General features: G+C 59.5%; 51 protein-coding genes and 1 pseudogene (1 of these 52 only partly in view). 21 read left to right on the top strand and 31 right to left on the bottom strand.

Annotated features, from left to right (window positions below; all coding sequences use genetic code 11):
• Nucleotides 1-362, bottom strand: the start of a protein-coding gene (locus tag GE543_RS15660) for an ABC transporter substrate-binding protein (RefSeq protein ID WP_153221825.1). 607 nt of this gene lie to the left of the window's left edge; 362 of the gene's 969 nt are visible here — the first part of the coding sequence; its start codon is at nt 360-362; the stop codon falls past the left edge of the window.
• A 113-nt stretch (nt 363-475) separates the two neighbouring features.
• Complete coding sequence (gene hutU, locus GE543_RS15655) at nt 476-2,173, bottom strand: urocanate hydratase (protein WP_236444582.1); 1,698 nt, start codon at nt 2,171-2,173, stop codon at nt 476-478.
• Nucleotides 2,174-2,822: 649 nt separating this feature from the next.
• Here hutU and betT point away from each other — a divergent pair.
• Nucleotides 2,823-4,778, top strand: a complete 1,956-nt coding sequence (betT, locus tag GE543_RS15650) for a choline BCCT transporter BetT (protein ID WP_205902143.1) — start codon at nt 2,823-2,825, stop codon at nt 4,776-4,778.
• Nucleotides 4,779-4,948: 170 nt separating this feature from the next.
• Here betT and GE543_RS15645 read toward each other — a convergent pair whose 3' ends face one another.
• Nucleotides 4,949-5,995, bottom strand: a complete 1,047-nt coding sequence (locus tag GE543_RS15645) for a LacI family DNA-binding transcriptional regulator (RefSeq protein WP_153221823.1) — start codon at nt 5,993-5,995, stop codon at nt 4,949-4,951.
• Nucleotides 5,996-6,166: 171 nt separating this feature from the next.
• Here GE543_RS15645 and GE543_RS15640 point away from each other — a divergent pair, with 171 nt between their 5' ends.
• The 4 genes from GE543_RS15640 to mgrA all read left to right on the top strand — a co-directional run bounded on the left by GE543_RS15640 (nt 6,167) and on the right by mgrA (nt 12,128).
• Nucleotides 6,167-8,482 carry a TonB-dependent receptor gene (locus GE543_RS15640; RefSeq protein ID WP_371927176.1) on the top strand — a complete coding sequence of 772 codons (2,316 nt, stop codon included), beginning with the start codon at nt 6,167-6,169 and terminating at the stop codon, nt 8,480-8,482.
• Nucleotides 8,483-8,516: 34 nt separating this feature from the next.
• Nucleotides 8,517-9,842 (top strand): LLM class flavin-dependent oxidoreductase, encoded by a 1,326-nt coding sequence (locus GE543_RS15635; RefSeq protein ID WP_153221821.1) that lies wholly within the window; start codon nt 8,517-8,519, stop codon nt 9,840-9,842.
• 231 nt (nt 9,843-10,073) lie between these two features.
• The gene (locus tag GE543_RS15630) at nt 10,074-11,009 is read left to right on the top strand and encodes a sulfonate ABC transporter substrate-binding protein (RefSeq protein ID WP_153221820.1); all 936 of its coding nucleotides are present in this window, start codon (nt 10,074-10,076) and stop codon (nt 11,007-11,009) included.
• A gap of 81 nt (nt 11,010-11,090) precedes the next feature.
• Entirely contained in the window at nt 11,091-12,128 is a 1,038-nt protein-coding gene (gene mgrA, locus GE543_RS15625; protein ID WP_153221819.1) for an L-glyceraldehyde 3-phosphate reductase, read from the top strand.
• A gap of 147 nt (nt 12,129-12,275) precedes the next feature.
• On the opposite strand, the gene GE543_RS15620 is transcribed toward mgrA, so the two are convergent.
• From GE543_RS15620 to glnA, 8 genes are all read right to left on the bottom strand, one after another.
• Nucleotides 12,276-14,069, bottom strand: coding sequence for an amidase (locus GE543_RS15620; RefSeq protein WP_153221818.1), 1,794 nt, complete (start codon nt 14,067-14,069; stop codon nt 12,276-12,278).
• A gap of 105 nt (nt 14,070-14,174) precedes the next feature.
• Entirely contained in the window at nt 14,175-15,611 is a 1,437-nt protein-coding gene (ntrC, locus tag GE543_RS15615) for a nitrogen regulation protein NR(I) (RefSeq protein ID WP_003413458.1), read from the bottom strand.
• Nucleotides 15,608-16,693 carry a nitrogen regulation protein NR(II) gene (gene glnL / locus GE543_RS15610; protein WP_002555720.1) on the bottom strand — a complete coding sequence of 362 codons (1,086 nt, stop codon included), beginning with the start codon at nt 16,691-16,693 and terminating at the stop codon, nt 15,608-15,610. The genes ntrC and glnL overlap by 4 nt, the downstream gene beginning before the upstream one ends.
• Before the next feature lie 282 nt (nt 16,694-16,975).
• The gene (locus GE543_RS15600) at nt 16,976-17,593 is read right to left on the bottom strand and encodes a DUF4124 domain-containing protein (RefSeq protein WP_003316392.1); all 618 of its coding nucleotides are present in this window, start codon (nt 17,591-17,593) and stop codon (nt 16,976-16,978) included.
• A gap of 11 nt (nt 17,594-17,604) precedes the next feature.
• Nucleotides 17,605-18,141, bottom strand: coding sequence for a DUF4124 domain-containing protein (locus GE543_RS15595; RefSeq protein ID WP_003413452.1), 537 nt, complete (start codon nt 18,139-18,141; stop codon nt 17,605-17,607).
• A 77-nt stretch (nt 18,142-18,218) separates the two neighbouring features.
• Complete coding sequence (locus tag GE543_RS15590; protein WP_046235500.1) at nt 18,219-18,776, bottom strand: chorismate mutase; 558 nt, start codon at nt 18,774-18,776, stop codon at nt 18,219-18,221.
• Nucleotides 18,777-18,907: 131 nt separating this feature from the next.
• The gene (locus tag GE543_RS15585) at nt 18,908-19,321 is read right to left on the bottom strand and encodes a cupin domain-containing protein (protein ID WP_046270141.1); all 414 of its coding nucleotides are present in this window, start codon (nt 19,319-19,321) and stop codon (nt 18,908-18,910) included.
• 166 nt (nt 19,322-19,487) lie between these two features.
• Entirely contained in the window at nt 19,488-20,894 is a 1,407-nt protein-coding gene (glnA, locus tag GE543_RS15580) for a glutamate--ammonia ligase (RefSeq protein ID WP_003343817.1), read from the bottom strand.
• Between the two features lie 336 nt (nt 20,895-21,230).
• Between glnA and thiI the strand changes: the two genes are divergently transcribed.
• On the top strand, nt 21,231-22,685 hold the full coding sequence (gene thiI / locus GE543_RS15575) for a tRNA uracil 4-sulfurtransferase ThiI (protein ID WP_003426934.1): 1,455 nt from the start codon (nt 21,231-21,233) through the stop codon (nt 22,683-22,685).
• 142 nt (nt 22,686-22,827) lie between these two features.
• On the top strand, nt 22,828-24,648 hold the full coding sequence (gene typA, locus GE543_RS15570; RefSeq protein WP_003316380.1) for a translational GTPase TypA: 1,821 nt from the start codon (nt 22,828-22,830) through the stop codon (nt 24,646-24,648).
• A gap of 99 nt (nt 24,649-24,747) precedes the next feature.
• On the opposite strand, the gene GE543_RS15565 is transcribed toward typA, so the two are convergent.
• The 3 genes from GE543_RS15565 to GE543_RS15555 form a co-directional block, all read right to left on the bottom strand.
• Nucleotides 24,748-25,572: a DeoR/GlpR family DNA-binding transcription regulator gene (locus tag GE543_RS15565; RefSeq protein WP_103363209.1), complete on the bottom strand. Its 825-nt coding sequence runs from the start codon at nt 25,570-25,572 to the stop codon at nt 24,748-24,750.
• Between the two features lie 130 nt (nt 25,573-25,702).
• Nucleotides 25,703-26,476 carry an L-iditol 2-dehydrogenase gene (locus GE543_RS15560; protein ID WP_103694738.1) on the bottom strand — a complete coding sequence of 258 codons (774 nt, stop codon included), beginning with the start codon at nt 26,474-26,476 and terminating at the stop codon, nt 25,703-25,705.
• 39 nt (nt 26,477-26,515) lie between these two features.
• On the bottom strand, nt 26,516-27,832 hold the full coding sequence (locus tag GE543_RS15555) for a sugar ABC transporter substrate-binding protein (protein ID WP_153221816.1): 1,317 nt from the start codon (nt 27,830-27,832) through the stop codon (nt 26,516-26,518).
• A gap of 282 nt (nt 27,833-28,114) precedes the next feature.
• On the opposite strand from GE543_RS15555, the gene GE543_RS15550 reads away from it, so the two are divergent.
• Nucleotides 28,115-29,014 carry an AraC family transcriptional regulator gene (locus GE543_RS15550; RefSeq protein ID WP_065088158.1) on the top strand — a complete coding sequence of 300 codons (900 nt, stop codon included), beginning with the start codon at nt 28,115-28,117 and terminating at the stop codon, nt 29,012-29,014.
• Here GE543_RS15550 and GE543_RS15545 read toward each other — a convergent pair whose 3' ends face one another.
• Nucleotides 29,015-30,274, bottom strand: coding sequence for a sodium:proton antiporter (locus tag GE543_RS15545; RefSeq protein ID WP_153221815.1), 1,260 nt, complete (start codon nt 30,272-30,274; stop codon nt 29,015-29,017). It lies immediately after the preceding gene.
• Nucleotides 30,275-30,553: 279 nt separating this feature from the next.
• Nucleotides 30,554-30,883, bottom strand: coding sequence for a DUF2790 domain-containing protein (locus tag GE543_RS15540; protein WP_003413437.1), 330 nt, complete (start codon nt 30,881-30,883; stop codon nt 30,554-30,556).
• A 218-nt stretch (nt 30,884-31,101) separates the two neighbouring features.
• Here GE543_RS15540 and GE543_RS27140 point away from each other — a divergent pair, with 218 nt between their 5' ends.
• Nucleotides 31,102-31,323 (top strand): hypothetical protein, encoded by a 222-nt coding sequence (locus GE543_RS27140; protein ID WP_003343801.1) that lies wholly within the window; start codon nt 31,102-31,104, stop codon nt 31,321-31,323.
• 472 nt (nt 31,324-31,795) lie between these two features.
• Nucleotides 31,796-33,121 carry an OprD family porin gene (locus GE543_RS15530; RefSeq protein ID WP_153221814.1) on the top strand — a complete coding sequence of 442 codons (1,326 nt, stop codon included), beginning with the start codon at nt 31,796-31,798 and terminating at the stop codon, nt 33,119-33,121.
• 57 nt (nt 33,122-33,178) lie between these two features.
• Here the strand turns inward: GE543_RS15530 and GE543_RS15525 are convergent, their stop codons facing one another.
• The 7 genes and pseudogenes from GE543_RS15525 to GE543_RS15505 form a co-directional block, all read right to left on the bottom strand.
• A complete protein-coding gene (locus GE543_RS15525; protein ID WP_153221813.1) occupies nt 33,179-33,328 on the bottom strand; it encodes a bacteriocin immunity protein in 150 nt (49 codons plus the stop codon).
• Entirely contained in the window at nt 33,318-33,488 is a 171-nt protein-coding gene (locus GE543_RS27960) for a hypothetical protein (protein ID WP_371927175.1), read from the bottom strand. Before GE543_RS27960 ends, GE543_RS15525 begins: the two co-directional genes overlap by 11 nt.
• Nucleotide 33,489: 1 nt before the next feature.
• Nucleotides 33,490-33,663: pseudogene (locus tag GE543_RS27955) on the bottom strand (hypothetical protein); the annotation flags it as partial.
• Between the two features lie 219 nt (nt 33,664-33,882).
• Nucleotides 33,883-34,140 (bottom strand): bacteriocin immunity protein, encoded by a 258-nt coding sequence (locus tag GE543_RS15520; protein WP_024652177.1) that lies wholly within the window; start codon nt 34,138-34,140, stop codon nt 33,883-33,885.
• On the bottom strand, nt 34,140-34,559 hold the full coding sequence (locus GE543_RS15515) for a hypothetical protein (protein ID WP_153221812.1): 420 nt from the start codon (nt 34,557-34,559) through the stop codon (nt 34,140-34,142). The genes GE543_RS15520 and GE543_RS15515 overlap by 1 nt, the downstream gene beginning before the upstream one ends.
• Before the next feature lie 55 nt (nt 34,560-34,614).
• Nucleotides 34,615-34,875 (bottom strand): bacteriocin immunity protein, encoded by a 261-nt coding sequence (locus GE543_RS15510; RefSeq protein ID WP_046270138.1) that lies wholly within the window; start codon nt 34,873-34,875, stop codon nt 34,615-34,617.
• Nucleotides 34,876-34,883: 8 nt separating this feature from the next.
• Nucleotides 34,884-36,218, bottom strand: coding sequence for an S-type pyocin domain-containing protein (locus tag GE543_RS15505; RefSeq protein WP_153221811.1), 1,335 nt, complete (start codon nt 36,216-36,218; stop codon nt 34,884-34,886).
• Nucleotides 36,219-36,227: 9 nt separating this feature from the next.
• Here GE543_RS15505 and GE543_RS15500 point away from each other — a divergent pair, with 9 nt between their 5' ends.
• Complete coding sequence (locus tag GE543_RS15500; RefSeq protein ID WP_153221810.1) at nt 36,228-36,476, top strand: hypothetical protein; 249 nt, start codon at nt 36,228-36,230, stop codon at nt 36,474-36,476.
• 4 nt (nt 36,477-36,480) lie between these two features.
• On the opposite strand, the gene GE543_RS15495 is transcribed toward GE543_RS15500, so the two are convergent.
• From GE543_RS15495 to GE543_RS15485, 3 genes are all read right to left on the bottom strand, one after another.
• Nucleotides 36,481-39,633 carry a CusA/CzcA family heavy metal efflux RND transporter gene (locus GE543_RS15495; protein WP_153221809.1) on the bottom strand — a complete coding sequence of 1,051 codons (3,153 nt, stop codon included), beginning with the start codon at nt 39,631-39,633 and terminating at the stop codon, nt 36,481-36,483.
• Between the two features lie 24 nt (nt 39,634-39,657).
• Nucleotides 39,658-40,914, bottom strand: coding sequence for an efflux RND transporter periplasmic adaptor subunit (locus tag GE543_RS15490; RefSeq protein WP_153221808.1), 1,257 nt, complete (start codon nt 40,912-40,914; stop codon nt 39,658-39,660).
• 67 nt (nt 40,915-40,981) lie between these two features.
• Entirely contained in the window at nt 40,982-42,208 is a 1,227-nt protein-coding gene (locus tag GE543_RS15485; protein ID WP_153221807.1) for a TolC family protein, read from the bottom strand.
• A 251-nt stretch (nt 42,209-42,459) separates the two neighbouring features.
• Here GE543_RS15485 and GE543_RS15480 point away from each other — a divergent pair, with 251 nt between their 5' ends.
• From GE543_RS15480 to GE543_RS15470, 3 genes are all read left to right on the top strand, one after another.
• On the top strand, nt 42,460-43,134 hold the full coding sequence (locus GE543_RS15480) for a heavy metal response regulator transcription factor (RefSeq protein ID WP_003372647.1): 675 nt from the start codon (nt 42,460-42,462) through the stop codon (nt 43,132-43,134).
• Complete coding sequence (locus GE543_RS15475) at nt 43,131-44,522, top strand: heavy metal sensor histidine kinase (RefSeq protein ID WP_103689851.1); 1,392 nt, start codon at nt 43,131-43,133, stop codon at nt 44,520-44,522. The genes GE543_RS15480 and GE543_RS15475 overlap by 4 nt, the downstream gene beginning before the upstream one ends.
• A gap of 114 nt (nt 44,523-44,636) precedes the next feature.
• Nucleotides 44,637-45,038: an MAPEG family protein gene (locus GE543_RS15470; protein ID WP_003405186.1), complete on the top strand. Its 402-nt coding sequence runs from the start codon at nt 44,637-44,639 to the stop codon at nt 45,036-45,038.
• A gap of 46 nt (nt 45,039-45,084) precedes the next feature.
• Here GE543_RS15470 and GE543_RS15465 read toward each other — a convergent pair whose 3' ends face one another.
• The 4 genes from GE543_RS15465 to GE543_RS15435 all read right to left on the bottom strand — a co-directional run bounded on the left by GE543_RS15465 (nt 45,085) and on the right by GE543_RS15435 (nt 50,177).
• Entirely contained in the window at nt 45,085-45,501 is a 417-nt protein-coding gene (locus GE543_RS15465; RefSeq protein ID WP_003420111.1) for a DUF1090 domain-containing protein, read from the bottom strand.
• A gap of 40 nt (nt 45,502-45,541) precedes the next feature.
• Complete coding sequence (gene ligB / locus GE543_RS15460; RefSeq protein ID WP_153221806.1) at nt 45,542-47,227, bottom strand: NAD-dependent DNA ligase LigB; 1,686 nt, start codon at nt 47,225-47,227, stop codon at nt 45,542-45,544.
• A 743-nt stretch (nt 47,228-47,970) separates the two neighbouring features.
• On the bottom strand, nt 47,971-49,161 hold the full coding sequence (gene metK / locus GE543_RS15440; RefSeq protein WP_003372639.1) for a methionine adenosyltransferase: 1,191 nt from the start codon (nt 49,159-49,161) through the stop codon (nt 47,971-47,973).
• A 20-nt stretch (nt 49,162-49,181) separates the two neighbouring features.
• Nucleotides 49,182-50,177, bottom strand: coding sequence for a metalloregulator ArsR/SmtB family transcription factor (locus GE543_RS15435; protein ID WP_046270130.1), 996 nt, complete (start codon nt 50,175-50,177; stop codon nt 49,182-49,184).
• Nucleotides 50,178-50,435: 258 nt separating this feature from the next.
• Between GE543_RS15435 and tkt the strand changes: the two genes are divergently transcribed.
• The 7 genes from tkt (at nt 50,436) to fba (ending at nt 56,843) form a co-directional block, all read left to right on the top strand.
• Complete coding sequence (gene tkt, locus GE543_RS15430; protein WP_103690093.1) at nt 50,436-52,433, top strand: transketolase; 1,998 nt, start codon at nt 50,436-50,438, stop codon at nt 52,431-52,433.
• Nucleotides 52,434-52,516: 83 nt separating this feature from the next.
• A complete protein-coding gene (gene epd / locus GE543_RS15425) occupies nt 52,517-53,560 on the top strand; it encodes an erythrose-4-phosphate dehydrogenase (RefSeq protein WP_010432325.1) in 1,044 nt (347 codons plus the stop codon).
• Between the two features lie 22 nt (nt 53,561-53,582).
• Complete coding sequence (locus tag GE543_RS15420) at nt 53,583-54,746, top strand: phosphoglycerate kinase (RefSeq protein WP_153221805.1); 1,164 nt, start codon at nt 53,583-53,585, stop codon at nt 54,744-54,746.
• 27 nt (nt 54,747-54,773) lie between these two features.
• The gene (locus GE543_RS15415; protein ID WP_153221804.1) at nt 54,774-55,004 is read left to right on the top strand and encodes a hypothetical protein; all 231 of its coding nucleotides are present in this window, start codon (nt 54,774-54,776) and stop codon (nt 55,002-55,004) included.
• An 84-nt stretch (nt 55,005-55,088) separates the two neighbouring features.
• Nucleotides 55,089-55,286: a hypothetical protein gene (locus GE543_RS15410; protein ID WP_003316353.1), complete on the top strand. Its 198-nt coding sequence runs from the start codon at nt 55,089-55,091 to the stop codon at nt 55,284-55,286.
• Nucleotides 55,287-55,338: 52 nt separating this feature from the next.
• Nucleotides 55,339-55,665: an MliC family protein gene (locus GE543_RS15405; protein WP_003320832.1), complete on the top strand. Its 327-nt coding sequence runs from the start codon at nt 55,339-55,341 to the stop codon at nt 55,663-55,665.
• A 113-nt stretch (nt 55,666-55,778) separates the two neighbouring features.
• Entirely contained in the window at nt 55,779-56,843 is a 1,065-nt protein-coding gene (fba, locus tag GE543_RS15400) for a class II fructose-bisphosphate aldolase (RefSeq protein WP_003316351.1), read from the top strand.
• Between the two features lie 152 nt (nt 56,844-56,995).
• On the opposite strand, the gene GE543_RS15390 is transcribed toward fba, so the two are convergent.
• A partial coding sequence (locus tag GE543_RS15390; protein ID WP_153221803.1) for an IS3 family transposase occupies nt 56,996-57,300 on the bottom strand: 305 nt, incomplete at its 5' end.

Here is a 57,300-nt window from a genome sequence, read left to right as displayed (position 1 = left end):
TACCAGCCTTCCACTGCGCCGACGATCGGCGCGCCGACACCGATCACCTTGCCGGCAGCGGCGGCCTTGTTCCAGACCTCGCTGCGACCGACCCATTCTTCGGCAAAGATCTGGATGTCGTTGGTGCCCAGGGCGTTTTCCATGGCGATGGAATTGCCGGGCAGGGCGTCAACGGTGCAGCCGTACCCCTTGTTCAGAACCACCTGCAGAATGTCGGTCAGCAGCATCGCGCTTTCCCAGTTAAGACCGGCGAATTTCACCGGCTTGCCTGATTCGCACCAGCCGGCCGCCTGACTTGCGCCTGCGCTGGCGAGCAGGCCAGCGGATACCAGTGTGGTCAACAGGGCCTTTTTCATATTCATTGTCGATGCTCCTAAGCCTGAAATGGATGACGGCAGCTTGAAGTAGGCATCCGGCCCGTGGGCATGCTCATGCCCGTCCCCGACGTGTGTCGGCCTGATGACCGACAACGTTTTCAACGTCCGATCATTGGCAGGTTCAAGCCCTGCTCTCTGGCACAATCGATAGCGATGCCGTAGCCGGCATCGGCATGGCGCATCACCCCGGTAGCCGGGTCGTTGTGCAATACGCGGGCGATACGCTCGGCTGCCTCATCGGTGCCGTCGCAGACGATCACCATGCCGGAATGCTGCGAAAAGCCCATGCCCACGCCGCCACCGTGGTGCAGCGAGACCCAGGTCGCACCGCTGGCGGTATTGAGCAGGGCATTGAGCAGCGGCCAGTCGGAGACGGCGTCGGAGCCATCGCGCATAGATTCGGTTTCGCGGTTGGGGCTGGCGACGGAGCCGGAGTCCAGGTGATCACGACCGATCACCACCGGTGCTGACAACTCGCCACTGCGGACCATTTCGTTGAAGGCCAGGCCCAGTTTGGCGCGTTGACCCAGGCCGACCCAGCAGATACGCGCCGGCAGGCCCTGGAAGCTGATGCGCTCGCGGGCCATGTCCAGCCAGTTGTGCAGGTGCTCGTCATCCGGAATCAGTTCTTTGACCTTGGCGTCGGTCTTGTAGATGTCCTGCGGGTCACCTGACAGCGCGGCCCAGCGGAACGGCCCGATGCCACGGCAGAACAGCGGACGGATGTAGGCGGGGACGAAGCCCGGGAAATCGAAGGCATTGGTGACGCCGACTTCCTTGGCCATCTGGCGAATATTGTTGCCATAGTCAAAGGTCGGAATGCCGGCTTGCTGGAAGGCGAGCATGGCTTCAACGTGCTCGGCCATCGACTGCTTGGCGGCCTTGACCACACTGGCCGGCTCGCTCACCGAACGGGCACGGTACTCGTCCCAGGTCCAGCCCTTGGGCAGGTAGCCATTGAGCGGGTCGTGGGCGCTGGTCTGGTCGGTGACCATGTCCGGGCGCACACCGCGACGGACCATTTCCGGCAGGATGTCCGCTGCGTTGCCACACAGGGCGATGGAAATGGCTTTGCCTTCGGCCGTGTATTTGGCGATACGCGCCAGTGCGTCATCGAGATCAGCGGCCTGTTCGTCGACGTAGCGGGTCTTGATGCGGAAATCGATGCGGCTCTGCTGACATTCGATGTTCAGCGAGCAGGCCCCGGCCAATGTTGCGGCCAGCGGCTGCGCGCCACCCATGCCGCCCAGGCCCGCGGTCAGCACCCAGCGACCCTTGAGGTTGCCGTCATAGTGCTGGCGACCGGCTTCGACGAAGGTTTCGTAAGTGCCTTGCACGATGCCCTGGCTGCCTATGTAGATCCAGCTGCCGGCGGTCATCTGGCCATACATGGCCAGGCCCTTGGCATCCAGTTCGTTGAAGTGCTCCCAACTGGCCCAGTGCGGCACCAGGTTGGAGTTGGCGATCAGCACGCGCGGGGCATTGCTGTGGGTCTTGAATACGCCGACCGGCTTGCCGGACTGCACCAGCAAGGTTTCATCATCGTTGAGCTGGGTGAGGCTTTCGACGATCTTGTCGTAGCACTCCCAGTTGCGCGCGGCGCGACCGATGCCACCGTAAACCACCAGCTCATTGGGGTTTTCGGCGACTTCCGGGTCGAGGTTGTTCATCAACATGCGCAGCGGCGCTTCGGTCAGCCAGCTCTTGGCGGTCAGTTGAGTGCCGCGTGCAGCCCGTACGACGCCTTCACGATGGCGGGTCCAGTCCTGCTTCAGGTCTTGATTATTCTCGGTCACAAAAAAATCCTCGGCGATCAATTCGAACCACCCCGATGAAGGGCGAACAGCGCCTGGCGAAGCAGGCTGATTCAGTTGGGTAGAAAACAGAGTGTTTAGCCTGTCTCTACTTGTACATACAAGCATATGCAATCAAAAGACCAACTTTGCGCTGCTGCTGTTTTTTACCCATCTAACTTGCCTGCAGGGCTTTATTTGCGGGGTCTTACGGTTTTGGTCAGCGCGCACGCATTGGCCTGAGAGGAGCGCTGTTCTGTTACCTGAATGACTTTTTGCGCAGTTTTGGGGCGGCAGGTAACAGATTGGTGCGAGGAGGGTGTGCATCGCGTTAAGACCGGAATTAAAGTGCTGCGGATGTTTGCAAACAGCGCTTTTGGCGGGCTGAAAATGGCCTCTTTAGCGCGGGAACGAACTCGCGCAAGCATGCGTCATACCCAGGCCTGAGCCAGCATTCACCGGCCTGCGATTAGGTCTCGCGGGTGTTTTCATGTTTAAATTGAACGCTCGTTCAAGTTAAACCGGTGGTTCGCTGCCCGCTCACAACAGGAGGCTTACCCTTGCCGTATCCGCTTTTTGCAGTTGGTTTTATCAGTCCGGAGGCACTCAACCGATGAGTTCTGCGAGTTCCTCTTCAAGCGGCATGGTTCGCATGAATGCTCCAGTGTTCTATTTCGCTGCGAGTTTTATTCTGATTTTCGGCATCGTCGTGATCGCGTTCCCGCAAGCCAGCGGCGAATGGCTGCTGGCGGCGCAAAACTGGGCGGCCAACACGGTCGGCTGGTACTACATGATGGTCATGACCCTGTACCTGGTCTTCGTGGTGGTCACCGCCTTGTCGGGCTTCGGCAAGATCAAGCTCGGTGCCGACCACGACGAACCCGAGTTCAGTTACCTGTCCTGGGCCGGGATGCTATTCGCTGCCGGCATCAGCATCACGCTGTTCTTTTTCTGCGTTTCAGAACCCCTGACGCACCTGCTGCAACCGCCGCAGGGCGAGGGTGGTACCGCAGAAGCGGCACGCCAAGGCATGCAGTTGCTGTTTCTGCACTGGGGTCTGCATGGCTGGGGCGTGTTCGCGTTCGTCGGTATGGCGCTGGCCTATTTCGCTTATCGCCATAACCTGCCGCTGGCCCTGCGCTCGGCGCTGTATCCGCTGATCGGCAAACGCATCAACGGCCCTATTGGCTATGCCGTCGATGGCTTCGGCATCATTGCGACCATCTTCGGGCTCGGCGCAGACATGGGCTTCGGGGTGCTGCACCTCAATTCCGGTCTGGACTACCTGTTCGGCGTGGCGCACACCCACTGGATTCAGGTCGGTCTGATCACCCTGATGATGGGCGCGGCGATTCTGGTGGCGATCGCCGGTGTCGACAAGGGCGTACGCGTCATGTCCGACATCAACATGCTGCTGGCCTGTGCGCTGCTGCTGTTCGTGCTGTTTGCCGGCCCGACTCAGCACTTGCTCAATACGCTGGTGCAGAACATCGGTGACTACCTGGGCGCACTGCCGAGCAAGAGTTTCGACGTGTACGCCTATAACGAGCCGAGTGACTGGCTGGGCGGCTGGACGGTGTTCTATTGGGCCTGGTGGATTGCCTGGGCGCCGTTCGTGGGCCTGTTCATCGCGCGAATCTCCCGTGGCCGGACCATCCGCGAGTTCGTCTTCGGTGTCTTGCTGATCCCGCTGGGCTTCACCCTGGCGTGGATGTCGATCTTCGGTAACAGCGCCATCGATCAAGTGCTCAACCACGGCATGACGGCGCTGGGTCAGTCGGCTATCGACGATCCGTCGATGACCCTGTACCTGCTGCTGGAAACCTATCCGTGGAGCAAGACAGTCATCGCGGTCACGGTGTTCATCAGCTTCGTGTTCTTCGTTACCTCAGCCGACTCAGGCACCGTGGTGCTGTCGACACTGTCAGCCAAAGGCGGCAACCCTGACGAAGACGGTCCGAAATGGCTGCGGGTGTTCTGGGGTGTGGCCACGGCGCTGATCACCAGTGGCCTGTTGTTCTCCGGCAGCATCGATGCGCTGAAATCGGCCGTGGTGCTGACGTCGCTGCCGTTCTCGCTGATTCTGTTACTGATGATGTGGGGCCTGCACAAGGCGTTCGTCATGGAGTCGCAGCGCAAGATTGCCCAGCTGTACTCGCTGGCGCCAGTGTCCGGTTCACGACGCGGTGGCTGGCGTCAGCGTCTGAGCCAGGCGGTGCATTACCCGTCGCGAGACGAGGTGTACCGTTTCCTCGATCAGACCGTGCGTCCGGCGATTGAAGAAGTGACGGCGGTGTTCGTCGAGAAGGGCTTGAATGTGGTCAACGTACCTGACCCGTCCAACGACTCGGTGACCCTGGAAATCGGTCACGGCGAAGAACGTCCGTTCATTTACCAGGTGCAGATGAAAGGCTTCTTCACTCCGTCGTTCGCCCGTGGCGGCATGGGCTCCAAGCAATTGAACAACCGCCGCTACTACCGCGCCGAGGTGCACTTGAGCGAGGGCAGTCAGGACTACGACCTGGTGGGTTACACCAAGGAACAAGTCATCAACGACGTGCTCGATCAGTACGAACGGCATATGCAGTTCCTGCATCTGGTGCGTTGATCGGGGCGTGGGGGGGCGGTTACAACTATCGTCCCTCACGCTCTGCGCCGCGCCACATAATCAGGAGAGGACGCGGAGCGTCCAGAACGGCATGCGACGCGGAGCGTCGCACGATGGTTACAGGGTCATCGTTCCTCACGCTCCCGCTTAGGCTCGAGAGTGCGGCGGGCTCACGTACTCTCCCGCTCCACCAGGCTGCATTCCAGCAGATTCAGCCGTTGTATTTCTCCCTCTACCGGTAACACTCCGAGGCTTTCAAGCACCCGCGTGGCAGCCATTACGCCGATCTGCAGGGCGGGTGGTTTGATGGTGGTCAGGCTGGGCAGCATCATTTCTGCGAAGGCGTAATCGCCAAAGCCCATCACGGCGCAATCCTGTGGAATGCTCAGGCCTGCGCGCTGGCTGGCGAGCAGGGCGCCGGCTGCCAGGTTGTCGTTGGCGAAGAAGATCGCGTCAGGGCGGGGCGCTTGGTTCATCAGGGTGTCCATCGCCTGTTTGCCAGCCTCGAAGGGCGCCCGATCCGCGTCCGGGACGAAAACCCATGGCGTGATACCCAGCCCTTCCACGGTTGCGGCATAGCCGTCGCGACGCTCCAGTGCGCTGAAGTCGCCCGCAACGCTGTTCTGTACGAACGCGATGCGCCGGTAGCCTTTGTCATACAGATAACGGGCTGCCATCACGCCGACGTCGTAGTGCGAAAAGCCGATCTGGATCGGGCTGCGGTCGGGTTGATGGTCCCAGGTTTCGATCACCGGGACATCGGTCTGCTCGATCATGTTCTCGGTAGCTGGGCTGTGAAAGCGGCTGGTCAGCACCAGTGCCGCTGGTGACCAACCCAGGAACGCCCGCACCGCGCTTTCCTCCTGCTCTGCGGAAAAGTAGCTGGAGGCCAGCAGCAACTGGAAACCGTGCCGGCTCAGTGTGTCGCTGAAGCCCTGAATGGTATTGGCAAAGATCGGTCCGGAGATGTTGGGAATCACCATCGCTACCACCCGGCTGCGTGCTGATGCCAGGCCGCCAGCAACCAGATTGGGCACGTAACCCAGTGCACTGACTGTGCTCGCAATCCGCTCGCGCAGTTCGGGCGAGACCTGTTCCGGCTGATTGAAATAGCGCGACACGGTAATGGCAGACACCCCCGCCTGACACGCCACGGCGGTGATCGTCACCCGGCCTGCGCCTCGGCGTTTGCGTATCAGGGGCTTCTCGTCGGCCATGCTCGATCACTTCGCATAAAAGTAAAAAGAATATAAAACTAATTTTTCAGTATTGGACGATCTATCAGTCGTTTCCTGATACTGGCGATGTTAGCGCTAACAAAGATGGTTTGTCTGCTACTCGCCACCGCGAATGCCCGGACCCGGTTTAGTCAGCACGCATAGGCGCCAGTGCGCATCGCACTGTCGGATCAGGGCATATTTCAGGTAGGCACGCAGATGCACACAACAGGTGGGGATGGCGTCAGACACACGCTTCTGGCGCAGGCGATCGATCAGGCTCACACGGCGCGGGGGCGTCGTTGTGGGTGGTTGCTGATGGGGCTGACGGCATTGCCGTGTGTTCCGGCCATGGCAGAGACAGCGGCAGGGCAGAACACAGAAACAGTAGCGCTGGAATCGGTGACCGTGACCGCCACACGCCGCGAAGAATCGCTGCAAAAAGTACCGGTCGCCGTGTCCGTGATCGATGGCGAACAACTGGAACGCGATAACCGTAATGGCGTGGCCAGCATCGTGCAGCAGGTGCCATCGTTGAATTTCCGCACCGGGGCTTCCAACAAGGACACTTCGCTGTTCGTTCGCGGTGTCGGCACCATTTCCACCTCGCCAGGCGTCGAACCAACGGTGGCCACGGTGATCGATGGTGTGGTGTATGCGCGTCCGGGTCAGGCCACGCTGGACTTGCTCGACCTGGAACGCATCGAAGTGCTGCGCGGCCCGCAAGGCACGCTGTTCGGCAAGAACGCTTCGGCGGGCGTGCTCAACGTCACCACCAAGGCACCGACCGAAGAGACTCACGGTTACATCGATCAGTCGTATTACAGCGGCAACGAAAGCCGCACCCGTTTCGGCATTGGCGGCAGCCTGATTCCGCAGACCCTCAAAGGCTCGATCACGACATTGTTCGGCAGCTATGACGGCAATGTCGATAACAAGCTCAATGGTCAGGAAGTCAACGGCTACAACCGCAAGGGCGCCCGCGGCAAGCTGGAATTCACGCCCAATGACGACATCACCTTCACCCTCGCAGCGGACTACATGCAGTCCCATGACGACGCGCCCAACGGTGTGGTGAGCAAAGCGCTGACCCCGTCCTTCGTCAGTGCCTTGGCGCCGGTACGTGCCGACAGCGATAACCGCAATGTCGTCAGCGATTACCGCAGCCATGTCGAGGACGTCAACAAAGGCCTGTCCGGCCAGCTCGACTGGCAACTGGGCGACTACACCCTGACCTCCATCACCGCCTGGCGCGGCTGGGACAACACGCAGTATCAGGACGGCGACCGGCTTGGCACTGTCACCGCAGCGTTCCCCGGCACCGAAGACAAGGGCGATCTTGAGTTCAACCAGTATTCCCAGGAGCTGCGTCTGGCGTCGCCGAAAGGCCAGTTTGTCGAATACGTCGGCGGTCTGTTTTACATGCACGGCAAGAGCGACGAGACCTATCAGCGCACGCTGATCACACCGACGACTCAGGATCGCGGCATCGCCGACTACAGCACCACCACCGACAGCTATTCGGTGTTCGGCGAAACCACGTTCAACTTCACCCCGGACTTGCGAGCGATTGTCGGGGCACGCTGGACTCATGACGATCTGGAATACGATCATCGCCGCGTGTCGACATCGGCTACGACCGTCAGCGGCATTCAGCCAGCGACCAGCAGTTCCGGCTCGGTGGATGAAGACGGCAAGTCCGGGCGTCTCGGTTTGCAGTACGACCTGAGCGACAGTGTGATGACCTACATCACCTACTCGCGCGGCTACAAAGGCCCGGCCTACAACGTGTTCTTCAACATGCAGCCGCGTGACACCGAGGCCCTCAAACCGGAAACCTCGAACACCTGGGAGGTCGGCCTCAAGGCCACCACCTGGAACAATCGCCTGACCACTAACCTGGCGGTGTTCCACAGCGAGTACGACAACTATCAGGCGAATTTCTTCGACAGTGTTGCCGGGCAGGTCGTGACGCGCCTGATCAACGCAGGCAGTGTCAGCACCGAAGGCGTCGAGCTGGATTACGCCCTGCAAGCCACCCGAAACCTGAAATTCTCCGGTGCGTTGTCCTACACCAGAGCACGCATCGACAGCTTCGCCTGCCCGGCCGGTGCGGCGGCGTCCTGCAACGTCGACGGCAAGACCCTGCCATACAGCCCAGACTGGAAAAGCTACGTTCGCGCCGACTACACCATCCCGCTGGACAATGGCCTGGATATTGAACTGGGCACCGATTACAGCTGGCAGAGCGAAGTGCAGTACGACATCAGCCAGAACCCGGACACCAAACAGGGCGCTTACGGCATCTGGAACGCCAGCGTGGCACTGGCGGATTACAACAGCGGCTGGCGCGTTGCACTGCTGGGCAAGAACCTGGCCGACAAGTCCTATTCGCCAATGCTCGCCACCGGCGGGAATTACGTTTACCGATCCGTACCGCGTGATGACGAGCGTTATTTCGGCGTGCAGTTACGCAAGGATTTTTGAGCCAAGACCCCAGGCAACACGTAAGGAGTGAGGTATGAGCACGACTGCTCGACAGATGAAACTGGGCGCTTTCCTGATGGCCACCGGGCACCATGTCGCCGCTTGGCGGCACCCGGATGTGCCTGCGGATGCAGGGCTGGATTTCAAGCATTACCGGCACGTGGCCAGGGTCGCGGAGGCGGCAAAATTCGATGCGCTGTTCGTCGCTGACAGTGTGGCTGCCGCGACCGGTGATATCGCCAGCCGCATGGCGCGCTCCGATCATTTCGAACCACTGACTCTGCTCTCGGCACTCAGCGCGGTGACCGAGCACATCGGTCTGATCGCGACAGCGACCACCACCTACAACGAGCCGTATCACGTAGCCCGCAAGTTCGCCTCGCTGGATCATCTCTCCGGTGGGCGAGCGGGCTGGAATCTGGTGACGTCGGATGCCGCCGCCGAAGCGCAGAACTTCGGTCGCGCCGAGCATGTGGGGCATGCCGAGCGCTACAGCCGCGCACGAGAGTTTCATCAGGTGGTGACCGGCCTGTGGGACAGTTGGGCAGACGACGCTTTCACCCGCGATAAGGCCAGTGGCGAGTATTACAACCCGGCCAGACTGCATGTACTCGATCATCAGGGCGAGCATTTCCGCGTCAAGGGGCCGCTGAACGTGGCGCGTTCGCCGCAGGGTCAGCCGGTGGTAGTGCAGGCCGGTTCCTCGGAAGTCGGACGTGATCTGGCGGCGCAGACGGCGGAAGTGGTATTCACCGCGCAGACCTCGCTGGCCAGTGCGCAAGCTTTCTACGCTGACCTCAAGGGTCGTCTGAGTGCTTACGGGCGGGCCGTCGATTCTCTGAAAATCATGCCCGGCGTGTTCATCGTCGTGGCCGAAACCGAAGCCTTGGCGAAAGCTAAATTCGAGTCGTTTCAGGAACTGGTCGAGCCTCAGGTCGGGGTCGCTCTACTGGGCCGCATGCTGGGCAATTTCGACCTGTCGGGTTACCCGCTGGACGGCCCGCTGCCAGAGTTGCCGCTGACCGACAGCGGCCAGCGCAGCCGGCAGAAACTGCTCACCGAACTGGCCGATCAGGAAAACCTGACTCTGGCGCAACTGGGGCGACGGATTGCCGGTGGGCGAGGGCACTACAGCCTGATCGGCACGCCGGAGCAGATAGCCGATGAGTTGCAACGCTGGTTCGAGCAAGGCGCGGCGGATGGCTTCAACGTGCTGGTGCCGCACCTGCCGGGCGGTCTGGAAGATGTCGCGCAGCTGCTGGTGCCGGAGCTGCAGCGGCGCGGGCTGTTTCGCACCGAGTATGAAGGCACGACGTTGCGCGAGAACCTGGGCTTGCAGCGGCCTGCTTATAGATTTTGATCGTTGCCGCATGCAAGTCCTGATGAGCGCAGAAAGCGGGCTTCTGCCCGCAGGGCGTGGGAGCGACCGGGGCGGTGGTCCGCATTGTTCGTGAAGACGGTATTTCAGACGATGAATTTTCAGTGCTTGTACCGGCCCTTTCGCGAACAATGCGGATCGCCGCCCCGGTCGCTCCCACGGCCTTCGGCCAGAATCAAAGGCAGATTTTTATACAGAATTAAGGGATCACCCATGAAACCATTCACGTTTATCGCCGCCATTCTGGCCTTTAGCGGCCTGTTCGGTACAGCTGCTGCCGACGAGCCTGACACCCTTCGCATCGGCTATCAGAAGGGTTCGATCACGCTGGTGCTGGCTAAGGAACATGGCCTGCTGGAAAAGCGTTTTCCCCAGAAGAAAATCAAATGGGTCGAGTTTCCGGCCGGGCCGCAGATGCTGGAGGCGCTGAATATTGGCAGTCTGGACATTGCCTCCACCGGCGACATTCCGCCGATTTTCGCCCAGGTCGCAGGTGCCGACCTGGTCTACATCGGTGCCGAGCCACCCAAGCCGCAGGTGGAAACCCTGTTGGTGCGCAACGAAAGCCCGGTGCACAGCGTCGCAGAATTGAAAGGCCGCAAGGTCGCGCTGCAGAAAGGCTCCAGCTCGCATAACGTGGTGCTGCGTTTGCTCAACAAAGCAGGCCTGACGTTCAAGGATATTCAGCCAATCTACCTGACCCCTGCCGATGCCCGCGCGGCCTTTGAAAACGGCAGTGTCGATGCCTGGGCGATCTGGGACCCTTACTACTCCATCGCCATGAGCGAAGGCCACACTCGTCTGCTGGCCAACGGCGAGGGGCTTGGATTGTCCGGGCCGTTCTATACCGCACGGCGAGCGTTTGCCGAGGAAAATGCAGCGCTCGTGCAGCAGGTGCTCGACGAACTGACGGTGGCCGACGGGCTGTCGCGCTCGCAGCGTGTCGAGAGTATTCAGGTACTGGCGCGCAGCATGGGCTTGTCCGAAGCGGTCATGACTCAGTATCTTGACCATCGGCCTGTATCACCCAGCCTGCCGATCACGCCGGAGATCGTACGCGCGCAGCAGGCGACCGCTGATCTGTTTTACGACAACCACTTGATACCCAAGCGGGTCGACATTCAGCAGGTTGTCTGGCAAAAGCCATGATTCCGGCGTTGCGAACAGGCCTCACCGGTTCGCAAACGCAATCAAGACGCCTCGAATATCCCCCAGACAAGAGAGGATTCAATGACCTACATCGCTACCGAAAATCGTTACGAAGACATGCCTTATCGCCGTACCGGCCGCAGCGGGCTGGTGCTTCCGGCACTGTCTTTGGGCTTGTGGCACAACTTCGGTGACAGCACGCCGATCGACACCCAGCGCGCCATGCTGCGCACGGCGTTCGATCTGGGCATCAATCATTTCGACCTGGCCAACAACTATGGCCCGCCGTACGGCAGCGCCGAGATCAACTTCGGCCGTCTGCTGCGCGAAGACTTCAAGCACTACCGTGATGAATTGATCATCTCCAGCAAGGCCGGCTGGGACATGTGGCCAGGGCCATACGGGCAGGGCGGTGGTTCACGTAAATACGTGCTCGCCAGCCTTGATCAGAGCCTGCAGCGCATGGGCCTCGATTACGTCGACATCTTCTATTCCCACCGTTTCGACCCGGACACTCCGCTGGAAGAAACCGCCAGCGCACTGGCCACCGCGGTTCAGCAGGGCAAGGCGTTGTATATCGGTATCTCGTCGTATTCCGGGGCCAAGACCCGCGAGATAGCCGCGTTGCTCAAAGAGTGGAAAGTACCGCTGCTGATTCACCAGCCGGCTTACAACCTGCTTAACCGCTGGGTCGAGAAAGACTTGCTCGACGCTACCGAAGAGCTGGGCGCTGGCGTGATCGCGTTTACTGCGTTGGCCCAAGGGCTGCTGTCGGACAAGTACCTGAACGGCGTGCCCAAGGATGCGCGGGTCAATCGTCCGGGGGGCGGCTCGCTGCAGGCTTCGCACCTGTCCGAGCAGAACATCGCCCACGTGCGTGCGCTCAACGAAATCGCCCAGCGTCGCGGTCAGAGCCTGGCACAAATGGCCCTGGCCTGGACGTTGCGCGATCCGCGCGTGACCTCAGCGTTGATCGGTGCGAGCCGTCCCGAGCAGATCATTGAAAACGTCGGTGCCCTGAAGAACCTCGCGTTCAGCAGTGAAGAACTGACCGAGATCGACAGCTTTGCGGTGGAAGGCGGGATCAACCTGTGGGAAAAACCTTCTCTGGCTGAGTAGGCACAGCCGTTTCCGGGTAATAACTCAGACCTTGCGTGGGCCGCCATCGGACGTTGAAAAATGCGTCTGGCGGCTCACTCGCCTGCACGGGCAGCAACGCCGGGTTGTTCAGTGGCTTCCACTGGATGACAAAGAATGAGGTATGGCTCATGATTTTTTCCTTCTGCCCTCGGCAATGACCAGCGGATCGGCTGAGTACTGCCAAGGAATCTCGTCCAGTTCCCAGAGATGAAACGCTACGGGCGAGGCGAAATCCGGGTCTGGCGGCGCTTTGGTGTGATACTCGCAATAGTGCGTCTGAAAGTCGATGGCGGCTTGCACGAGCAGTGGTTCACTGAAGCGCCTGCCCCAGAACGCCGCCGTAACGGGTAATTGCTTTGGGACGCCGTTCGCGCCATGGCCGATGGGCAGTGTCAGCATGGGCCAGGCCAGCGCGTTGGGCATATCGAAGTACATGCGCTGTACCGGTAGTGTCTTCACCAGTGCGCCTGCCCGCTCGCCGACGTGAGCACCGAGCGGCAGCACCATCATGAAGTCAATCTGATAGTCATTCAGGGCCTTTTCAAAATGCCCCTGCTGTAGACGGCGTCTGTTCTCTGCTTCGAGTCTGATCCCCACTGGAATCAGTGAGGCAACCTGATCGAATAACTCCGGGTATCTTCGTAGCAAATAGTCTCTGTCGTCTTGATTCTCCAACACGTCTGCAAAGTCACGTACGGCCGACCAGTGCCGGGTTTCCAGTTGGTTGGCGTAACTGGTCACGGCTTGCGCGTTGACTCTCATCAGAATGCTGCCATCACTGTTCTGCACGTCATGAATGGGTTCTGGCGAGGAGTAAGGAATGTTTTCAAGAATTTCAGCATCCAGCCAAGGAAAGTCGATGACCCGTGCACCCAGCGTCTCAAGCTGATCCTTGAACCTGATAAACGCTGCGCTGTAGTCCTCGTCGTAAGACTGCGCAGGGGGTTGACCGGACGACGACATCCAGTCCGTCTGCGGAATGCCTATGGTCAGCCCTTGCAGAGGAAGAGAACCGGGGGTCGGGGTAATGGAAAGCTGCTCGCCTACCGATGGGGCCGACAGGCTTTGCGGGTCGTTTTCTCCATCAGGGCCGGCGATTATGGACAATATCAGCGACGCATCGCGGATCGAACGGGCCATGGGGCCGACCACGTCCCAGCCGCTTCGCAGGGGCATCACGCCGGCGCCAGACACCAATCCCAGCGATGGTTTTATTGCGCTGGCGCCATTCGCAGCCGCAGGAATGATAATCGAGCCGGCCGTCTCTTCGCCCAGTGCTGCGGCGCACAGCCGTGCAATCGGGGCGACCCCCGAGCCCTGACTGGACCCGCCCGGCGTACGTGCCGGGTCCCACGCGTTCCCGGCAAACTGGCCGACCGTGTGGGTCGAGAGTTCGGAGCAGATGGTATGACCGATAATAAGAGCGCCCTGAGCCCTCAGCCGAGCGACACATGTCGCATCACGTAATGCCAGGTTGCCGGAAAAAGCCTGAGTGCCATTTTTGCTTTCAAGGCCCTGAATGGCGAAAGAGTCTTTTATACCGAAGGGAATTCCGCACAACGGAGGCGCCGGGCCGCGTTGATCGTCTGGAGTCGTCAGCCATTGATCGGCGAGTCTTGCCTGCTCCAACAGTGTCGAGAAATCTTCCAGCCGCACAAAAGCGTTGTATTTACCGTTATCGCCGTAGGTTTCTTGCGGGCCGTTGAACCGGGTGATGCGGCTCCAGTATTCGACTAGCACCTGTTCGGCGGTCAGTCTTTGCGGGTTGCCTTCGCGCAGCAGTGCGGCGAGTTCGACGATGTCGTAGTCAACAATCCGCTCGCGTCGTTCAATGCCTGCACCACGCGGCAGTGCCGCAAGCAAACGTAAATTGTTGGCGTGCTGTCGGGCGTCAGGTTCGCCGAGTAATGCACTTTCCATGTTGATCAGCTCCTTATGACTCCTCGAGTGGAGTCAAAAGAAGCTAATCATTAACGGGCGTTGCGGGTAACTGTCAGAAATGGCAGTGAATGTCTTGAGGACGACTCAGCCTTCGTCAGCCTCGTCGTCATCCCCGCCATCGATCTTCATGCCCAGTTCCTTGATCTTGCGGGTCAGGGTATTGCGGCCCCAGCCCAGCAGCACGGCGGCATCGCGGCGGCGGCCGGCGGTGTGCTTGAGGGCGGTTTCGATCATGATCCGCTCGAAGGTCGGCACGGCGCTGTCCAGCAGGCTGGACTGACCGCGAGACAAGGCCTGATCGGCCCACTGGCGCAGCGCCTGTTCCCAGTTGGTGACCGGCGCGGCGTCCTGCGGCAGGCTCAGCAGTTCCGGCGGCAGGTCGCTGATGTGCACTTCACGACCCGACGCCATGACCGTGATCCAGCGGCAGGTGTTTTCCAGCTGACGCACGTTGCCAGGCCACGGCAGATGCTTGAGGTACTCTTCGGTCTCTGCCTTGAGCAACTTGGGCTCGACCGCCAGTTCCTGAGCCGCGCGGCTGAGGAAGTGCTTGGCCAGGGTCGGGATATCTTCGCGACGGTCTGACATGCGCGGAATGTGGATGCGGATCACGTTCAGGCGGTGAAACAAGTCCTCGCGGAACTTGCCGGCCTGCACCAGGGTTTCCAGATTCTGGTGGGTGGCAGCAATGATGCGCACATCGACCTTGACCGGCGTGTGACCGCCGACCCGGTAGAATTCGCCATCCGCCAGGACACGCAACAGACGAGTCTGGGTGTCGGCGGGCATGTCACCGATTTCATCGAGAAACAGCGTGCCGCCGTCGGCCTGTTCGAAGCGCCCACGACGCAGGTTGGCCGCGCCGGTGAAGGCGCCTTTTTCATGCCCGAACAGCTCGGACTCCATCAGGTCCTTGGGGATCGCCGCCATGTTCAGCGCAATGAACGGCGAGGCCGAACGCGGGCTGTGGCGATGCAATGCGTGAGCGACCAGCTCCTTGCCGGTACCCGACTCACCGTTGATCAACACCGTGATGTTGGAGTGACTCAGACGGCCGATGGCGCGAAACACTTCCTGCATCGCTGGCGCTTCGCCAATGATTTCAGGGGTGCGGGTCAGCGTCGGTGCAACATCCAGGCCCTGTTGTTCCTGAGCGTGCTGATTGGCGCGCTTGACCAGCGACACGGCTTCATCGACGTCGAACGGCTTTGGCAGGTACTCGAACGCGCCGCCTTGATAGGACGCCACGGCGCTGTCCAGGTCCGAGTGGGCGGTCATGATGATCACCGGCAGACGTGGATGCTGCTCGCGAATCCGCGCCAGCAGGTCCAGGCCACTGGCACCCGGCATGCGGATGTCGGAAATGATCACGTCCGGTTGCTGACGGGCCAGACGGCTCATCACCCCGTCGGCGCTGTCGAAGCTTTGCGTGGTCATGCCTTCCTGTTGCAAGGCTTTTTCCAGTACCCAGCGGATAGAACGATCGTCGTCTACGATCCAGACAGTTTCACTACGGCTCATGTCGAAGCTGCTCCTTGTTCCAGCGGCAGGAAGATCGAGAACGTGGTGTGGCCGGGATGGCTGTCACACTCGATCAGACCCTGGTGCTGGCTGATGATGTTCTGGGTAATGGCAAGACCTAATCCCGTACCGTCCGGGCGGCCACTGACCATGGGGTAGAAAATGGTTTCCTGAAGCTCGGCCGGAATACCGGGGCCGTTGTCGATGATTTCGATCTTGCTCACCAGTCGATGGCGAACGTGACCGATGGTGAACTGGCGCATGGCGCGGGTACGCAGGGTGATCCGGCCAAGGCGCAATTCGTTCTGGCCGCTGATGGCCTGCATGGCATTGCGCACGATATTGAGCACGGCCTGGATCATTTGCTCGCGGTCGATCAATACGTCGGGGATGCTTGGGTCGTAGTCGCGCACCAAGGTGATGCAGCCCTGGCTTTCGGCCTCGACCAGGCTGCACACGCGCTCGAGCACTTCGTGCACGTTGGTCATCGCCAGCGATGGCAGCTTGTTGGAGCCGAGCATGCGGTCGACCAGGTTACGCAGGCGGTCGGCCTCTTCGATGATGACGTTGGTGTAGTCCTTGAGACTTTCTTCAGGCAGCTCGCGGGCCAGCAGTTGTGCGGCCCCGCGAATGCCGCCCAGCGGATTCTTGATTTCGTGAGCCAGGCCACGCACCAGCATCTTGGTGGTTTCCTGCTTGGACAGCTGGGCCTCTTCCTTGGTGATGCGCAACAGCCGGTCACGCGGGTGTACTTCAAGCAGCAGCAGGGTATCGCCCTTGCTGAGGATAGGCGTCACCGCATAGTCGACCGTCAGGGTCTGACCGGTCAGTGCAGTGAGCATCGCTTCGCGCTTGGTAAAAGGATGAGCCTGTTCGACAGCCTGACGCAGCGAACTCAATGCTTCGGCCGACTCGGTGAACAGCTCGCTGATGAATTGCCCATGGCTGCGCTGCCCGCTGATGGCCAGCAGCATTTCCGCCGCCGGGTTCATGTACTCAAGTCGCAGGTCAGCGTTGAGCAGAATGGTGGCAGTGGTCAGGTTATCCAGTAACAGTCTGTGCAGCGCATCGCTGATAGTCATGAATCGTGTTGACCTCTTTTGGCACATTGCAGTCGCGCAATGCGGGTGCTGGTTGGTCTGCACCAGCAGGAGCAAGGCCACCAATACGGTGCTATGTCAGTGAAGTTGCAAAAAACAAACCAAGGCTCCGAAAAGAAGCGCTTTATCTGCAAAATCGGGCCGTTTTTGTAAAGAGTGCCCGCATACGGCGCTACCCGGTCAGGCTTCCTGAACCAGATTGGGCTGTATTGTTGCGCAGGCAGACATTGAGCGCACCAAAAAGGTGCTGGCGATTTGGCGAGGTCAGAAGAAGGGCAGGATGCTGCTTTTTGGTTCGGGCTTGTCCTTGAGCGGACACTCCGGCCGCACACCGTAGTCATCCTCCTTGCAGGGATGAGTCGCGCGTTTTTGCGCCAGGGAAATGCGCTGTACGTGAAACGGCTGGTTCGGGGTTTTTTCCAGAACACGGCCGAGCTCGTCGAAAATCTCTACCGACAGTTGATGCGTGCCGCGATCCACGTTGCTCAACGGGAATACGGGGCTGCGGCCGGCCTGGCCGACGGCAACGTTATCCAGCATAAGCCGGTAGCTGTGCCCCGCCTGTAACACCGGCTCGCTGGTGACGGTAACGATCAGGTCGCCGCTGGGATTGACCAGGGTGGCGTCCGGTTCGGGCACCAGGATTCTCAGCAACTGGTAATGAAACATCGGTTGTACTGCCGGTTTGGCAGGGTGGGCCTTCAAGGTGCGGGTCGGCGGTGTGCCGGTCATGTTGTTGCTGGGGGCGATGTCGACGCGGGTGGCGTTCTTGCGCGGCTGGTCGGTAAACACCCGATTACCCTGCGCGTCGATATAGGTGTAGACGTCGGCCACTGCGGGCAGCGTCAAGAGCAGCAACAGGCAGGTCAGCAGACCGCGCATCGTGTATCTGCTCATGGCTTGCCGAGGTGTACGCGCTGTACGGTCAGGGTGATGGTTTCGCTCTGCTGAATGATCCGCTCGCCGTCTTTCACGACCACCGCGAAACTGTGTTCACCGCGATCTACGTTGACCACCTGAAAGCGCGGCAGGTTGGAGGGCTGCCCGTACAGGTTGCCGTCCAGCAGCAGTTGCAGGCTGTGAGTCGGTTGCAGGCGTGGCTGGATCTTCACACCGATGATGAACGTGCCATTGTTGGCGCGTAAGGCTTCGTCGGTGGGCAGGTCGGTGAGTTCCAGTACGTCATAGGCCGTTTGCGGCTGCGATTGTGGCGCTGCAGGGGCCGGCTGCGGCGCACTGTTGACGACCGGTCTGGAAGGCGTCTGCGTTTCGATGCTGTTGAGTGGCGGCAGTTCGACCACTTCGGTCTTGGCCCCATTGGGCGGCTGGTTGCTGAACGCGGTGTTACCGTTCGCATCGGTGTACTTATAGATCTGCGCCAGCGCGGGCAGGCTGATCAACAGCAGCAGGCAAATCAGACTTTGACGCATGAGACTCTCGACAGCAGGGCAAGATTGGCCGTCAGCATAGAACACATCGCCCTATGCTGCGCTATCCGCCTGATGTGTCAGCGTTTCGCAGGGCAAAGGTCGGCTGTGGCCAGTACCAGCGCCTGATCGTGAATCGGGTCGGTCTGATAACGCTTCAGCGCCGCATCCAGTTGTATCTGGCAGGTTTCCGCCTTGCGCAGTGGCTGGAAGTCCGCGTAGGCCTGGAGCAACTGGGTTTGCAGGCGATCCAGCTTCGGACGGATGTCATCGACCAGGCTGAGCCTGACCGTGTCGGGCGCCTTACCTGCCGCGTGCCACTGGGCGAGCAGGGCGTTCTGCACCTGTTTGTTGGCTTCGATCTGGGCGCGGAACAGGCGTTGAACGTCATCGGGGTTGAGCTTGAACTCGGCAGCACGGGCCTGGGCGGCGCTGATCACTTGCAGCTCGCGCGGCGGGTCCTCGACGGCCTTGCCGCTGTCCCACTTGCTCAGGGCAACCTGATCGGCGATGGTCAGGCGCTCGCTGATCGCTTGCAGCAGAGGTTCAAGTGCAGAAGGCTTCTGCTCGGCAGTGAAGGCGAAGCAGGTAGACATGAACGTCATTGTCAGCAGGGAAGTGGCCAGAATAAGGCGCATGGCAGTTCCATCTCGGTTCGGTTGGGAGATGCAGAGTTAAGCCCAATTGATCGGTGTGCAGCCAGTGGCGGGTGGTGAAAAAAACTTCACGTCGCGCCGACGCTGCACATGGCGCACTGGTTGCGGCGAGTTTACTGCGACAAGGGCGTTGTTTCTGTCGCCGCGTAGAAGACGATGAGCTCGACCGGCGTGTCGCCAGTCTTGCCGCGATGGACGATATCGACCACTTCCGCCAGTGCGTCGCCTTTTTTCAGGCGAATCTGCCTGTTGCCGTCCCGGGTCTCTATGGTGATTTCTCCGGAGGCCACATAGGCGGCGTTAGGGATCGGATGGCTATGCCATTTCAATGCGGTATTTGCAGGAATGTCGATTTTCAGAAGGGTCAGTTCGGGCTGTCCTTCGGGGTAGGAGCTATAAGGTGTACCGTCCCAGGATGTGTTGCTTTTCAGCAAAACGCGGGACTCGACGGCAGATGGTGTCTGGTGGGCGATGGCGTTGTTGGTCAGTACGAGCAGGGCTGTTGCAATCAGGAGTCTGCGTGTCATGTCAGGAAGGTCCGGCTGGCTGAAATTCGGGCCAGAAGTTTGCCCGGTATTTTTTTGAAAACCCGATATCCCGTTACCGCACAAAAAAATAAAAAACCTGCTCCTGAAACGAAAAGACCTCCCGAAGGAGGTCTCCTGTTACGCCATCAATGCTGGCGTGGCTGGATCAGCAGCTGTAGTACAACTCGTATTCCAGTGGGTGTACGAAGGTACGAACCTTGATTTCTTCTTCGCTTTTCAGCTCGATGTAGGCATCGATGAAGTCGTCGCTGAAGACGCCGCCCTTGGTCAGGAACGCGCGGCCCTTGTCCAGTTCTTCCAGGGCTTCTTTCAGGCTGCCGCAAACTTGTGGGATTTCTTTGGCCTCTTCAGGCGGCAGGTCATACAGGTTTTTGTCAGCTGCGTCGCCAGGGTGGATCTTGTTCTGGATGCCGTCCAGGCCAGCCATCAACAGAGCAGCGAATGCCAGGTACGGGTTGGCTGCCGGATCCGGGAAGCGTGCTTCGATACGACGGCCGCGTGGGCTGTTGACGTAAGGAATACGGATCGATGCGGAGCGGTTACGCGCCGAGTAGGCCAGCATGACCGGAGCCTCGAAACCTGGGACCAGACGCTTGTAGGAGTTGGTCGACGGGTTGGTGAAGCCGTTCAGAGCCTTGCCGTGCTTGATGATGCCGCCGATGAAGTACAGGGCGGTATCGGACAGACCGGCATAGCCTTCGCCTGCGAAGGTGTTCTTGCCATCCTTGGAGATGGACATGTGTACGTGCATACCCGAGCCGTTGTCACCGTACAGTGGCTTGGGCATGAAAGTAGCGGTACGGCCGTAAGCGTCGGCAACGTTGTGTACGCAGTACTTGAGGGTCTGAACTTCGTCAGCCTTCTTGACCAGCGTGTTGAATTTCACGCCGATTTCGTTCTGGCCGGCAGTCGCCACTTCGTGGTGGTGAACTTCAACGGTCTGGCCCATTTCTTCCAGAGCGTTGCACATGGCGGTACGGATTTCGTGGTCGTGGTCGACCGGTGGCAGCGGGAAGTAACCCCCTTTGACGCCCGGACGGTGGCCCTTGTTGCCGCCATCGACGTCGCCGTCGGTCATCCAGGAAGCCTGTTCGGAGAAGATCTTGAACATGGAACCGGAGATGTCGGACTTGAACTTCACTTCGTCGAAGATGAAGAACTCTGGCTCCGGACCTACGAATACGGTGTCGCCGATACCGGTCGACTTCAGGTATTCCTCGGCACGGTGGGCAATGGCGCGCGGGTCGCGGTCGTAGCCTTGCATGGTCGAAGGTTCGATGACGTCGCACACCAGAACCAGGGTCGGCTCTTCGGTGAACGGATCGAGCAGGGCAGTTTCGTCATCCGGCAGGAGAATCATGTCGGACGCTTCGATGCCTTTCCAGCCAGCGATGGAGGAACCGTCGAACATTTTGCCGACTTCGAAGAAGTCGTCTTCCAGTGCATCGCGCGCAGGCATGGTGACGTGCTGCTGCTTGCCCTTGGTGTCTGTGAAGCGCAGATCAATCCATTTAACGTCATGATCTTTGATGAGTTGAACCGACTTCGACATGGTGTCCTCCGGGTGGCTAGAGACCGACTTGATAGAGTTATGGTCCCTTGAATTTGGGTGATGCCGGCGCAGATACTCTGCCAAGGCAACCTGCCTCACAAGGGAGCAATTTGCATGCCAGTGCCCCGTGTTGGGTTTTTTGCCTCAAACGCAGGTTTTCAGGGGGCGAAAACGCACCACACGGGAAAAACACGCACCTTTATGGCGCTGCAATTTGGTGCGCCGACTCTTTTTGGTGCGTCGTTGATTGCGTGTACGATAACTGGTTAAACCTTGAGCAATTTCCGCTATAATCCGCGCCCCCCTTTTTTGGTCGGCACCTCACGCTCCGTTTCCATGAAACTAATCGTTAAAGTTTTCCCAGAAATCACCATTAAAAGCCCGCCGGTGCGCAAGAAGTTCATCCGGCAACTGGGCAAGAACATTCGTACCGTGCTCCGTGAACTGGACGCGGACATTGTCGTGGGTGGCGTATGGGACAACCTTGAGGTCGAAACCCGGCTGACCGACCCCAAAGTGCTGCAGGGCATCAGGGAACGGCTGAGCTGCATGCCGGGCATCGCCAACTTTCTGCAGGTCGCCGAGTACCCGCTGGGCGATCTGGACGACGTGGTTGCCAAGTGCAAACTGCACTACGCCGATCTGTTGCCTGGCAAGATGTTTTCAGTGCGTTGCAAACGCGCCGGTCGACACGACTTCAGCTCCATGGACGTCGAGAAATACGTCGGCAGCAAGCTGCGCATGCAGTGCGGCGCGGCCGGAATCGAGCTGAAAAAGCCCGATCTGGTCGTGCGCATGGAAATTCGCGACCAACGGTTGTTTGTGGTTCATGACCAGCATCAGGGCATGGGCGGTTATCCGCTGGGCGCGCTGGAGCAGACCCTGGTATTGATGTCCGGCGGGTTCGATTCGACCGTTGCGGCCTACCAGATCATGCGCCGCGGCCTGATGGCGCACTTCTGCTTCTTCAATCTGGGCGGACGAGCCCATGAACTGGGCGTGATGGAAGTCGCGCACTTCATCTGGAAGAAGTACGGCAGTTCACAGCGCGTGCTGTTCGTCAGCGTACCGTTCGAGGAAGTTCTCGGAGAAATTCTGCAGAAAGTCGATAACAGTCATATGGGTGTAGTTTTGAAGCGTATGATGTTACGCGCTGCATCCGCCGTGGCTGATCGTCTTGAAATCGATGTGCTGGTCACCGGCGAAGCGATTTCACAGGTTGCCAGCCAGACGCTGCCCAACCTGTCGCTGATTGACGCGGCGACCGACAAGCTGGTCCTGCGGCCGCTGGTTGCCACCCATAAGCAGGACATCGTGGACCTGGCGACTGAAATCGGCACCGCTGATTTTGCCCGGCACATGCCAGAGTATTGCGGGGTGATTTCGGTCAACCCGAAGACCAACGCCAAGCGAAATCGCGTTGAGTACGAAGAAAAACAGTTCGACATGGCGATTCTCGAGCAGGCGCTCGAACGCGCGAAGCTGGTTTCGATCGATCGGGTCATCGACGATCTGAGCCGCAATGTCGATATAGAAGAAGTCAGCCAGGCGCTGGCCGGTCAGGTGATCCTCGACATCCGTCACCCGGATGCCCAGGAAGACCAGCCGCTGCAAGTCCCTGGCGTGGAGATACAGACGTTGCCGTTCTACGCATTGAACAGCCGTTTCAAGGCACTGGATGACACGCGCCAGTACCTGCTGTATTGCGACAAAGGCGTCATGAGTCGCCTGCATGCCCACCATTTGCTCAGTGAGGGACATGCCAATGTGCGCGTATATCGACCGAGCTAAGTGCCCGGGGCTGTTTGCCTGTGGCTTGCGTCACCGGCCCCCCGACACCTGTCGTCATGCCGTTACGGCTTTTGCCGACTCAAAATAGTAATCGCTGTCCTTAACCAGTCAGCAGACCGAATCCTCTGATCGAGATACACAAGTGATCGAAAATCTACGTAACATCGCCATCATTGCTCACGTTGACCATGGTAAGACCACCCTGGTAGACAAACTCCTGCGTCAGTCCGGCACTCTGGAGCGCGGCGAGCTCAACGATGAGCGCGTGATGGACTCCAACGACCAGGAAAAAGAGCGCGGTATTACCATTCTCGCGAAGAACACCGCGATCAACTGGAATGGCTACCACATCAACATCGTGGACACCCCGGGCCACGCCGACTTCGGTGGTGAAGTAGAGCGCGTGATGTCGATGGTCGACTCCGTACTGCTGCTGGTCGATGCCCAGGACGGCCCTATGCCGCAAACCCGTTTCGTGACCAAGAAGGCTTTCGAAGCCGGCCTGCGTCCAATCGTGGTCATCAACAAGGTTGACCGTCCAGGCGCACGTCCGGACTGGGTTCTGGACCAGATCTTCGACCTGTTCGACAACCTGGGTGCCACCGAAGAACAGCTGGACTTCAAAGTCGTCTACGCCTCGGCCCTGAACGGCATTGCCGGTCTGGAACACACCGACATGGCTGAAGACATGACCCCGCTGTACCAGGCGATTGTCGATCACGTCCCTGCGCCAAAGGTTGACCGTGACGGTCCGTTCCAGATGCAGATTTCCGCACTGGACTACAACAGCTTCCTGGGCGTCATCGGTGTTGGCCGTATCGCTCGTGGTCGCGTCAAGCCGAACACTCCGGTGGTTGCCATCGACGTCAACGGCAAGAAGCGTAACGGCCGTATCCTGAAACTGATGGGTCACCACGGTCTGCACCGCATCGACGTTGAAGAAGCAGCTGCCGGCGACATCGTCTGCATCAGCGGCTTCGACCAGCTGTTCATCTCCGACACTCTGTGCGACCCACTGAACGTCGAAGCGATGAAGCCGCTGACCGTTGACGAACCTACCGTTTCGATGACCTTCCAGGTTAACGATTCGCCGTTCTGCGGTAAGGAAGGCAAGTTCGTCACCAGCCGTAACATCAAGGAACGTCTGGACAAGGAACTGCTCTACAACGTTGCCCTGCGCGTTGAAGAAGGCGACACCGCCGACAAGTTCAAGGTCTCCGGCCGTGGTGAGCTGCACCTCTCGGTACTGATCGAAACCATGCGTCGCGAAGGCTTCGAAATGGGTGTTGGTCGTCCTGAAGTGATCATCCGCATGGTTGACGGCGTCAAGCACGAACCGTACGAAAACGTCACCATTGACCTGCCTGAAGAAGCGCAGGGTGCGATCATGGAGCAAATGGGTAACCGTAAAGGCGACCTGACCAACATGGTTCCGGATGGCAAGGGCCGTGTGCGCCTCGAGTACAACATCCCGGCACGTGGCCTGATCGGTTTCCGTAACGAGTTCCTGACCCTGACTTCCGGCGCAGGCATCCTGACCAGCATCTTCGACCGTTACGACGTGATGAAGTCTGGCGACATGTCCGGCCGTCAGAACGGCGTTCTGGTTTCGGTTGCTACCGGCAAGGCGCTGACCTACTCCCTGGAAACACTGCAAGCCCGTGGCAAGCTGTTCCTGGGTCATGGCGAAGACGTGTACGAAGGTCAGATCGTGGGCATCAACAGCCGCGACAACGACCTGGGTGTAAACCCAACCAAAGGCAAGAAGCTCGACAACATGCGTGCTTCCGGTAAAGACGAAACCATCGCTCTGGTTCCGCCTATCCGTTTCACTCTGGAACAAGCGCTGGAATTCGTACAAGAAGACGAACTCTGCGAAGTGACTCCAAAGTCGATCCGCCTGCGTAAGAAAATCCTTGGCGAAAGCGAGCGTACTCGTGCTGCCAAGAAGTCGGGCAACTGAGTAATCAGTTAGTCGGCTAGACACAAAAAACCCGGTCGCGAGACCGGGTTTTTTTATGCCTGCTATTTGTAGCCTATGGCACAGCTCGCCTGGTTTAAGTTACTTCGGACGGCCGCCCACTGGCGCCAGCAGCAACTCGATACGCTGCTTGCGAATCCCGTCGGCAGCCGCTTCGGCCAGGGCCGCGTCGGTGATGATGGTGTCGAACTGCTCGAGCCCGGCGACCTTGTACATGCCGAAGGTGCCGTATTTGGAGCTGGTGGCGATCAGCACGGTTTGCGAGGCGGACTGCATGGCGGCCTGCTTGACCTCGACCTTCAGCGCCGACGGTGTGGTGGTGCCGCGTTGCAGGTCCCACGAGCTGGTGGACATGAAGGCCACATCAGTCGCCAGCTGGCGCAAGGTTGCCGCTGCCAGGCCGCCGACGCTGGAGCGGTTCGGATGATCGAGCAGCCCGCCGGTGTGAATCACATCCACATGCGCAGCATCGGCCAGCGCGTTGACCACGCCGAAATCATTGGTGACCACGGTCATGCCCGACAGCGCGATGATGTGCGGGACGATTTCGAGTGTGCTGGTGCCTGCGTCCAGATAGATCGTCATGTCCGGGTGCAACAACCCCGCTGCGAGCCGCGCCATGCCCTGCTTGTGCGGCAACTCTACCACCGCCTTGGACTGGTGGCTGGGTTCGCTGTGGACCTGGCTGGCGATACGCACGCCGCCGGTGACCGAGTAGGCGCGACCCTCCTGTTCCAGCTGGGCGATGTCGCGGCGGATGGTCATGTGCGAGCAATCGAACATCTCCATCAACTGATGCACGCTGAGCACCTGATGCTTGCGTAACTGACGCAGCATCAGCTCCCGGCGCTGATCAGGGATCATAGGTGTACCGCCGGAAATGGCGATCTCCTCTTCAGTGGACATTCGTACTCCTGTACATCAATGAGCCGCCTCAGGCAGCAGACGGTCCGCGCATCTTAGCCAATCGCTTCGGCAATGGAAGCGGTTGCAGGCTTTTTTGCGCGGTTCGGCTCATCTTTACCGCCGTCGCACGTCAACTCATCCAGTTGCCACCGTCGACGTTATAGGTCTGGGCGACCACGTACTCGCTGTCCGCTGAAGCCAGGAAAATGGCCATGCCGGTCAAATCGTCCGCTGTTCCCATGCGCCCGAAAGGCACTTGCTCGCCTACCAGCTTTTTCTTTTCGCCCAACGGCCGGTTTTCGTGGCGGGCGAACAACGCATCGACGCCGTCCCAGTGTTCGCCATCGACCACACCCGGCGCGATGGCGTTGACATTGATGCCGTGCCTGATGAGGTCCAGCCCGGCCGATTGGGTCAGGCTGATCACCGCAGCCTTGGTCGCGCAATACACCGCCACCAGCGCCTCGCCCCGGCGACCGGCCTGGCTGGCCATGTTGATGATCCTGCCGCCGTGCCCCTGGGCAATCATTTGCTTCGCCGCAGCCTGCAAGGTGAACAGCGTGCCGCCGACATTGATCGAAAACAGCCGCTCGTAGCTGTCGCGGGTGATGTCGACGATCGGCGCCAGGTCGAACAGCGCGGCGTTGTTGATCAGGATATCCAGCTTGCCGGCCTGGGCGACCACTGCGGCGATGGCTTGATCGATGGATGACTGATCCGTGACGTCCATGCGCACCGCATAAGCGTTGGGTCCCAGTTCGGTCGCTGTGGCCTGTGCGCGCTGCAGATCGATATCGGCAATCGCCACGCGCGCACCTTCGTGAATGTAAGCCTGCGCAAACGCCCGCCCGATGCCTCGCGCCGATCCGGTGATCAGTGCGCTTTTACCTTCAAGTCGTTTCATGGGTTCATCGTCCGTTCAATACAGTTGAGGGCTGGCGCTCTACTTCGGGTAACCGGCACGTTTCATCTCGCGCTCGGTCACCGCCTGCGCGGCTGTGAGCGCCTGTTCAGTGGTGGTTTGCCCGGTCACCGCAGCAGAGAACAACTTGCCGACCGAGGTGCCAATGGCCTGAAACTCGGGAATGGTCACGTACTGGATACCAACGTAGGGCACGGGTTTGGCCGACGGGTGCGCCGGATCGGCGTGTTGCATCATCTGCAGCGTGACCTTGGCGAACGGTGCAGCTTTCAGGTAAGCCTCGCTGTAGGTGGAGGTGCGGGTGCCAGGCGGTACGTTGCTGATGCCGTCTATCTCGGCGACCAGCTGGATATACGCCTTGGACGTCGCCCAGGTGATGAACGCCTTGGCCGCATCCTTGTGCTTCGAGGTAGTCGGTATCGCCAGCGACCAGGCGTAGAGCCATGACGAGCCCTTGTCAGTCACTTCAACCGGCGCAGGTGCAAAGCCGACGCTGTCGACGACCTTGCTCTGCGCCTTGTCGGTGGTGAACGAGCCGGCCACGCTGGCATCCACCCACAATGCGCATTTGCCGCTGTTGAACAGCGCGAGGGTTTCGTTGAAACCGTTGCTCGATACGCCCGGCGGGCCATAGTTTTTCAGGGTGTTGACGTAGAAATTCGCAGCCTTGCTCCATTCCGGGCTGGTCAATTGCGGTTTCCATTGCTCATCGAACCAGCGCGCGCCGAATGCGTTGGCCATGGTGCTGAGCAGGGCGATGTTCTCGCCCCAACCGGCCTTGCCGCGCAGGCACATGCCGTACACGCCCTTGGCGGGCTGATGCAGCTTCGCGGCGAATTCGCCCAGCTGCGTCCAGGTCGGGTGTTCGGGCATGCTCAAGCCTGCTTGCTTGAACAAATCGGTGCGGTAATAAGTAATGGTGCTTTCGCCGTAAAAGGGCAGGGCATAGAGCGTGTCCTTGACTGACAAGCCTTGGCGCACCGAGGGAAAGATATCCTCCAGATCGTAGTCCGGCGCAAGATCGGTAATCGGCTCCAGCCACTGTTTGGCGCCCCATAACGGGGTCTCGTAGGTGCCGATGGTCAACACGTCGAACTGGCCGCCCTGCGTGGCGATGTCGGTGGTCAGGCGCTGGCGCAGGACGTTTTCTTCGAGCACTACCCAGTTGAGTTTGATGTCGGGATGCTGCTGCTCAAAGGTTTTCGACAGGCGCTGCATGCGGATCATGTCGCCGTTGTTCACCGTGGCGATTGTCACGGTTTCGGCGGCCTGGACAGTCAGGTTGAAAAGGGCGGCGGACACGCCTGCGGACAGGAAAAGCGTTTTCCGAATGTTCATCGTAGTGCTCTCCACCCCGCGCCTTGTCTGGCGGGAGTCATTGTTTTTGTTGTTGGCCACGGTTGAGTCACCCTGGTGGACGGCTCGATTACAGCAGCCCTCAAGGGGCTGAACAAACGCAGCGCGGATCATCGACTGATACTTTTTTAACCGAGCACGCTCCGGCGGTCCGAAAGCAAAAAAGTATCAGTGCCAGTTTGATCGCGAGCTAGCCTTGGCCAGGCCCGAGGGCGTATGTTCAAGCGTCCACAGCGCATTCATAACGATAAAAAGGGGCATCCCGTGCCTGACAGCCGAGCCGCCTTGCTCGAGCAGCGCCCTGCCGAGCTTGAGGTTATTCTCCCGCAGCCCGACCACTGCTTTCGCTGGTACGAGCATGACTATCCCTACGCACTGGCACGCTGGAACCATCATCCGGAATTCGAAATTCATCTGATCCGCCAGGGCAGCGGCAAGCTGGTGGCCGGTGATTACATCGGTGAGTTCGCAGCAGGGCATGTGGCCCTGATCGGTCCGGATCTGCCGCATGACTGGATTGGCGATCTGGCCCCCGGTGAGCATCTGCCCGGGCGGGACGTGGTGCTGCAGTTCGACGGTGCAGCGTTGCTCGCCTTGCGCGGCACGCTGCCGGAGATGGGCGACTTGCAGCGTCTGTTCGAGCAGGCGCGACGCGGCCTGGAGTTCACCGGTGCGACAGCGGTGCAGGCTGCACGCCTGCTTGAAGAGATCGGCCCGGCTCAGGGTCTGGAGCGGCTGATTCTGTTCCTGCAACTGGTCAACACGTTGATGAAAGCGCCTGCGCAGGAGGTTCGCCTGCTGGCCAGCACCTGGTATGCACCGACCCTGGATGCGCGCAGCTCCGAACGGATCAACAAGGCGTTCGACTATCTGCTGACCGAACTGACCAGCGATATTCGCCTGTCCGTCATCGCGCAGCGACTGGACATGAGCGATCCGGGTTTTTCACGCTTCTTCAAGCGCACCACGGGCCATTGTTTTATCGACCTGATGCGCAAACTGCGGGTCCAGCGGGCTTGCCGGTTGCTGCTGCACAGCGAGATGTCGGTGTCGGACATCTGCTTTGAAGTCGGCTATGCCAACCTGTCCAACTTCAACCGACACTTCCGCGTGGAGATGCAGCAGACGCCCAGTGAATACCGGCGCGCCGCCACATCGGTCTGATCAATGCTCTGCCGGCTCTTTCGCCTGCGGGGCGCGGGTAACGGCATTCACCAGCTTGCCGATGGTCAGGCCCTGCAGAAGGATCGACAGCAACACCACGATGTAGGTAATGCTCAGCAGCAGATCGCGTTCCGGCCCGGTCGGCAGGGCCAGCGCCAGCGCAACCGAGACGCCCCCGCGCAAACCACCCCAAGTGAGGATGCGGACCGTGCCGTGCGGCACCTTGCGCCAGCGACGCAGGAGCAGGATGGCCGGGGCGACGGTGACGAAGCGCGACAGCAGAATCGCCACGGCCAGCAGGCTGGCCGCAATCAGGTGCTGCCACGAGAACGGCAACAGCAACAGCTCCATGCCGATCAGCGCAAACAGCAGCGCGTTGAGCATGTCATCCAGCAATTCCCAGAAACCGTCCATGTAACGACGGGTCATGTCGTTCATCGCCAGATTGCGTCCCAGGTTGCCGATGATCAGGCCGGCCACGACCATCGCGATAGGGCCGGACACATGCAGTTCAGACGCCATCGCCGAGCCGCCGATCACCAGCGCCAGCGTGAGCATGACCTCGATCTGATACTGCTCGATGCTCTTGATCATCAGGTACACGGCGTAACCGATCAGGCCGCCGAACAGCACACCGCCCACCGCTTCGTGGACGAACAGCAGAGCGGTTTCGCCTACTGTCGGCGTTTCGCCCAGCTGCGCGATGCCCAGCAGAACGGTGAACACCACCACCGCGGTGCCGTCGTTGAACAGGCTTTCGCCGACGATCGTAGTCTTCAGCGGTTTCGAGGCGTTGGCCGTACGCAACACACCGAGCACCGCAATCGGGTCAGTGGGCGAGATCAGCGCACCAAACAGCAGGCAGTACAACGGGCTGACGTGCCAGCCGAACAGGGCAAAGATCCAGTAGGCCAGTGCGCCGATCACGGTGGTTGCAATCAGCACCCCGAAAGTCGCCAACAGGCCGATGGGCCAACGGTAGCTCCTCAAGTCGCCCAGGTTGACGTGCAGCGCCCCGGCGAACAGCAGGAAGGACAGCATCCAGTTCATCAGCAGGTCGCCGAAGTCGATCTGGCCGATCAATTGCTGAACGCGATCCTCCAGGCCGGGATAGCCCAGAAAGCTCAGCCCTTGCAGAAGCAACGAAAACATCAGCGCGGTGACCATCACGCCAATGGTGGGCGGCAGGCCGATGAAACGGTAGTTCACGTAGGTCAGCAGCGCAGTGAGGCAGATAAAACCAGCAGCGAGTTCAAGCATCGGTCATTCCAGAATCCGTAAGTGCAGTGTCTCGATCACCGTAACCGAGCCTGTGTTTGATGGAACGGATCTACGTCCAGACACATCTCGACACGCCACAGTGGGGTTTGCGTTGACCACGCAGAGGCGGTGATGTTGCAAAAAATGCCGGAATCACCAAGCGAAGCTGGATTTGAGACGGGAGAGGCAGGGGATTGCAGACGCAAAAAAGTCAGCCCGAACGACGGTCCGGGCTGACGGGGGATGTAACGCTGAGTGGCCTTCCTGGCAGGGTCATAATCATTGGCTGTTTCTGCATCCGCTGAGGACCTGGTACTGAACCGTATTCAGCTTGCCTTTGGAGTCTTCGTACGTCATCAGCTTTGGCATCACGCTACAGGTTTGCAGATCCGGGGATTTGCGGACCAGCTTGGCAATGTCCAGCTTCATGCCGTAGGTGTACTCCTTGATCTCCGGCATCGGCTTGTTATGGAGGGCGGCATACTTCTGCACGCTGGCCTGGTGTTCCTTGATCACCGTAGTGGCTTTGACTTCATCAGAGGTGTAGGCGAAAGCACTGATGGGCGAAAGGATAACCAGAGCAAGTAACAACGATTTGGCTGTGCGCATTTTCTTTTGTCTCCGTTTGAATGTGGCTTAACCCTAACCAATGCGCACTAACCGGAAGGTTGCTGAAACATTACAAATCGGTCATCTCGAAGATGTCAGCTTCCTAACAGTATTGTCATTGTTCGCTCACCTTCCTGTTAGCTCCCCCTCCGTAAGCTTGTTTCATCCCTGACGAGCGCCGAGCGCTGCGCAGGTCCGACATTCAACCGAGAAAGGTAATGATGATGAAACTGGTCAAATCGATGGTCTTCGCCGTAGCTGCCTTGTCCGCCACTGCAGCCTTTGCCGACGACGGTAACGAGTACGCAAGCCCCGCTGCCGACAAGATGCGCCTGGCGCAAGAGATGCGTTTCAAGGAACAGAACAGCAGCAAAGCCGAGCGGTACGTCAATGCCGACGAGAAAGCCGAGGCTGAACGGTCGACCAAGTCCGAAGGCTGATGCCTTTGCTACCCGACCCGCTGCACCCCCATTCGCCCTTTGTAGCAGCTCCCTGCTCCTTTGGTCGGGGCGAATCTTTAAGCGTCCTTCGGGGCGCTTTTTTTATTCCTGGCAGAAACGTCGGCGATAAGCGTTTTTCATGCATCTGCCCGAAGGGCGTAGGAGCGAACTTGTTCGCGAAGAGGCCGGCATGCTCGCTGCAAATGCACCATCTTCGCTAACCAGCGAAACGTCGCCCGGCCTGCTCCTACGGCCTTCGGCGAGAATAAAAACAGACGTATCCGTTCAATGCCTGTTTCACCGTATTGAACTAACGCAGGCGGTACTTCACTTCCTTTCATATTTGTAATCCCGCCGTCACCTCGACGTTATCTTCGCCACTTCAAGATGGTGCCCCGCTGGCAGCTCTCGTACTTATAAAAAGAGCCAGGTCGACACGTTTAAAACAATCTGCCGATCCATCGGAGCATATATGACCCAACTCAGAACATTGTCCCTTGCCCTGTGCTCGACACTGGCAGGTGTAACGCCGATTACCGCACTCGCCGAAGAACAGAAAGACGGCTTCATCGAAGGCAGCACGCTGACGGTGCTCAACCGTAACTTCTACATGAACCGCGACCACCGCAACGGCGAGTCCAGCCCGACCGGCAATGGCTATTCCGAAGCATGGGCGCAGGGCATCATCGGGCGATTCCAGTCAGGTTTCACTCAAGGCACATTCGGCGTCGGCGTCGATGCATTTGCCATGATCGGCATCAAGCTCGACACGGGGGATGGCAGAAACGGTGGGCGCAGCGCGTTCGATGTACTGCCGGTCGATGAGCAAGGCAACGCCCGGGACGAGTACAGCAAAGTCGGCGGCTCGCTGAAGGCCAGGGCTTTCGACACCGTCGTCAACGTGGGCGATGTGTTCCCGTCCACGCCGGTGGTTGCCTTCGGCGACTCCCGCCTGCTGCCGGAGAGCTTCCGCGGCGTTACCGCGGTCAACAACAGCATCAGCGGCCTGACTCTGCAGGGCGGTCGCCTGCACTCCATGAGCCAGCCCGTCTCCAGCAACCTGCGCGACGGTTTCGCCACCTTCTATGGCGGCGCGGTCGACGCACCATGGGTCGCCTACTTCGGCGGCGACTACCAGGCCACCGACGCGCTGAGCCTTGGCCTCTACACCAGCCGACTCAAAGATGTCTGGGATCAGAAATACGCCTCGGCGTCTTATGTGCTGCCACTTTCCGATGACCTCGCACTGACCGGCAGCCTGAACTATTACAACGCAACCGACGAAGGCAAAAAGCTGCTCGGCGAATTCGACAACGACATCTGGAGCGCAAAACTCGCCCTGCAGTACGGCGCACACACCCTGTCGCTTTCGCACCAGCGCAACGAAGGTGATGATGACTTCGACTACCTCAGGCAGTCCGACTCCATCTACCTGGCCAACTCCATCCAGTACAGCGACTTCAACTCACCCAAGGAGCGCTCGTGGATGGTCACCTACAACCTCGACATGTCCACCTTCGGCGTGCCCGGCCTGTCATTCATGACCCGCTACGGCAAAGGCACGGACGCCGACTACTCCAACGCCAACAACACCTACGTGCGCCGCGACGCACAAGGCAACCCGCTGACCGATCAAAAACGCTGGGAGCGCGATATCGAAGCGAAATACATCGTGCAGACCGGATCACTGAAAGACCTGTCACTGCGCGTGCGCCAGGCAACGACCCGGGCTACGGCGTTTGAATCGGATCTGGATGAGGTGAGGGTGATTGTGGAGTATCCGTTGAGTGTGCTTTGACCGCATATCACATTCTCGACAGCATCCGTAGAAGCGTCCTTCGGGGCGCTTTTCTTTTTATTGGGGGCTTTGATCCGCAAGCACAACCTTGTTGAAGTGCTCCACCAACTCTCCGCAATCCTCTTCCGTTCCAGCATCGTCCATAGTGTCAACCAGGGCTTTGAATTCGTGCTCTGTGTAGTCGGCAAGAGCGCTTTTAAATTCCATTACTCACAATATGACGTCTTGGTGTAACAGCTCGAAGATTGTCGGCATCGTACACGGCACCACCGTTTTTAATTAGTTCTACGTGGTGCAGTTCGAATGCGATGCGCTTTCCTGCGTGCTCGCTTTTCGGTGCTGCCGGGGGGCCAAGCCTTTTTGCCATGCCATGCCATGCCGGACAGGTTAGGTGAGCTGAATTGCTGACTTAACTCCGAGTCATTAGCTAGCGAGATCCAAAATACCTTCCTGAACGCACCAAAACTGCTGAAGCTTTTGCCGCGCAACTGATCGTCAATACGAGTCGCAATCGGGAACCGGATCGAGCTGGCTGTGCTCAAGGTCCGTGGCCATGCCTTGTGGTGATCAGGCCGCGAAATGACACCACGGCGACTACAAGCGATTTGAGCGTGATAAAAAACCGGGGCTCTTACGGGCGCTGGTTTTTTTCTTTGGGTGATAGACCAGTCGGTTTTGCCGGGTATCCGCGCACTAGGTGCAATGCACAAGCGAGGATCCAGGAGGCGTCTAATGCCTTGCGGGCAGGTCAAGGCATGACCTCAGGCATCTTTGAAGCCGGGCAGGCCATTGGCTGCACTCCATTCTTTAATCGTTTGGGTGATGCCTTCGGCTGAATTATCAGCTCCTTCCTCCGGGTAAAAAACCAAGTCAGACCCACCAGCCTCTAAGGCAATGAGATTCAGGTGAGCAATTAAATCGTCCTGAAACGCCTCGTCACCGTCACAGTTTTTAATGGTCTGAATTATCTGCCTGAACTCAGATTCGGTGTAGTCAGAAAGCGCGTTTTTCAGCTCCATTAATGTGCATCCCTATGAATATCTACGTGGTTTTTAGGCGTGTTTACACGGAGATTATCCACATCGTAAACAGCACCGCCATCTGCAATTGTGTCTAGGTGATGAAGCTCAAAAGATATCCGTTTTCCGAGCTGATCTTTCATCCGGGTCGTTGGTGATAATCCCTTCGAAAGCCTCTTAATATTATCCGGATTAAACTGACTGCTTAACTCCGGATCTGTCGCCACAGCTTTCCAGAACGCCTTCCTGAACGCGTCGAAACTGGCAAAGCTTTTCCCCCGGAGCTGGTCAGCAATACGAGTTGGAATTGCTGCACCAAGCCCAGCCCCTGCACCGGCTAACCAAATCAACGTTACGCCGCCACCAAAATCGGCCACTTGCTGCGAGCCTTGCGCCTTGAACTGCACGACCGGAATCATTTCCCAATCGCGACGTTTCTGAGTGGTGGTGCCTACCTAATGCCTTTCAGGGGCCTCATGCGTCTTTAAACCCCGGCAAACCATTGGCCGCACGCCAAGCCTTAACCGTCTGGGTAATGCCCTCGGCGGAATCATCCGCGCCGTCTTCGGGATAGTAAATCAGATCGGTTCCAGCTGGATGATCAGCAATCTCGCAAAACTGGTCTAGAAGGTCTGCCATCACCTCATCAGAAGCACCACTGCTGTTAGCTACCAGTATATCCTGTATGAAATTAGCGAATTGAGCTTCCGTATAATCAAAAATGGTTTTTTTCATTGATTTACCTACCTGTGAATATAAATGTGATTTTTGGGCGTATTGACGCGCAGGTTATCTACGTCGTACACCTTGCCGCCTTCAGATACTAATTCAACGTGATGTAACTCAAACACTTTTCTCTTGCCAACGGCATCTGCATAGCGGACGGTTGGAGCAAACCCATCTCGCATACGATCTATATTTCTCTGAATAAATCGACTGTTTAGCTCGGAATCACTCGCTACGGCCTTCCAAAATGCCTCCCGGAACGCGTCGAAACTGGCAAAGCTTTTCCCCCGGAGCTGGTCAGCAATACGAGTTGGAATTGCTGCACCAAGCCCAGCCCCTGCACCGGCTAACCAAATCCCCGAAACGTCCTGCCCCTGCCCTGTCACGGTGCCCGGATCGAGGCGCACGTTCATCACGATGTAGAGCGGTTTTATGCCCGAGTCAGCCGGAAAAACAAGGATAAAATCCTTGTAGTCAGGCGGATGAGTCGGGTTGACGATCATGTTATCCGCTTGCTCGGTCGGCGGATAAATCCAGATTTGCGGGGCTTGCGGTGCGACTTCCAGTGCTGGAATTCCCAACGTATCGGCGGGGGTTGCGGCAGGCGTCCAAATCAACGTAACGCCGTCACCAAAATCGGCCACCTGCTGCGAGCCTTGCGCCTTGAACTGCACGACCGGAATCATTTCCCAATCGCGGCGCTTCTGAGTGTTGTAACCATAACCTTTCAGAGTGCCATCAGCTTGTTGCTCGATATGCAACCGAACACGTGTGCGGCCTTCCTTGAGCGACTTAAGCTGTTCTTCGGTGTAAAGACTGCTATCACCGAGGCTTGATGGCCAGAGCAGTGCAACCACACCGGCCAAGGCACCGGCTGCAACACCTGCCGTGACTACGCCTGCTCCAGTCCCCGCGCCAGTTGCAGCAGTCCCTGTACCCGCAGCAACAGCCGCTCCAGTGGTGCAGAGATCGCTGCAGGAAAGACTCGCAGTAGTCGCTGCACCGCGCAATAAAAGTGTTCCGAGCGCTGTCGGCAACGCGCTTCCACTGATCTTTTTGAGGTGGATCTTCCCGTCCGCATCTGTTTCACGGCCGCCGAGAATTGATAGATCGCCGTAGTTGGCTACCTTCTCAGCAGGAATAAACCCTGCTGGTTTCTCATGGTCGATCACGCCGTCTGGAAGATCGCAGCTCTTTGCAAACACACAGCCCACGGTGTTGGGCTTGGCGTCTTCCTTCGCTTGATGGACTTTGTATTCGGCCCAGCGCTGGGCATGAATATCGACAGGCTCCACACCGCTGTTGCTTTTACTTGCATTGGGCAAAGCTGGTCTTGGAACATAACCACTCATGCAGCTTCCTTGTTCTTTTTTGACTTTACTGACGATCTTGTCTTGCTCAAGCAACTGTTGCTTGAGGCACTCAATCGTCAGCAGGTAAATGCTGAGGCTCTAAATATCACCGTTCAGTGCTGCAGCGTCTATCTGGGTCATTCGCCAGCAAGTGTGCTGCGTTTCTGGAAATGGAGTAAGACTTTGGCTACAGACATTGCCGACTGCGCTGGGCCAGTTGACGGTAACATCAGCTGGATCAGCGCAATTTTTACTTAAAAACCTATTTCAACGCCTCAATCGCCTCCTCATCCTCCCGCCGATGCGCCCACTGATACAACGCCGGCAACACCAGCAACGTCAGCGCTGTCGACGACAGAATCCCGCCAATCACCACCGTCGCCAGAGGTCGCTGCACTTCGGCGCCAGTCCCGGTGGCGAGGGCCATGGGGATGAAGCCCAGGGAGGCGACCAGTGCGGTCATCAGCACCGGGCGCAGGCGGGTGAGGGCGCCTTCGTTGATGGCGCTGTGCAGCGAGTGGCCTTGTTCGCGCAGGCTGCGGATGAAGGCGATCATTACCAGGCCGTTCAGCACCGCCACACCCGACAGGGCGATGAAGCCCACGCCTGCGGAGATCGACAGGGGAATGTCGCGCAGCCACAGAGCCATGACGCCGCCGGTCAGGGCGAACGGGATGCCGGTGAAGACCAGCAGGCCGTCCTTGAGGTTGTTGAACATCATGAACAACAGCGCCAGTACCAGCAGCAGCGCCACCGGCACGACGATCTGCAGGCGTTTGGCGGCCGATTGCAGTTGTTCGAATTGCCCGCCCCAACTGGTCCAGTAGCCGGCCGGGATCTGCACGCCGTTGTCGATGGTGGTGCCCGCTTCTTCGACAAACGAGCCGAGATCCCGACCGCGCACGTTGGCGCTGACGATGACCACGCGTTTGCCGTTCTCGCGGCTGATCTGGTTCGGGCCGAGTACCAGGTCGAGACTGGCGACCTGAGACAGGGCGATGAAGCTGATCTGCTGATTGCCAGCGCTTGCAGGCACCGGAATGAGCAGGCTGGAGAGCCCGTCCACATCGGTTCGCAGTTGCTCGGAGAGGCGCACCACCATGTCGAAGCGGCGGTCGCCCTCATACAGCGTGCCCGCCTGACGACCGCCCAGCGCAATGGCGATGGCGTCCTGCACGTCGGCCACGTTGAGGCCATAACGCGCGGCCTTGTCGCGATCGATGTTGATGGTCAGCACCGGCAGCCCGGTGGTCTGCTCGACTTTGACTTCCGAGGCGCCTGGCACTTTTTGCAGGGTGGCGGCGATTTTTGCGGCGGTCTGGTTCAGCACGTTCATGTCGTCGCCGAAGACCTTTACCGCGACATCGCTGCGCACGCCGGAAACCAGTTCGTTGAAGCGCAACTGGATCGGCTGGGACAGTTCGTAGTTGCTGCCCGGTACACTGGCGGCGGCCTTTTGCAGGTCGGCGATCAGTGTTTCGCGAGACTTGTCCGGGTCAGGCCATTCGCTTTGCGGTTTGAGCATCACGTAGCTGTCGGAGATGTTGGGCGGCATCGGGTCGGCGGCGATCTCGGCGGTGCCGGTGCGGGCGAACACGCGCTGCACTTCCGGGACCTTGTCGATGATGGCTTTTTCCAGACGCTGCTGCATGTCCACCGACTGGGTCAGGCTGGTGCCGGGCACCCGCAGCGCCTGCAGGGCGAAGTCGCCTTCGCTCAGGCTGGGGATGAACTCGCTGCCCATGCGGCTGGCGGTGAACCCCGACAGCACGATCAGCAACAAGGCCATGCCGAACGCTATCGAGCGATGCCCCAGTACCCAGCTCAGGATCGGCGCGTAGCGCTGGCGGGCGGTGCGCATCACAAAGCCTTCTTCTTCCTTGACCTTGCCGGTCACGAACATGGCGATGGCGGCAGGTACGAAGGTCACCGAAAGAATCATGGCGCCGAGCAGGGCGATGACCACGGTGAAGGCCATCGGGTGGAACATTTTGCCTTCCACACCGGTGAGGGCGAAGATCGGCAGGTACACGACCATGATGATCAACTGACCAAAGATCAACGGTCGACGGGCTTCTCTGGCGGCGGCGAAGACCTCGTGGAAACGCTCGCTGCGGGTCAGCATGCGACCGTGCTTTTGCTGGGCATGCGCCAGTCTGCGGATCGCGTTTTCGACGATCACCACCGCGCCATCGACAATGATGCCGAAGTCCAGCGCGCCCAGGCTCATCAGGTTGGCGCTGACCTTGTTGGTGAACATGCCGGTGAAGGTGAATAGCATGGCCAGCGGAATCACCATGGCGGTGATCAGCGCAGCACGGATGTTGCCGAGGAACAGAAACAGAATCACGATGACCAGAATCGCGCCTTCGATCAGGTTCTTCTTGACCGTCGCGATGGCTTTTTCCACCAGCGTGGTGCGGTCATAAACCGTTACCGCTTCGACACCTGCAGGCAGTGTGCGGTTGATCTCGGCGAGTTTGGCGGCCACCGCCTGCGAGACGGTCCGGCTGTTTTCACCGATCAGCATGAACACCGTGCCGAGCACCACTTCACGGCCATTTTCGGTGGCTGCGCCGGAGCGCATTTCCTTGCCGATGCCGACCTCGGCCACGCTGCTGATTCTGATCGGCGTGCCCTGCACATTGGCGATGACGATGTTGGCGATGTCGTCCACGGTGCCCAGCTGACCGGGTGCGCGAATCAGTAACTGCTCGCCGCCGCGTTCTATATAGCCTGCGCCGACGTTGGCGTTGTTGCGCTCCAGCGCTGCCACCAGATCGTTCAGCGTCAGCTTGTAGGCGGCCAGTTTTTTCGGATCAGGCGCAATCTGGTACTGCCTGGCGAAACCGCCGATGGTGTTGATCTCGGCCACGCCCGGCACGTTGCGCAACTGTGGCTTGATGATCCAGTCCTGAATCACCCGCAGGTCGGTCGGCGTGTACGGCGTGCCGTCTTCTTTCAGCGCGCCCTCGCGGGCTTCGACTGTCCACAGGAAGATCTCGCCGAGGCCGGTGGAGATCGGCCCCATCATCGCATCGACGCCTTCCGGCAACTGGTCCTTGGCGATCTGCAGGCGCTCGTTTACCAGTTGGCGGGCGAAGAACAGGTCGGTGCCGTCCTCGAAAATCACCGTGACCTGCGACAGGCCCGAGCGCGACAGCGAGCGCGTCTGTTGCAGACCGGGCAGGCCCGCCATGTTGGTCTCGATGGCGAAGGTGATGCGCTGCTCGGTTTCCAGCGGCGAGAAACCGGGTGCGGACGTGTTGATCTGCACCTGTACGTTGGTGATGTCGGGGACCGCATCGATGGGCAGCTTCTGGTAACTGGCGATGCCCAGCCCAGCCATGAGCAACACAGCAAGCATCACGACGATGCGCTGTTCAATCGCGAATTGAATCAACCGTTCAAACATGTGGGGGTACTCGTGGGACGCAGATCAATGGGCGTGCTCGGCGGAGCCTTTGCCCAGCTCCGACTTGAGGATGAAACTGCCGGCGGTGGCCACTTGTGTGCCGGCCGCCAGGCCCTTGACGATTTCCACGTGGCCACCATCGCGGCGGCCAAGTGTCACCGGCGTCAGTTGAAAACCTTCAGCGTTGCGCACGAAGACCGAGGGCTTGTCCTCGACCGACTGGATCGCCGATTCGGGAAGGCTGACCGCCACACTGGACTGCTCGGCGGCGACTTCCACCGAAACGAACAGGCCGGGACGCCATGCGCCCTGGGGGTTGGCCAGCGTCACGCGCACGGCCGCAGCGCGGGTCTGCTCGCCCAGCAGGCTGCCGACGTAGCCGACTCGTCCTTCGACCCGGGCATTCAGGTCGGGCGCACTGACGATGACCGGACGACCGACCACCACCTTGTCCAGATCCCTGGGCGCCACGCCGAAGGTGGCCCAGACACGCGACAGGTCTGACAGCGTGAAGGCGTTGCTGGCCTCGCTGACCATCTCGCCGATGCCCAGGTGCTTTTCCACGACCACGGCGTCAAACGGTGCGATCAGCTCGTAGCGGCTTCCCGCCGAAGGATGGGTGCTGGCACCGATGGCGCTGATCTTCTGCCGCGCGTTGGCCAGGTTAATGTCGGCTTCCTGAAAGTCCTGACGCGCCTGCAAGTAATCCTGCTCGGCCGAGATTTTGTCTTCCCAGAGTTTCTTTTCGCGTTGCAAGGTCAGGCGCGCCAGTTCCTGACGTCGTTGCGCAGCGTTCAATTCGCTGCGCTGATCGGAAATCTGCTGGCTGGCAATCACCGCCAGCACCTGGCCCTTTTTCACCGATTGACCCAGATCGACTTTCACCGCTTCGACCACGCCGCTGACCCGCGGCACGACATGCGCAGTGCGGTCTTCATCGAAGCGGATTTCGCCGGGGAAGGTCACGGTCGTGTTCATCTGCCGAGGTTCGGCGCTGGCCAGCTCAATGCCTGCCGCCTTGATCTGCTCGGCAGTCAGCTCGATGTGTCCTTCTTCCTCTTCTTCATGGGAAGACTCGGAGGCTGCGGCATCCGGTTTCTTTGCCTCGTTGCCGTGCTCCTGCTCGTCAGCATGGCCCTGCCCGGATTCATGCGCGTGCTCATCGGCTGACGGTTCTGGTCCGGCTGCGAACGGCAGCCTCTGCGGGTTCAGGGTCAGACTGCCCAGACCAATGATGACCACCACCGCCAGTGCGATGGCAATGCTTCGTTTGTTGTTCATGAAGGCTCCCGGCGATCAGGTGCATGCAGCACTTTTGGATACGCTCGATACAGGCGGAAAAGGAAAGTCAGGGGTTGAGGCTGAAGCGGTTGAGGTCACCGTGGATTCGCTCGATGGCGACTCTGGCCTCGGTGGCGGTGGCCAGCGATTCTAGGTACTGGCTGCGCGCCGAGATCAGCGTCCGTTGCGCATCCAGCACTTCCAGAAAACCGAACTTGCCCATCTCGAAGCCGCGCGTTGCCGTGTCGACTGCACGTTGCGCGGCGGGCAGGATCACGCGGTCGAAGGACTCGACTTCCTGCGCGGCGGTGTTCCATTGATCGAGGGCGGACTGCGTCTGGGTGCGCAGCCTGAGTTCGACGGCGTTGCGCAGGTCGCGCGACTGGTCGGCACGGCGTGATGCCGCGAGCACGTTGCCCTGGTTTCGATCGAATAGCGGCAGTGGCATCGACAAACCCACGACGTTGACCCGCTCGCGCTCTTCGCGGCTGTACTGGCTGCCGACGCTGACGGTCAGGTCCGGGATGCGCTTGGCGCGCTCCGACCCGAGCGCGGCTTCGCGTTGCTCGATCTGGGTCTGGGCCAGGCGCAGCTCGGCGGACTGATTGAGGGCGGTCAGTAGCTTTGCGCCCGGTGGCAGCTTGCCTGGCGACAGGTCGTTGTAGTCCAGACGTTCGAAAGAGGCGAGCGGCGAACCAGTGGTGCGCGCCAGCTCGCGGTTGCTGTTGATTTTCAGGGTCTCGGCGCGGCGGACCAGCAGGTCGGTTTCGGCCAGTTGCACTTGGGCGCGTGTGGCTTCCACCGGCGATACCTTGCCCGCCCGGACTCGCCCTTCGGCAACCTCAAGGCCGCGCTCGGCCAATGCTCTGGATTGACGGGCCAGCTCCAGGCCAGCCTGTGCCCGCGCGGCTGCGTAAAACGCCTGAACCACTTCGGCACGCAGCTCGTTGCCGCGCCGCTCCAGCTCCAGCTGCGCAGCGTCCTGACCCTTGCTGGCGGCCTCAATGCGCGCCCCGCGCTTGCCGCCCAGTTCCAGGGCCTGACTGAGCATCACGGTGGTGGTGCTGGTCTCGCGGCGGGTGTCTTCCACTTCCCATGACACCGTCGGGTTGGGGATCAGTCCGGCCTGCTGTCGATCGCCTTCGGCGACGCCGATCTCCCACTGGGCTGCGGCAAGTTCCGGGTTACGGGCGAAGGCTGCCTCCAGGGCCTGAGCCAGGCTGATGCCTTGAGCTGCGGCAATGCCAGGGGCAACAAGCGGTAACAACACCAGGCAAAGTGCGGCGACTCTCATAGCGCACTTCCTGCCAATCGATCTGTACGCTGAGCGCGCACGTTATTCTCCAGTCGCATGACTCACCCCATCGAAAGCAAAAAACAAACAGGCACCAGGGCGCTGAAGTTGGCTGAGGGGACTGTATGCAACCGGAGTTATCAGAGGGATTGCTGCAAAATTACGATTTTGTTATCCAGCGGGATGGGCGTTTCTTTTCAGTACACTGCACGGCATCGTCATTCACCGTTCATCAAACAGGAAGCCTGGTTATGCGAATCCTTGTCGTCGAGGACGAGCCGAAAACTGCCGAATACATGCATCAGGGTCTGACCGAAAGTGGCTATATCGTCGATATCGCTGCCACCGGCCTCGATGGTCTCTACCTTGCGCAGCATCAGGCTTACGATGTGGTGATACTGGACGTGAACCTGCCGGAGATGGACGGCTGGGAGGTGTTGAGCCGCCTGAGGAAGACCGTCAGTACCCGCATCATGATGGTCACTGCACGCGGGCGTCTTGAGGAGAAGGTCAAGGGCCTGGAAATGGGCGCCGATGATTATCTGGTCAAGCCATTCGAGTTTCCGGAGTTGCTGGCACGGGTCCGCACGCTGATGCGCCGTAGCGAGCAGACCACCACTTCCAAGGTGTTGCAGGTCGGCGATCTGGAGCTGGATCAGGGGCGCCACAGGGCATTCCGCGGCAGCCAGCGCATCGACCTGACGACCAAGGAATTCGCGCTGCTGCATCTGTTGATGCGGCACAGCGGCGAAGTCATGTCGCGCACCCAGATCATCTCTCTGGTCTGGGACATGAACTTCGATTGCGACACCAATGTGGTGGAGGTGTCGATCCGCCGTCTGCGCGCGAAGATCGACGATCCGTTCGAGACCAAGCTGATTCATACGCTGCGTGGCGTCGGTTACGTACTGGAAGTGCGTGAATGAAGCTGACCCGTCTCTCGACACGTCTCGGATTGACGGTCGCGGCACTCATCGGGTGCCTGGTGCTGGTCATGGAAATGCTCGCCTACGCAGCCATTTCCCGTCAGCTCGATATACGTGCCGAAGACGGTTTGAACGAGAAGTTCAGGCAGATCGAACACAGCATGAGCGAGGGGTTTCTGGGCGTTGTCGACATCGTCCAGTACCCGCACACGCTGCGTGACCAGATCGTCGGGCATGACAGCTTCTCGCTGACCATTCTCGACGTGGGCAACCCTCGGCAAGAATTGATGAGCGTCGGTAACCAGGAGGGACGAAGTCTGCCGGTTCCCGATACCGATGCGCTGCCGCAAGGCTTTCAGGAACTGAAATCCGCCCAGGGCCACAAGATTCTCCTGGGTTACAGGACCGTACGCCTCAAGACCGGTCAGGACGTGCTGGTCAGGCTGTCCATGGACAGGGAAAGCGACACCGTGCTGCTGCACGCTTACGTCAGATCGACCTGTTTGGCCTTGCCGGTGATTCTGCTGCTGGTCGGCTTTGGCGTCTGGTGGGTGGTGCGTCGCGGGCTCAGGCCGCTGGGGGCGTTCAGGAAGGTCACCGCGCTGATCTCGGCCCGCGACCTGTCTCATCGCATGAAAGTGAAGGGCCTTCCTGACGAGTTGCGCGACCTGGCACATGCGGTCAACTTCATGCTGCACAGGCTGGACGGTGATGTGCAGCAACTGGCGCAGTTCTCGGACGACCTCGCGCATGAGCTGCGCTCACCGATGAACAATCTGATGGGCAGGGCGCAGGTCACGCTGTCCAGACCACGCCCGTCGGAGGAGTACAAGCAGGCGCTGGAGTCCTGCACCGAAGAGCTGGAGCGCATGTCGCGCATGATCAGTCAGATGCTGTTTCTGGCCAGCGTCAGCCAGCCCGCAGCGCCGTTGCCGGTCGAGGTCATCGATCTCCGTGAGGAGGCAGACAAGGTCGCTGAACTGTTTTCCTCCTCGGCGGAGGATCGCGACATCACCTTGCAGGTTCAGGGGCACGCCAGGGCGACCGGGGACCGGCTGATGATTCAGCGAGCGATTTCCAATCTGCTGTCCAACGCCATTCGTCACGGTCTGTCGGGCAGCGTGATTACCCTCACGCTTGCCACACATGAGGATGAAGTGTCACTGGCGGTGCGCAATGCGGGGGATGGCATCGATGCCGAGCACCTGCCGCGCCTGTTCGATCGTTTCTATCGGGTGCATGTCAGCCGCGCGCGACAGCAGGGCGGGACCGGGCTTGGGCTGGCGATTGTGCGTTCCATCATGAGCCTGCACGAGGGGCAGGTTACGGTGCAGAGCGAGCCGGGCCAATTCACCACGTTCAGCCTGATCTTTCCTAAACTGGTGTAATGCGTCAGGTTGGTGGTCGTTCTTCAAGAACCTTTCGCTGACCCCCTGCTCATAGTGTGTGAGCGGGTATTGCCCGGATGCTTCCGATGAAGCTGAATCTATAAGGATGGACGTATGACAGTTGCTTTCTGGTGCGTGCTGGTCGCGATCCTGCTGCCGATTATCTGTGCCGGTATCGCCAAGTTCGGCAGCGGCAAATTTGGCAGCGGGCATAATCATGACCCGCGGGCCTTTCTCGACAAGCTGGAGGGGTTCCCGCGCCGTGCGCATGCTGCCCAGCTGAACAGCTTTGAAGTGACCCCGGCGTTTGCCGCAGCGGTGATCATTGCGCACATTGCCGGCAACGCGCAGTTGGTGACGATTGATGTGCTGGCGGTGCTGTTTATCACCAGCCGCCTGCTGTACATCATTTTCTATCTGGCCGATCTGGCCGCACTGCGCTCGCTTGTCTGGCTGGTGGGCATGGGCCTGATCATCGCGCTGTTCGGGGTGTCGGCTTTCCCGGCCGTGTCCTGACAGGCTGTTCGCGACGCTGCCGATCATAGGCAGCGTCGCAACCTGATCAATCGTCTGGCTGGACTTTCTCGAGTTCGGTCTGGGCTTGCTGCAATTCCTTGCGCGAATCGGCGAGCTTGTCCTTGCGCTTGTTGATCTTCTCCGGATCGCCCTTTTCCATGGCCTTGTTCAGGTCGGTCTGACGGCGGCTGACTTCCTGCTTGGCGTCGAGCACCTTCTGCTTGCGCTGTTTGATCAATGACGTTTCGGTGCAGTTGGCGTTGACCTCGGCGAGTGCCTTTTCAAGGCCGGCCTGTTCCGCTTTATTACCCTCGGTCTTGGCATCCTGAATCTTGCTGCTGATTTCCTGACTTTTGATCTGGCATTCGGACTGCACGGGGGAGGGCGCCTGTGCGTCTGCGAACACGGTTGTAGCGAGCAGCGTGCAGCTGGTGAAAAGAATCAGTGGTGATAAAAACTGCATATGAACTCCGTTTGAATACGGACAGAAAAATGAACGTCCGCTACTTAAAACCTGAAATGCTCTGCGCCTGCAATTGCTGGCTCAGTGCCTGTACCTGTGGGTCCTGAAAAAAAGCCCTGAGCCTGGCCGCACGACCAGGACCAATGCCTGGCTCTGCTTGCCATTGCTCAACGCTACGGTCAGCCAGTTCGTGCCAGTTGTCGGGCAGTCTGGCGCCTCCCGTGGGCGGCAGTCCGATGGCCTTAAGCCATGTCTGAAACGGCCGTTCGCGTGCGGTTTGCAGGCTGTCGAGCAGTTTAGCGCTACTGCGTTCAGCGAAGCCGGGAATGTTAACAAGCTCAGCATGATTCAGGGTCATCCAATCGAGTAAGCCCATGATTTGGCCGTTCTCGATAAGCGTGTTCCAGGTCCCCGGACCAACACCGGGCAGTGCCAGGCCTTTCTTGCCGCTGAGCCATGCCAGTCTGGCGCGGAACTGGCTTTCACAGCCCGGTGTGGCTTGCCAGCAGCTGAGTTCATGAAAGTCTTCGGCTCGCGGAATGATCATGTCAGCTCGTTCAGCGGCACGGGACACCACGCCATCGAGTCGTGGAATCGTCAGTCCGGCCAGGCTCACGGCGATCTGATCGCCAGGCCTGATATCCAGTGTTTGCCAGCGCTGCAGCGAGCCCGTGCTGATGCGGCTGACGGTACGGTCGTCGAGGCGTACCGGGGTCAGCTCCAGCACCGGCGTAATCCTGCCACTGCGGCCGATCTTGAAGTTGACCTTGCGCACCTCGGCCAGCGCCTGGGCGTAGGGATGTTTCCAGGCGGCGATCCAGTAAGGCGCACTGGCTTGCCAGCGCTGCGCGGGTGGGCGTTGGCCTTGACGCATGATCACGCCATCCGTGGCGAACGGCAGGGGATTGCGATACCAATGCTCGCGCCAGCGTGCGGCCTTGGCGTAGTTTTCCAGTGGATGCGTATAGGCCGCGCTGTCCTCAAAACCCATGGCTTGCAGGCCAGCGAGACGTTGCGCCATAGCGGCAGGCCCGTTCGGCCAGTCCCAGACAAACAGCCCGATGGCGTCGGCCTGCTGCGGGCTGATTGTCTGCCGCGCCAGTAATCCTGCGACCTTGCTGCGCGCGTTGACGCTGCCGGACGCGGACTGAATATGGTCGTCCAGCCGCCAGTACAGCTCGCCTTGCAGTATCGGGGATTCAGCCTGGGGCAACTTTTGCGGAATGGCCTTGATCAGTCGCGCCTGCGAGGTCCAGTCCTGCCCCTTGCGCCCGTCACCACGACTGATCGCCTGCACAAGCTGGCCTTGTTCATAGACCAGCGTGACGGCTACGCCATCGACCTTGGGTTGAATCCACAGATCGTTGCGGCCTTTGAGCCAGCCCTTGACGCTGCCTTTGTCGGCCAGCTTGTTGACGCCCGTGTGCGGAACGGGATGAGGTAACGGGCCAACGGCTGTCTTTAGCGGATCGGACTCGGGTGTGGAAACGGCAAAGCACGAGCGCCACAGGCTCAGCTTCTGCCGCGCCTGATCGTAGAGCTCGTCCGGGATTTGCGAAATGCCCTGCCGGTGGTAACTGTCGTCCCAATCAGCAATCTGCTGTTGCAAGGCCGTGACCTCGCTGCGCGCCTTGGCTGCAGGCCAGTCAGGGCATTGGCTGGCATGGCCGAGGCCGGGCAGAAGGAACAGAAGAGCACACGTCATCAGTCGAACGGTGGGCAGCATCGAAGCATCCTTGCTTTAGGAATGGGCCCGATGAGGCTAGTCGTTGTCGTGTGGTGAAGGGGTAGGGCTTGGTTACCGGGTTTTGCCATTGCGCAGGTAGGCATGTCCACGCGGAGTGCTCAGTGACTGAACCGGCGTCTTCGTAAGCAAGCTCACACGCCCTTCGGGCAGAAGCGCAGAGTATCGGGCACGATAGTTGAGGTTATCGTTCCTCACGCTCCAGCGTGGGAACGCAGTTCTCGACGCTCTGCGTCGTCAAGAGGACGCGGAGCGTCCAGAAAGGCATGCGACGCAGAGCGCCGCACGATAGTCGCGCCTGCACCGGCGTCTTCGTAAGCAAGCTCACACGCCCTTCGTGCAGAAGCGCAGAGCATCGGGCACGATAGTTGAGGTTATCGTTCCTCACGCTCCAGCGTGGGAACGCAGTTCTCGACGCTCTGCGTCGTCAAGAGGACGCGGAGCGTCCAGAAAGGCATGCGACGCAGAGCGCCGCACGATAGTCGCGCCGGCACCGGCCTCTTCGTGAGCAAGCTCACACGCCCTTCGGGCAGAAGCGCAGAGCATCGGGCACGATAGTTGAGGTTATCGTTCCTCACGCTCCAGCGTGGGAATGCCTTGGGTGACGCTCTGCGTCACAAGTCTGCGGCGCGCCGCATTTTCTTGATCGGACTCGGAGCTTCCATATCTCCAGACGAAAAAAAGCCCCGAAACGACCAGGTCGTCCGGGGCTTTTTTCTGGGGTTTTACAAGCCGGCAGCTGCGCGCAGGGCGTCGGCGCGGTCGGTTTTTTCCCAGGTGAAGGCGGTGAAGGTGTCATCGCCAACGGTCATTTCGACCGGGATACGGCCGAAGTGGCCGTAGGCTGCAGTGGCCTGGTACATCGGGTGCAGCAGGTCGAGCATGGTGGTGATTGCGTAAGGACGCAGGTCGAAGTTGTCGCGGACCAGCTTGATGATCTTGTCATCGGACAGCTTGCCGGTGCCGAACGTGTTCAGCGAGATCGAAGTCGGTTGAGCGACGCCGATGGCGTAGGACACCTGAATCTCGCAACGCTCGGCCAGGCCGGCAGCGACGATGTTCTTGGCGACGTAGCGACCGGCGTAGGCAGCCGAACGGTCAACCTTCGATGGGTCCTTGCCGGAGAAAGCACCGCCGCCGTGACGTGCCATGCCGCCGTAGGTGTCGACGATGATCTTGCGGCCGGTCAGACCGCAGTCGCCTACCGGGCCACCGATGATGAAGTTGCCGGTCGGGTTGATGTGGAACTGGGTGTCCTTGTGCAGCAGGTGCGCAGGGATGACGTGCTTGACGATCAGCTCCATCACGCCTTCGCGCAGGTCCTTGTACGACACATCCGGGTTGTGCTGGGTCGACAGGACGATGGCGTCGACGCCGACCACCTTGCCGTTTTCGTAACGGCAGGTAACCTGGGATTTGGCATCCGGGCGCAGCCACGGCAGCAGGCCGGATTTACGCGCTTCGGCCTGACGCTGCACCAGCTGGTGGGAGAAGGTGATCGGCGCTGGCATCAGCACGTCGGTCTCATTGCTGGCATAGCCGAACATCAGGCCCTGGTCGCCAGCGCCCTGATCTTCAGGTTTGCTGCGGTCAACGCCCTGGGCGATGTCTACCGACTGCTTGCCGATGATGTTCATCACGCCGCAGGTCGCGCCGTCGAAACCGACGTCGGAGCTGTTGTAGCCGATGTCGAGGATGACGTTACGCACGATGTCTTCCAGATCGACCCAGGCCGAAGTCGACACTTCGCCAGCGATGATCGCCACACCGGTCTTGACCAGTGTTTCGCACGCTACACGGGCGTATTTGTCTTCAGCGATGATGGCGTCCAGAACCGCGTCGGAAATCTGGTCGGCGATCTTGTCCGGATGCCCTTCGGACACGGACTCGGAGGTGAAAAGTGAGTATTCGCTCATCTCTACGGGTTTCCTTCATTTTACCGATGGTGAGTGTCGCCAGCCGGTCGCTGAAAATGGCGAACCTGGATCTGGAAACCATTACGTAAGCCTACATAGAGGCTTTCCCCGGGAACTAGCCCCGCAGCGATGGCCCAACGGGCCAGGTCTTCCTGCTCGAAACCTAACCAGAGATCGCCACAGGCCTCCCTGGCCCAACTCTGGTCATGACTACACAATTCTGTTACCAGCAGGCTACCGCCGGGTTTTACATGTTCGGCCAGTTGCCTCAAGGCTTCGGCCGGTACCGCGAAATGATGCAACACCATGTTGAGGACGACGCAATCGGCGCTGACTTTAGCGTCGGTCAGTGCATCGGCCAGCCTCAGCTCAACGTTAGCCAGTGCCTTGCGCTCGCAGACGCCACGCGCCAGGTCGAGCATGACCGGGCTGTTGTCCATCGCGATGACCTGAGCGAAGCGTCGCGCCAGCTCAGGGAGGAAGCCGCCGTCACCGGGGCCTACTTCCAGAGCGGTTGCCTGGGCGCCGAAGCTCAGTTTGTCGAGCAAGGTCAGCAGGCTTTCGCTGTACTGCGCCAAACCGGCGATCAGGTCCTGCTGGGCACGAAACTTTTCTGCGGTACGGGCGAAAAAATCCTGGCTGGCCAATGCCCGTTGCCGATGCACCAGGCCAATACGGCTTTGTACGTCGTCCGGCAAGTCCAGCGTATCCACTTCATCGAGCAGCGCCGCATGCAGCCTGCCACCCGGCAAGTCGGTGTGGGGCAGGGCGCGCCGGTAGAAAATCGCGTTGCCTTCACGCCGTGTCGCGACCAGATCAGCCTGCGCCAGCACCTTGAGGTGGTGGCTCATGCCGGACTGGCCGATGGCGAAAATCTGCGCCAGTTCCAGTACGCCGAACGAGTCGTTGGTCAGCACACGCAGCACGTTCAGCCGCAAGGGATCGCCGCCGGCCTTGCACAATGCAGAGAGGTCGTCGCATGCATCGTGTCGAATGGCAGGTACACGCAGGTTCATAGCTGCGCAGTCTAGAGAGCGATCCGGAGTGTCGCAAGGGCAATATCAAAAAGTTTTGATATTGCTGGATGGGTGGCGCCGGTCAGGCGTTGTGAACTTGTCGTGCAGACGGGTGATCCAGTCTTTGCGTACCAAATAATGTCCGCAACCCCGGAAAAAAGCCTATGGTCGTCTATCTGTGATTGCCCCCGGCCTGTCCGTGAGGGAAAATAGCCTTCTTTTTCTCAATCCTATTTCTTAATTCCCAGGAGATCAGCGATGCCAAGCCGTCGTGAGCGTGCCAACGCTATTCGTGCCCTCAGCATGGATGCCGTGCAAAAAGCCAACAGCGGCCATCCGGGTGCCCCCATGGGCATGGCGGATATCGCCGAGGTTCTTTGGCGCGATTATATGAAACACAACCCGGCAAACCCTTCGTTCGCCGACCGTGACCGTTTCATCATGTCCAACGGCCACGGCTCGATGCTGGTCTATTCGCTGCTGCACCTGACCGGCTACGACCTGTCCATCGACGACCTGAAAAACTTCCGTCAATTGCACAGCCGTACTCCCGGCCACCCGGAATACGGTTACACGCCTGGCGTCGAGACCACCACCGGTCCGCTGGGTCAGGGCTTTGCCAACGCCGTCGGTTTCGCTGCCGCCGAGAAGACACTCGCCGCACAGTTCAACCGTCCAGGCCACTCCATCGTCGATCACCATACCTACGTGTTCATGGGCGATGGCTGCATGATGGAAGGTATTTCCCACGAAGCGGCCTCGCTGGCCGGTACGTTGCAACTGAACAAGCTGATCGCGTTCTACGACGACAACGGCATCTCCATCGATGGCGAAGTGGAAGGCTGGTTCACCGACGATACGCCGAAGCGTTTCGAGTCCTACGGCTGGTTGGTGATCCGCAATGTCGACGGTCATGACCCTGAAGAAATCAAGACGGCCATCGAAACCGCTCGCAAGAGCGATCAGCCAACGCTGATCTGCTGCAAGACCACCATCGGTTTCGGTTCGCCGAACAAGCAGGGCAAGGAAGAGTCCCACGGTGCGCCGCTGGGTGCCGACGAAATCGCCCTGACCCGTGCTGCGCTGAAGTGGAACTACGGTCCTTTCGAAATCCCGGCTGATATCTATGCCGAGTGGAACGGGAAGGAAAAAGGCCTGGCTGCCGAAGCCGAATGGGATCAGCGTTTTGCTGATTATTCCGCCGCTTTCCCGGAGCTGGCCAACGACTTCATTCGTCGCATGAGTGGGCAATTGCCTGCTGATTTCGCTGAAAAATCAGCGGCTTATGTCGCCGAAGTCAACGCCAAGGGCGAAACCATCGCCAGCCGCAAGGCCAGCCAGAACGCGCTGAGCGCACTGGGCCCGTTGCTGCCGGAAATTCTGGGTGGTTCGGCTGACCTGGCCGGGTCCAACCTGACCATCTGGAAAGGCTGCAAGAGCATCACCGGCGAAGACCCTAACGGCAACTACCTGCATTACGGTGTTCGTGAGTTCGGCATGGGCGCCATGATGAATGGCATCGCCCTGCACGGCGGCTTCGTGCCTTACGGCGCAACCTTCCTGATCTTCATGGAATATGCTCGCAACGCGGTGCGTATGGCCTCGTTGATGAAGAAGCGCGTGATCTACGTATTCACCCACGACTCCATCGGTCTGGGCGAAGACGGCCCGACTCACCAGCCGATCGAGCAGTTGACCAGCCTGCGTACCACGCCGAACCTGGACACCTGGCGCCCTGCGGATGCGGTGGAATCGGCCGTGGCCTGGAAACACGCTATCGAGCGTGACGATGGCCCGTCGGCACTGATCTTCTCCCGTCAGAACCTGACTCACCAGGCACGCGACGAGAAGCAACTGTCCTACATCGCGCGTGGCGGTTACGTACTGCGTGATTGCGCGGCCGAGCCTGAGCTGATCCTGATCGCGACCGGTTCGGAAGTCGGTCTGGCCGTGCAGGCGTACGACAAGCTGACCGAACAGGGTCGCAACGTGCGCGTGGTGTCCATGCCATGCACCAGCATTTTCGAAGCTCAGGATGCTGCGTACAAGCAGGCGGTGCTGCCGTTGCAGGTCAGCGCGCGTATTGCCATCGAAGCGGCTCACGCCGACTACTGGTACAAATACGTCGGCCTGGAAGGACGCGTGATCGGCATGACCACCTTCGGCGAGTCGGCCCCTGCGCCAGCGCTGTTCGAAGAGTTCGGGTTTACGCTGGAAAACGTCCTGAGCACTGCTGAAGAGCTGCTGGAAGACTGATCAGCTATGTGATGTTGATGTTGTGGGAGCGGACCGGGCGACGCTTCGCTCCCACATGATTGTTATTCCCTGGCGAAAATTTCATGCCCCAGCCCCGCCCTTACAAAGTTGCTCTGAACGGCTACGGCCGTATTGGTCGTTGTGTCGTTCGCGCGCTGTGCGAGCGAGGGGCCAAGGCCGGGTTTGAAGTAGTTGCCATCAATGATCTGGCTGACATGGCCAGTCTCGAATACCTCACGCGCTTTGACTCCACACACGGCCGGTTTCCCGGCGAAGTGCGGGTCGAAGGGCAATACCTGCACATCAATGACCACCGGATCAAGGTGCTGCGCAGTGCGACGCCGGAAGGCATCGACTGGGCCGGTCTGGAAGTCGATCTGGTGCTCGAGTGCTCTGGCGTCTACAACACTCGCGAAGACGGCCAGCGTTTTCTGGATGCCGGCGCGCCGCGGGTGCTGTTTTCCCAGCCGATGGCCAGCGAACGGGATGTCGATGCCACCGTGGTGTTCGGCATCAACCAGCACAAGCTGACTGGCCGCGAGCTGCTGGTCTCGGCCGCGTCGTGCACCACCAACTGCAGTGTGCCGCTGCTGCGCTTGCTGGATCAGGCGATCGGCCTGGAATACATGACCATCACCACCATCCACTCGGCGATGAACGATCAACCGGTGATCGACGCTTATCATCACGAGGATCTGCGCCGTACCCGCTCGGCTTTCCAGTCGATCATTCCGGTGTCCACCGGTCTGGCGCGAGGAATCGAGCGGCTGCTTCCGGAACTTGCCGGCCGAATTCAGGCCAAAGCTGTTCGCGTGCCGACGGTGAATGTGTCCTGTCTGGACATTACCTTGCAGATGTCGCGAGACACCGATGCCGTGGAGATCAACCGTATCCTGCGTGAGGCCGCCACCAGCGGCCCGCTCAAGGGGCTGCTGGCCTACACTGAACTGCCGCACGCCAGTTGCGATTTCAACCATGACCCGCATTCGGCCATTGTCGATGCGAGTCAGACCCGCGTTTCCGGACCCCGGCTGGTCAATCTGCTGGCCTGGTTCGACAACGAGTGGGGCTTTGCCAATCGAATGCTCGACGTCGCCGATCACTTTCTGCGCGTCGCTGACCAATAACAGTAAAAAAACAGGAATGCTCATGACCGTCTTGAAGATGACCGACCTCGATCTGCAAGGTAAACGTGTACTGATCCGCGAAGACCTCAACGTCCCGGTAAAGGACGGCGTGGTCAGCAGTGATGCACGTATCCTCGCTTCGCTGCCGACCATCAGGCTGGCGTTGGAGAAGGGCGCGGCCGTCATGGTCTGCTCGCACCTTGGCCGCCCGACAGAAGGTGAGTTTTCTGCCGAGAACAGCCTCAAGCCGGTTGCCGACTACCTGAGCAAGGCGCTGGGTCGTGACGTTCCGCTGGTTGCCGATTACCTGGACGGTGTCGACGTGAAGGCCGGTGATGTCGTCCTGTTCGAGAACGTTCGCTTCAACAAGGGCGAGAAAAAGAACGCCGACGAGCTGGCGCAGCAATACGCAGCGCTGTGCGACGTGTTCGTGATGGATGCCTTTGGCACCGCGCACCGTGCCGAGGGTTCTACTCACGGCGTGGCCAAATTCGCCAAGGTGGCCGCAGCAGGTCCGTTGCTGGCCGCCGAGCTCGAAGCGCTGGGCAAGGCCCTGGGTGCTCCAGCCCAGCCGATGACCGCCATCGTTGCCGGCTCCAAGGTCTCCACCAAGCTGGACGTGCTCAACAGCCTGAGCGGCATCTGCAATCAGTTGATCGTCGGCGGCGGCATTGCCAACACCTTCCTGGCTGCAGCCGGTCACAAGGTCGGTAAATCGCTGTACGAACCTGATCTGCTCGACACCGCACGCGCCATCGCCGCCAAAGTCAGCGTGCCGTTGCCGACTGACGTGGTGGTTGCCAAGGAGTTCGCCGAGAGCGCTGCCGCTACCGTCAAGCTGATCGCCGACGTCGCCGATGACGACATGATTCTCGATATTGGCCCGCAAACTGCTGCGCATTTCGCCGAATTACTGAAATCTTCAGGGACTATCCTGTGGAACGGTCCGGTCGGCGTGTTCGAGTTCGATCAGTTCGGTGAAGGCACCAAGACGCTGGCCAAGGCCATCGCTGAAAGCCCGGCGTTCTCCATCGCGGGCGGCGGCGACACGCTGGCAGCCATCGACAAGTACGGTGTTGCGCAACAGATTTCCTACATTTCGACCGGTGGCGGTGCGTTCCTCGAGTTCGTGGAAGGCAAGGTTCTGCCAGCGGTGGAAGTGCTCGAACAACGCGCCAAGGCTTGAGTGAAAGCTTTGGACAAGGAGTGGTCAATGGTCAGGGCGTTACCGTGGTTTCTCATCGCAGGTTTGTTGGCCGGTTGCGCGGGCAAGCCTGCGGCTGAAGAGGTGGAGAGCGACTCCCCGACCCAACCGCTCCAGCTAAGCTGCTATCAGGCGGGCTGGCAGGCAGAAACGGTGCCGGTGGTCTACAAACGCGGCGGTCCGGAGGTGTGGGATCGTTATCAATTCATGCCGCGGACCGGCAATGTAGGTTGCCTGTGAGCCAGGTCTGAAACCCGTTGGCAACATTGACGGGCTTCAGCGGTCTTTAAAGGGTGGATATTTTTCCGCGAAAGGAGTTTCGCCATGAAGATCGCTGCCCTGGCTCTGATGAGCTGCATTGTACTGGCTGGTTGTACCGGTTCTGGCTCGCGTGCCAAGACCTGTCAGATATTCAGCCCGGCCGCCGTGAATGTGCCGACGACTGAAAACAGTCAACGGGTCGAGGCACATGTCACCGGTGAGCCGGCCGATGACCGAAATCAGGAACAGAACTGCCCCTGACAGTTGAAACGACCGGCACGTGCCGCGTTTCGCAGGGCAGCCAGGAGACGTAATGAAAGGCGTGATTGCCCTTGGGGTTTTGGCAGTGCTTGGCGGTTGTTCGAGCATGAGTTCACCGCAGCAGAATGACCCCTGGAATCGCTGGGTATGCGACAGCAATGCAGAGGTCAACTGGCGCTACATCGACTCGGCCAAGAAGGAAGTCGATGTGCGTCTGAATCAGAGCGATCAGGTGTTCAGGCTCAAGGCCGAACCCGGCGCTGCCAGCGGTACGCTGTACAGCAACAATGTGTTGGCATTCGTCAACAAGGGTAGCGAGGGCCTGATCTACTGGGACGCTACCAACGATCTGATCGGTCGCGGCTGCAAGGCCAGATAAGTCGGATCTCGGGCACACACGCACGGCCTCGCGGCTGAGCTTATAACTTGAATGGCAGCCGCCACTACGGCAGGCTTGCTCGACTAACGACCCTACCGGGAGAGACACAGACAATGGCACTTATCAGCATGCGCCAGATGTTGGACCACGCAGCCGAATTCGGCTACGGCGTTCCAGCTTTCAACGTAAACAACCTGGAACAGATGCGCGCCATTATGGAAGCGGCCGACAAGACCGACTCCCCGGTGATCGTCCAGGCTTCTGCCGGTGCCCGCAAGTACGCCGGTGCGCCGTTTCTGCGTCACCTGATCCTCGCCGCGATCGAAGAGTTTCCGCACATCCCGGTGGTTATGCACCAGGACCACGGCACCAGCCCTGACATCTGCCAGCGCTCGATCCAGCTGGGCTTCAGCTCGGTGATGATGGACGGCTCGCTGCGTGAAGACGGCAAGTCTCCGGCCGATTACGACTACAACGTCGACGTTACCCGTCGCGTGGTGTCTTTCGCTCACGCCTGCGGCGTTTCCGTGGAAGGCGAGCTGGGCGTGCTGGGTTCGCTGGAAACCGGCATGGCCGGTGAAGAAGACGGCGTTGGTGCGGAAGGTGTTCTGGATCACAGCCAGATGCTGACCGACCCGGAAGAAGCCGCCGACTTCGTCAAGCGCACTCAGGTCGATGCCCTGGCCATCGCCATCGGCACCAGCCACGGCGCTTACAAGTTCACCAAGCCGCCTACCGGCGACATCCTGGCGATCGAGCGTATCAAAGAGATCCACAAGCGCATCCCCAACACTCACCTGGTGATGCACGGTTCTTCGTCTGTTCCACAGGAATGGCTGAAGATCATCAACGAGTTCGGCGGCGACATCAAAGAAACCTACGGTGTGCCGGTCGAAGAAATCGTTGAAGGCATCAAGCACGGCGTGCGCAAGGTCAACATCGACACCGACCTGCGTCTGGCGTCCACCGGTGCCATCCGCGAGTTCATGGCCAAAAACCCGAGCGAGTTCGACCCGCGCAAGTACCTGGCCAAGACTGTTTCGGCCATGCGTGACGTCTGTATCGCCCGTTACGAAGCATTCGGCACCGCTGGCAACGCCTCGAAGATCAAGCCGATCTCCCTGGACGCCATGTTCGAACGCTACGCGCGTGGCGAACTGGATGCCAAGGTCAACTGAGTTGACTGAGCATTGAAGAAACCCGCAGAAATGCGGGTTTTTTTATGTCGGGTCAAAAGTAACTGCGCGGCGAATGAATGTGACGCGGAGCGTCACGAACTGCATGCCCACGCTGGAGTGGTGTGACCCCCGAAGGTTGGACAATTATCCACCTACGCTGCCTTGGCAGCCTGCATTCTGTATTCCACAGGACTCAGGCCGTTAAGCTTCAGTTTTATGCGTGAGTGATTGTAATACTCAATGTACTCTTCGATACCCGCTTGAAGCTCATCCAGATCGTTAAATTTGTTCAGGTAGAAAAATTCGGATTTCAGTGTGCTAAAAAAGCTCTCAATAGCCGCGTTGTCGTAGCAGTTACCCTTGCGCGACATGCTGGCTGCGATCGAATTCTCATTGAGCAGTCGCTGGTAAATAGGCATCCGATATTGCCAGCCTTGGTCGGAATGCAAAATCGGCT

This window comes from Pseudomonas sp. SZ57, from assembly GCF_009495975.1.
GTDB classification, from domain to species: domain Bacteria; phylum Pseudomonadota; class Gammaproteobacteria; order Pseudomonadales; family Pseudomonadaceae; genus Aquipseudomonas; species Aquipseudomonas syringae.
The sequence above is the reverse complement of the archived record's forward strand: the minus strand, read 5'-3'. Positions and strand labels throughout refer to the sequence as shown.

Excerpts from the sequence above, each read along its gene's own strand:
- betT (WP_205902143.1), top strand. The coding sequence starts at position 2,823 with ATGAATGCTCCAGTGTTCTATTTCGCTGCGAGTTTTATTCTGATTTTC.
- GE543_RS15645 (WP_153221823.1), bottom strand. The coding sequence starts at position 5,995 with ATGGCCGACGAGAAGCCCCTGATACGCAAACGCCGAGGCGCAGGCCGG.
- GE543_RS15635 (WP_153221821.1), top strand. The coding sequence starts at position 8,517 with ATGAGCACGACTGCTCGACAGATGAAACTGGGCGCTTTCCTGATGGCC.
- GE543_RS15630 (WP_153221820.1), top strand. The coding sequence starts at position 10,074 with ATGAAACCATTCACGTTTATCGCCGCCATTCTGGCCTTTAGCGGCCTG.
- mgrA (WP_153221819.1), top strand. The coding sequence starts at position 11,091 with ATGACCTACATCGCTACCGAAAATCGTTACGAAGACATGCCTTATCGC.
- GE543_RS15620 (WP_153221818.1), bottom strand. The coding sequence starts at position 14,069 with ATGGAAAGTGCATTACTCGGCGAACCTGACGCCCGACAGCACGCCAAC.
- ntrC (WP_003413458.1), bottom strand. The coding sequence starts at position 15,611 with ATGAGCCGTAGTGAAACTGTCTGGATCGTAGACGACGATCGTTCTATC.
- glnL (WP_002555720.1), bottom strand. The coding sequence starts at position 16,693 with ATGACTATCAGCGATGCGCTGCACAGACTGTTACTGGATAACCTGACC.
- GE543_RS15600 (WP_003316392.1), bottom strand. The coding sequence starts at position 17,593 with ATGCGCGGTCTGCTGACCTGCCTGTTGCTGCTCTTGACGCTGCCCGCA.
- GE543_RS15595 (WP_003413452.1), bottom strand. The coding sequence starts at position 18,141 with ATGCGTCAAAGTCTGATTTGCCTGCTGCTGTTGATCAGCCTGCCCGCG.
- GE543_RS15590 (WP_046235500.1), bottom strand. The coding sequence starts at position 18,776 with ATGCGCCTTATTCTGGCCACTTCCCTGCTGACAATGACGTTCATGTCT.
- GE543_RS15585 (WP_046270141.1), bottom strand. The coding sequence starts at position 19,321 with ATGACACGCAGACTCCTGATTGCAACAGCCCTGCTCGTACTGACCAAC.
- glnA (WP_003343817.1), bottom strand. The coding sequence starts at position 20,894 with ATGTCGAAGTCGGTTCAACTCATCAAAGATCATGACGTTAAATGGATT.
- thiI (WP_003426934.1), top strand. The coding sequence starts at position 21,231 with ATGAAACTAATCGTTAAAGTTTTCCCAGAAATCACCATTAAAAGCCCG.
- GE543_RS15565 (WP_103363209.1), bottom strand. The coding sequence starts at position 25,572 with ATGTCCACTGAAGAGGAGATCGCCATTTCCGGCGGTACACCTATGATC.
- GE543_RS15560 (WP_103694738.1), bottom strand. The coding sequence starts at position 26,476 with ATGAAACGACTTGAAGGTAAAAGCGCACTGATCACCGGATCGGCGCGA.
- GE543_RS15555 (WP_153221816.1), bottom strand. The coding sequence starts at position 27,832 with ATGAACATTCGGAAAACGCTTTTCCTGTCCGCAGGCGTGTCCGCCGCC.
- GE543_RS15545 (WP_153221815.1), bottom strand. The coding sequence starts at position 30,274 with ATGCTTGAACTCGCTGCTGGTTTTATCTGCCTCACTGCGCTGCTGACC.
- GE543_RS15540 (WP_003413437.1), bottom strand. The coding sequence starts at position 30,883 with ATGCGCACAGCCAAATCGTTGTTACTTGCTCTGGTTATCCTTTCGCCC.
- GE543_RS27140 (WP_003343801.1), top strand. The coding sequence starts at position 31,102 with ATGATGATGAAACTGGTCAAATCGATGGTCTTCGCCGTAGCTGCCTTG.
- GE543_RS15530 (WP_153221814.1), top strand. The coding sequence starts at position 31,796 with ATGACCCAACTCAGAACATTGTCCCTTGCCCTGTGCTCGACACTGGCA.
- GE543_RS15525 (WP_153221813.1), bottom strand. The coding sequence starts at position 33,328 with ATGGAATTTAAAAGCGCTCTTGCCGACTACACAGAGCACGAATTCAAA.
- GE543_RS27960 (WP_371927175.1), bottom strand. The coding sequence starts at position 33,488 with ATGGCAAAAAGGCTTGGCCCCCCGGCAGCACCGAAAAGCGAGCACGCA.
- GE543_RS15520 (WP_024652177.1), bottom strand. The coding sequence starts at position 34,140 with ATGGAGCTGAAAAACGCGCTTTCTGACTACACCGAATCTGAGTTCAGG.
- GE543_RS15515 (WP_153221812.1), bottom strand. The coding sequence starts at position 34,559 with ATGATTCCGGTCGTGCAGTTCAAGGCGCAAGGCTCGCAGCAAGTGGCC.
- GE543_RS15510 (WP_046270138.1), bottom strand. The coding sequence starts at position 34,875 with ATGAAAAAAACCATTTTTGATTATACGGAAGCTCAATTCGCTAATTTC.
- GE543_RS15505 (WP_153221811.1), bottom strand. The coding sequence starts at position 36,218 with ATGAGTGGTTATGTTCCAAGACCAGCTTTGCCCAATGCAAGTAAAAGC.
- GE543_RS15495 (WP_153221809.1), bottom strand. The coding sequence starts at position 39,633 with ATGTTTGAACGGTTGATTCAATTCGCGATTGAACAGCGCATCGTCGTG.
- GE543_RS15490 (WP_153221808.1), bottom strand. The coding sequence starts at position 40,914 with ATGAACAACAAACGAAGCATTGCCATCGCACTGGCGGTGGTGGTCATC.
- GE543_RS15485 (WP_153221807.1), bottom strand. The coding sequence starts at position 42,208 with ATGAGAGTCGCCGCACTTTGCCTGGTGTTGTTACCGCTTGTTGCCCCT.
- GE543_RS15480 (WP_003372647.1), top strand. The coding sequence starts at position 42,460 with ATGCGAATCCTTGTCGTCGAGGACGAGCCGAAAACTGCCGAATACATG.
- GE543_RS15475 (WP_103689851.1), top strand. The coding sequence starts at position 43,131 with ATGAAGCTGACCCGTCTCTCGACACGTCTCGGATTGACGGTCGCGGCA.
- GE543_RS15470 (WP_003405186.1), top strand. The coding sequence starts at position 44,637 with ATGACAGTTGCTTTCTGGTGCGTGCTGGTCGCGATCCTGCTGCCGATT.
- GE543_RS15465 (WP_003420111.1), bottom strand. The coding sequence starts at position 45,501 with ATGCAGTTTTTATCACCACTGATTCTTTTCACCAGCTGCACGCTGCTC.
- ligB (WP_153221806.1), bottom strand. The coding sequence starts at position 47,227 with ATGCTGCCCACCGTTCGACTGATGACGTGTGCTCTTCTGTTCCTTCTG.
- metK (WP_003372639.1), bottom strand. The coding sequence starts at position 49,161 with ATGAGCGAATACTCACTTTTCACCTCCGAGTCCGTGTCCGAAGGGCAT.
- GE543_RS15435 (WP_046270130.1), bottom strand. The coding sequence starts at position 50,177 with ATGAACCTGCGTGTACCTGCCATTCGACACGATGCATGCGACGACCTC.
- tkt (WP_103690093.1), top strand. The coding sequence starts at position 50,436 with ATGCCAAGCCGTCGTGAGCGTGCCAACGCTATTCGTGCCCTCAGCATG.
- epd (WP_010432325.1), top strand. The coding sequence starts at position 52,517 with ATGCCCCAGCCCCGCCCTTACAAAGTTGCTCTGAACGGCTACGGCCGT.
- GE543_RS15420 (WP_153221805.1), top strand. The coding sequence starts at position 53,583 with ATGACCGTCTTGAAGATGACCGACCTCGATCTGCAAGGTAAACGTGTA.
- GE543_RS15415 (WP_153221804.1), top strand. The coding sequence starts at position 54,774 with ATGGTCAGGGCGTTACCGTGGTTTCTCATCGCAGGTTTGTTGGCCGGT.
- GE543_RS15410 (WP_003316353.1), top strand. The coding sequence starts at position 55,089 with ATGAAGATCGCTGCCCTGGCTCTGATGAGCTGCATTGTACTGGCTGGT.
- GE543_RS15405 (WP_003320832.1), top strand. The coding sequence starts at position 55,339 with ATGAAAGGCGTGATTGCCCTTGGGGTTTTGGCAGTGCTTGGCGGTTGT.
- fba (WP_003316351.1), top strand. The coding sequence starts at position 55,779 with ATGGCACTTATCAGCATGCGCCAGATGTTGGACCACGCAGCCGAATTC.